This is a genomic window from Clostridium sp. (genome assembly GCF_029267215.1).
Lineage (GTDB): Bacteria > Bacillota > Clostridia > Clostridiales > Clostridiaceae > Sarcina.
Map to the genome: position 1 here is coordinate 1 of NZ_JARIDH010000064.1, position 46,353 is coordinate 46,353.

Annotated in this window: 33 protein-coding genes and 3 riboswitches; of the genes, 7 read left to right on the plus strand and 26 right to left on the minus strand. The window is 27.0% G+C overall.

Annotation, left to right across the window (positions count from 1 at the left end):
* The 3 genes from Q1K13_RS10745 to Q1K13_RS10755 form a co-directional block, all read right to left on the minus strand.
* The coding region (locus Q1K13_RS10745) for a zinc-ribbon domain containing protein (RefSeq protein WP_366522630.1) at positions 1-79 on the minus strand (79 nt) is incomplete at its 3' end.
* A 140-nt stretch (positions 80-219) separates the two neighbouring features.
* On the minus strand, positions 220-1,149 hold the full coding sequence (locus tag Q1K13_RS10750; protein WP_300350640.1) for a glycyl-radical enzyme activating protein: 930 nt from the start codon (positions 1,147-1,149) through the stop codon (positions 220-222).
* Between the two features lie 62 nt (positions 1,150-1,211).
* On the minus strand, positions 1,212-3,623 hold the full coding sequence (locus tag Q1K13_RS10755; protein WP_300350642.1) for a glycyl radical protein: 2,412 nt from the start codon (positions 3,621-3,623) through the stop codon (positions 1,212-1,214).
* A 1,071-nt stretch (positions 3,624-4,694) separates the two neighbouring features.
* Here Q1K13_RS10755 and Q1K13_RS10760 point away from each other — a divergent pair.
* Positions 4,695-5,042 carry a winged helix-turn-helix transcriptional regulator gene (locus Q1K13_RS10760; protein WP_498038046.1) on the plus strand — a complete coding sequence of 116 codons (348 nt, stop codon included), beginning with the start codon at positions 4,695-4,697 and terminating at the stop codon, positions 5,040-5,042.
* Between the two features lie 414 nt (positions 5,043-5,456).
* Here Q1K13_RS10760 and Q1K13_RS10765 read toward each other — a convergent pair whose 3' ends face one another.
* Complete coding sequence (locus Q1K13_RS10765; protein WP_300350647.1) at positions 5,457-6,650, minus strand: phosphopentomutase; 1,194 nt, start codon at positions 6,648-6,650, stop codon at positions 5,457-5,459.
* A gap of 185 nt (positions 6,651-6,835) precedes the next feature.
* Positions 6,836-7,624, minus strand: a complete 789-nt coding sequence (gene udp / locus Q1K13_RS10770) for a uridine phosphorylase (RefSeq protein WP_300350650.1) — start codon at positions 7,622-7,624, stop codon at positions 6,836-6,838.
* 229 nt (positions 7,625-7,853) lie between these two features.
* Between udp and Q1K13_RS10775 the strand changes: the two genes are divergently transcribed.
* The gene (locus tag Q1K13_RS10775) at positions 7,854-8,585 is read left to right on the plus strand and encodes a GntR family transcriptional regulator (RefSeq protein WP_300350653.1); all 732 of its coding nucleotides are present in this window, start codon (positions 7,854-7,856) and stop codon (positions 8,583-8,585) included.
* A gap of 229 nt (positions 8,586-8,814) precedes the next feature.
* Here the strand turns inward: Q1K13_RS10775 and Q1K13_RS10780 are convergent, their stop codons facing one another.
* From Q1K13_RS10780 to Q1K13_RS10790, 3 genes are all read right to left on the minus strand, one after another.
* Positions 8,815-10,317, minus strand: coding sequence for a MutS-related protein (locus Q1K13_RS10780; RefSeq protein WP_300350721.1), 1,503 nt, complete (start codon positions 10,315-10,317; stop codon positions 8,815-8,817).
* Positions 10,317-11,849, minus strand: coding sequence for a MutS-related protein (locus tag Q1K13_RS10785; protein ID WP_300350655.1), 1,533 nt, complete (start codon positions 11,847-11,849; stop codon positions 10,317-10,319). Before Q1K13_RS10785 ends, Q1K13_RS10780 begins: the two co-directional genes overlap by 1 nt.
* Before the next feature lie 157 nt (positions 11,850-12,006).
* Positions 12,007-12,080, minus strand: a riboswitch (Fluoride riboswitch).
* A 121-nt stretch (positions 12,081-12,201) separates the two neighbouring features.
* On the minus strand, positions 12,202-13,665 hold the full coding sequence (locus tag Q1K13_RS10790) for a SulP family inorganic anion transporter (protein WP_300350657.1): 1,464 nt from the start codon (positions 13,663-13,665) through the stop codon (positions 12,202-12,204).
* 390 nt (positions 13,666-14,055) lie between these two features.
* Positions 14,056-14,139, plus strand: a riboswitch (cyclic di-GMP riboswitch).
* A gap of 76 nt (positions 14,140-14,215) precedes the next feature.
* On the opposite strand from Q1K13_RS10790, the gene Q1K13_RS10795 reads away from it, so the two are divergent.
* From Q1K13_RS10795 to Q1K13_RS10810, 4 genes are all read left to right on the plus strand, one after another.
* Positions 14,216-16,462: an MSCRAMM family protein gene (locus Q1K13_RS10795; protein ID WP_300350660.1), complete on the plus strand. Its 2,247-nt coding sequence runs from the start codon at positions 14,216-14,218 to the stop codon at positions 16,460-16,462.
* A 21-nt stretch (positions 16,463-16,483) separates the two neighbouring features.
* A riboswitch (cyclic di-GMP riboswitch) is annotated at positions 16,484-16,567 on the plus strand.
* 138 nt (positions 16,568-16,705) lie between these two features.
* Positions 16,706-18,277, plus strand: coding sequence for a SpaH/EbpB family LPXTG-anchored major pilin (locus Q1K13_RS10800; protein ID WP_300350663.1), 1,572 nt, complete (start codon positions 16,706-16,708; stop codon positions 18,275-18,277).
* Positions 18,278-18,400: 123 nt separating this feature from the next.
* The gene (locus Q1K13_RS10805) at positions 18,401-19,240 is read left to right on the plus strand and encodes a class C sortase (RefSeq protein ID WP_300350666.1); all 840 of its coding nucleotides are present in this window, start codon (positions 18,401-18,403) and stop codon (positions 19,238-19,240) included.
* Positions 19,241-19,461: 221 nt separating this feature from the next.
* Entirely contained in the window at positions 19,462-19,848 is a 387-nt protein-coding gene (locus Q1K13_RS10810) for a ferritin family protein (RefSeq protein WP_300350669.1), read from the plus strand.
* A gap of 185 nt (positions 19,849-20,033) precedes the next feature.
* Here Q1K13_RS10810 and Q1K13_RS10815 read toward each other — a convergent pair whose 3' ends face one another.
* From Q1K13_RS10815 to Q1K13_RS10870, 12 genes are all read right to left on the minus strand, one after another.
* Entirely contained in the window at positions 20,034-22,028 is a 1,995-nt protein-coding gene (locus Q1K13_RS10815) for a bifunctional 2',3'-cyclic-nucleotide 2'-phosphodiesterase/3'-nucleotidase (RefSeq protein ID WP_300350672.1), read from the minus strand.
* 383 nt (positions 22,029-22,411) lie between these two features.
* Positions 22,412-24,190, minus strand: a complete 1,779-nt coding sequence (locus tag Q1K13_RS10820; protein WP_300350675.1) for an ABC transporter ATP-binding protein — start codon at positions 24,188-24,190, stop codon at positions 22,412-22,414.
* A gap of 1 nt (position 24,191) precedes the next feature.
* The gene (locus tag Q1K13_RS10825; RefSeq protein ID WP_300350678.1) at positions 24,192-25,916 is read right to left on the minus strand and encodes an ABC transporter ATP-binding protein; all 1,725 of its coding nucleotides are present in this window, start codon (positions 25,914-25,916) and stop codon (positions 24,192-24,194) included.
* 238 nt (positions 25,917-26,154) lie between these two features.
* Entirely contained in the window at positions 26,155-27,390 is a 1,236-nt protein-coding gene (locus tag Q1K13_RS10830; RefSeq protein WP_300350680.1) for an alpha-L-fucosidase, read from the minus strand.
* A 155-nt stretch (positions 27,391-27,545) separates the two neighbouring features.
* Entirely contained in the window at positions 27,546-29,339 is a 1,794-nt protein-coding gene (locus tag Q1K13_RS10835; protein WP_300350683.1) for an oleate hydratase, read from the minus strand.
* A gap of 354 nt (positions 29,340-29,693) precedes the next feature.
* Entirely contained in the window at positions 29,694-30,263 is a 570-nt protein-coding gene (locus tag Q1K13_RS10840; RefSeq protein ID WP_300350686.1) for a TetR/AcrR family transcriptional regulator, read from the minus strand.
* A gap of 271 nt (positions 30,264-30,534) precedes the next feature.
* Entirely contained in the window at positions 30,535-33,180 is a 2,646-nt protein-coding gene (locus tag Q1K13_RS10845) for an MGH1-like glycoside hydrolase domain-containing protein (protein WP_300350688.1), read from the minus strand.
* 693 nt (positions 33,181-33,873) lie between these two features.
* The gene (locus Q1K13_RS10850) at positions 33,874-34,533 is read right to left on the minus strand and encodes an HNH endonuclease (RefSeq protein ID WP_300350691.1); all 660 of its coding nucleotides are present in this window, start codon (positions 34,531-34,533) and stop codon (positions 33,874-33,876) included.
* Positions 34,534-34,591: 58 nt separating this feature from the next.
* Positions 34,592-34,786 (minus strand): hypothetical protein, encoded by a 195-nt coding sequence (locus Q1K13_RS10855; RefSeq protein ID WP_300350693.1) that lies wholly within the window; start codon positions 34,784-34,786, stop codon positions 34,592-34,594.
* Between the two features lie 186 nt (positions 34,787-34,972).
* Positions 34,973-36,409 carry an SNIPE associated domain-containing protein gene (locus tag Q1K13_RS10860; RefSeq protein ID WP_300350695.1) on the minus strand — a complete coding sequence of 479 codons (1,437 nt, stop codon included), beginning with the start codon at positions 36,407-36,409 and terminating at the stop codon, positions 34,973-34,975.
* Between the two features lie 571 nt (positions 36,410-36,980).
* Positions 36,981-38,351: a 23S rRNA (uracil(1939)-C(5))-methyltransferase RlmD gene (gene rlmD / locus Q1K13_RS10865; RefSeq protein ID WP_300350698.1), complete on the minus strand. Its 1,371-nt coding sequence runs from the start codon at positions 38,349-38,351 to the stop codon at positions 36,981-36,983.
* 605 nt (positions 38,352-38,956) lie between these two features.
* Entirely contained in the window at positions 38,957-40,678 is a 1,722-nt protein-coding gene (locus Q1K13_RS10870) for an aminotransferase-like domain-containing protein (RefSeq protein WP_300350700.1), read from the minus strand.
* A 397-nt stretch (positions 40,679-41,075) separates the two neighbouring features.
* Between Q1K13_RS10870 and Q1K13_RS10875 the strand changes: the two genes are divergently transcribed.
* A complete protein-coding gene (locus Q1K13_RS10875; RefSeq protein ID WP_300350703.1) occupies positions 41,076-41,234 on the plus strand; it encodes a DUF1540 domain-containing protein in 159 nt (52 codons plus the stop codon).
* Between the two features lie 142 nt (positions 41,235-41,376).
* Here Q1K13_RS10875 and Q1K13_RS10880 read toward each other — a convergent pair whose 3' ends face one another.
* The 6 genes from Q1K13_RS10880 to Q1K13_RS10905 form a co-directional block, all read right to left on the minus strand.
* Complete coding sequence (locus Q1K13_RS10880; RefSeq protein WP_300350705.1) at positions 41,377-41,796, minus strand: DUF3021 domain-containing protein; 420 nt, start codon at positions 41,794-41,796, stop codon at positions 41,377-41,379.
* A gap of 1 nt (position 41,797) precedes the next feature.
* Positions 41,798-42,247 (minus strand): LytTR family DNA-binding domain-containing protein, encoded by a 450-nt coding sequence (locus tag Q1K13_RS10885; RefSeq protein WP_300350708.1) that lies wholly within the window; start codon positions 42,245-42,247, stop codon positions 41,798-41,800.
* 284 nt (positions 42,248-42,531) lie between these two features.
* Positions 42,532-43,371 (minus strand): MurR/RpiR family transcriptional regulator, encoded by an 840-nt coding sequence (locus tag Q1K13_RS10890; protein WP_300350710.1) that lies wholly within the window; start codon positions 43,369-43,371, stop codon positions 42,532-42,534.
* A 289-nt stretch (positions 43,372-43,660) separates the two neighbouring features.
* A complete protein-coding gene (locus tag Q1K13_RS10895; protein ID WP_300350712.1) occupies positions 43,661-44,542 on the minus strand; it encodes an ROK family protein in 882 nt (293 codons plus the stop codon).
* 174 nt (positions 44,543-44,716) lie between these two features.
* Positions 44,717-45,145, minus strand: a complete 429-nt coding sequence (locus tag Q1K13_RS10900) for a NanQ anomerase/TabA/YiaL family protein (RefSeq protein ID WP_300350715.1) — start codon at positions 45,143-45,145, stop codon at positions 44,717-44,719.
* Between the two features lie 125 nt (positions 45,146-45,270).
* On the minus strand, positions 45,271-46,353 hold a 1,083-nt coding region (locus Q1K13_RS10905; RefSeq protein WP_300350717.1), incomplete at its 5' end, for a sodium:solute symporter family transporter.

A 46,353-nucleotide genomic window follows, 5' to 3' on the forward strand; every position in this document is an offset into this window, starting at 1 on the left:
AGAATTCTTGCTCTCCTACTGAAAATATGAATTCACTTCCGCAATCTCTGCATTTTAATGTTTTATCTGACATAAACATTCCTCCTAAAATTAAAGAATCTAAATTGATATAATAATCTCTAATTTACGAGAAACTATTTACCTAAATGAAACTTTTTTGTTAGCAACTTTGCTACTATCTTAGTATAACATAGTATTGGTTTTATTGCAAATTTTAATTTAAACCGCACCAATATTACACTTTATTCCTTCCTCTTCCACAATACTTTTAAATTTTTCCATAGTTTCTTTAGTCGGACTACTTAAATCCTCTGGCATTTTATAATCTCTTCCTAAACATTCATATTTATTAACCCCTAATCTATGATAAGGTAATATGTGAATTTCAAGTAAGTTATTAAGTTTTTTTACAAACTTTGCAATATCTCTAACACTCTCTTCATCACAATTGAAATTTGGAATTATAGGAACTCTTATTATTATTTTTTTGCATAGAGTATCTATTAACTTTATGTTTTCAAGTATTTTTTTATTGCTCTGTCCAACATATTTTTTATGTTTTTCATCATTTATATTTTTAACATCTATCAATGCTAAATCAATCCATGGAAAAACTTCTTCTATTGCAGACTTTTCTGCAAAGGCAGTTGTCTCTATTGCTGTATTTATTAAAGATTCTTTGCATGCTTTAAGAAGTTCTTTTGAAAATTTAGGCTGCATTAAAGGCTCACCACCAGATAAGGTAACCCCACCTCCTGAACGTCTAAATTGTACAAAATCCTTTTTTACTATTTCTAATACTTCTTTTACAGTTTTATTTTGTCCCATATTTACTAAAGCATCAGCATAACATACATCTACACACTTTTTACAGTTAACACATTTTGATTTGTTTATTCTATATTCATTATTAAAATCTATAGCACCATATTCACATATATTTTCACAGTTGTGACAGCCTATACAATTTTTACTATTAAACATTAACTCTTCATAAGCATGCTGAGATTCTGGATTACTACACCATAAACAATTTAATGGACATCCTTTCAAAAAAACAATTGTTCTAAGTCCTGTCCCATCATTTACCGAAAATCTCTGTATGTTAAATATTAATCCTTTTTCTTCATAATTAACTATATTGCTCATATTATTTATCCTTCTTAAGTGTAAATTTTAATATTTCTACTAAAATACTTGATTCTTATAATTTATAACTCTAATTCTGTTCTCTTTATAATATCATCTTGAACACCTTTATCTAGACATATAAATTGAGCACTATATCCTGCAACCCTAACTACTAAATCTCTATATTTTTCAGGATTCTTTTGTGCATTAATTAAAGTTTCTTTACTTATAATATTAAACTGCATATGCATTCCTTTTTTATCAAAATAACTTCTAATTAGATTCATTAGATTTTTAAGTCCATTATCACCTTCCACTGCTGAAGGACTGAATTTTTGATTTAATAATGTTCCACTTGGTGCGCTAAAATGATCTAACTTTGCTACTGAATTTGAAGCAGCTGTTGGGCCATTTACATCAGTTCCTCTAGTTGGAGAAACACCATCTGCGATTGGTTCTCCTGAATTTCTTCCATCAGGTGTTGCCCCAACTAATGAACCTAAATGTACATTATTTGATACTGGATATAATCCAGGTAAAAATTTTCCACCACGTTGATTATGATGTTTAAGAACTTCTTCACAGTATATAAGTGAACCTATTCTTGTAAATTCATCTACTTCATCTATATCATTACCAAACTTAGGTGCTCTTTTTAAAAGCATTTGTCTAATATTTTCATATTTCATTTTTTCATTAAAATCTTCTAAATCTTTACCAAAATTATTATTAAGCGCTTCTTTTAAATCTTCTAATGAAATTTTATTTTCATCAAACACTAATTTTTTTATTGCCATAAATGAATTACCAATGTTAGCTACTCCAACACCTAAAGGGCCAGAAAAACGATAATGTCCGCCACCTTCTTGTATTGATTTTCCTAAAGGAATACAGTCATCTAGCATACATGATAAAAATGGAAGTGGGGCTCTTTCTCTGTGGGCAAGATCTACACAGTTATCAGCTGCAACCATATGCTTAACAAAAAATTGTATTTGCTTTTTATAAGCCTCTATTAACTCATCTATATTCTTAAAGTTTGTAAAATCTCCAGTATTTGAACCAACTTTTTTGCCATTTTCAAATCCATTATTAATTGAAATTTCTAAAACTTTAGCTAAGTTAAAGAATGCAGCATCATACCATCCATCTGTTTTACCAGGTTTTTGAGGTTCAACACATCCAACAATTCCATAATCTCTAGCATCTTCCAAAGTTAAACCTTGATTAACAAGCATAGGTATTATTACTTCATCATTATAAAAAGCTGGTAATCCAGTACCTAATCTTGCCACCTCACAAGCTCTTATTAAAAATTCCTCAGGTGAGTTATTCCAAACTCTAACTGATAAAGAAGGTTGTGGTAATTTCAAACTTCCTGTTGCATCCATGCATAAATAAGTTAATTCATTGGTTGCATCCTTACCTTCTGGAGTTTGTCCACCTACTATTAGATTTTGGAACATTGAATACCCACTAAATGCTTTTGTTGTAGTTTCATCACGAACCTTTGTTAAATCATTAAATTTAACCCATAAGCAATGAAGTACTTCTCTATTGAAATCTTTTTCTGTATTAGATTTTTCTAAATCATTTTTATAAAATGGGTACATATATTGGTCAAAACGAGCTGGAGAAATAGCATGTCCATTTGATTCTAAACTTATTATTAATTGAATAAACCAAAAAGATTGACAAGCTTCATAAAAAGTTTCAGCTGGATATTCAGGAACCTTATTACAAATTCTTGATATTTCTAATAATTCTTTTTTTCTTTTTTCGTCTTTTTCATTATTTGCTAATTCCTCTGCAAGGTTAGCATATCTATGTGCATAATCTATAGCAGCATTACAACAAATTATAATTGAATCCCAAAACATTTTCTTATGAATATAATTAGGATCACTTTCTATAGATTTATTAATTTCCTTTTTAACTTCTTTTATTATTCCACTAAATCCATTTTTTAAGACTTTTTCATAATCAACTGATATATGACCAAGTCCATTAAAATGATAATTAGCTACAGTAAACACATTAGATTTCATAGCCTTTTTTGTTGATTCTGGCATATATGAAGTAGCAAGTTCACTTACTGTTTTTCCATCCCAATATTTAAATATTTCTTTTAACTCACTTTTAGTCTCCTCTGAAATCTTAAATGCATCAGATGTTCTTTTTTCCAGCTTATCAAATTCATCCACAAGCCATTTATTAGAAAATTCAGGATAAACCTGGGCAGATCTTGGATTTTTAGTTAAGCTTCCCACAATAAGTTCACCATTTCTAATTGTTATAGGCATTTTTTCTAGAAGATCTCTCAATGCCTTTGCTTTTCTTATTATTATAGGTTCATTTTCTGTTTTTTTGAAAGAATCAGTTAAAATTCTAGCTCTATCAACTTCAATTTCAGGGAATGCAGCTAAAATTTCCTCTTTCAAAATTTCCACTCTTTTTGTAGGTTTTTCAAATCCTTTTTGTAAAATTTCCACTTGAATCTCTCCTATCTTATAAAAATAATAATTAGAATCAATTATTTTTATACTTTATAAATTTAAATCACAATATATAATCTAATAAATAAGTTATGAATCCAAATAATATTACAAACACTAAATAAAATTTTAATGTTTAATTTAACATCTTCCCTTCTCATCCAACAATACCCTTTAGACCTCTCTACTATTATGAGACACTACTTCTATAAGTAGATTCTAAAGTATTTGCTACCACAAGCTAATCTGGACTTAAATATAAAGTTTTGAGATTTCAACTTGAAAACCTTTAAACAAACGTTTACAAGAGTTTTATTATCTCTTATATAAGTTCTAATTGCTCATAAAAATTATTAAACTATTGGACAAAATCCCCCTACAAGAATCAATACTAAAATTATCTTTAAGTAGTTATTTCAATTATCATTTTCTTAATAATTTCCATACTGCTATTATGTAACGAAAAATTATAAATAAATTTGCAATTATTATAAATCATAAAACTACTATAATTTCTTTAAATACCTTTATTTTTATATATCTAAAGTTAGCTTTCTTAACTTTTGTTGTAAGTATTTTAATATAATACTCTTTACATCTTAAGTTTGATTTATGTAATTATTTTTCTAAAATATTATTTTTAAAACTAATTTATAGCTATCTAACATCACAAGAATTTAACTTATCCATTTAATTAATATTATACGCCTTTTTTCATCAAAATTTAAGCACTAATGTAAAAAATTACTCAATTAAATACAAATTTACTCATAACTTATTGAAGAATTGAAGTAAAAAGCTTCTTTTAAGAGAAAATATATCTGTATAAGCTTCTATCAATTATTCTAATATTTATAACAAAGTATTTTCATTAAAGGAAAATTGTAGACTTTGATAAATATGACTTATTCTAATACTTATAACAAAGCTATATGCTTATCTAAGAAAATATTAATTTTATTAATAGGATTTTTAATTGATTTAATGTAAAATATTATTATAAGTTATATAACCATTATTTTTAGTACTAAAATTTTCGAGTTTAAAATAAAATTAAGGATGATATTAATGGATAAAGTAAAAGTAACATGTGAAATGGAAATAACTTTAATAGCTATAGGCGGTAAATGGAAGCCCCTAATATTATATTTCCTTATAGAAGAAGGTACAAAGAGATTTGGAGAAATAAAATCTTTTATACGTAATGTATCTCAAAAGACTTTAACAAACCAACTTAGACAATTAGAAAAAGATGGTCTTGTTGAAAGAAAAGTTTATGCTGTATTACCTCCAAAAGTTGAATATACTGCTACCAAAAAAGGTAAATCCTTATTTCCTATTTTAGAACTTATGTGTCAATGGGGAGAGAAAAATGCAGATGAAAGATTTGAATTTATAAACCCTCAATGTGAATAACTTTTTAAGATTTATTTTAAATAAGTATTAAAAAGCAAAATAATTAAGAGGTGTTAAAAAAACTTTAGTTCCTTGCAAGGTCAAGTCTAAATTATATCTAATACCTCTTTTTTATTTTAAACAATTATACACTCTAAAAACCTAATTATTCTATAACAAAATAAAAAGATGTTATAAACTAGCTAATAATAAAACTTATAAATAATATTAAGAAAATATATGGATAAGCTTTAGAATTTAAGAAATCATGGAGATAATTTTCCCTTAATAAGATTGAATGTCTTATGCGAAGCTAGTTTTCAATCTTTAGAAAAATTATCGTAATGATTTCTATAAATTCTTAGCGAAATCTAATAATTATCAGAATATATTTATAAGTTTTATTTAAAGTTCTTATAACATCTAAATGCTCTATTAAACTAGTTTATCTAAAACTGACTCACCAATTGTTCCTTCTGGCATTTTTAAGTCGAAGTTGTCAGCAATTGTTGCTCCAATTGTAGCAAAAGTCTTAGGAGTTTCTAATTGTCCATGATCTTTCATTGATGGTGAATAAGCTAAAAATGGCACATACTCACGAGTATGATCTGTTCCTGTGTAAGTTGGATCATTACCATGATCTGCAGTTATTATTAATAAATCATCTTCATTTAACTTATCTAATAATTTTCCTAAGTTAACGTCGAATTTTTCTAACTCTTCAGCATATCCTTGTGGATTTCTTCTATGTCCCCATAATGCGTCAAAGTCAACTAAGTTAACAAAGCAGAATCCTGTGAAATCTCTATCAGCTATTTCTAATGTTTGCTCCATTCCATGAACTGAGCTCTTAGATTTATTTCCCTCTGTTATTCCTTCTCCATCAAATATATCTTTTATTTTACCAACTGAAATAACCTCAAAGTTGTTATCTTTTAATTCATTAAGAACTGTTCTTCCATATGGTTTTAAAGCATAGTCATGTCTATTGCTTGTTCTCTTGAATTCACCTTTCTTAGTTCCTAAGTAAGGTCTTGCTATTACTCTTCCAACTTTCCACTCATCTTTAAGTGTTAATTCTCTTGCAATTTCACAGCATCTATATAATTCATCTAATCCAAAAGTTTCTTCTTGACCACAGATTTGTAAAACTGAGTCTGCTGATGTATAAACTATCATATCACCAGTTGCTATTTGATGCTCTCCTAATTCATCTAGGATTTCAGTACCACTAGCACTCTTATTTCCTACTATTTTATGTCCCGTTCTTTTAGTTAACTCATCTAATAATTCTTGTGGGAATCCAGTATCAGTGAAAGTTTTAAATGGTTTAGTTATGTGTAAACCCATCATCTCCCAGTGACCAGTCATTGTGTCTTTACCCACACTAGCCTCAGCCATTTTCATTTGATATCCAATTGGATCAGCTACTGGATTTACATGTTTTATTGGGTGTAAGTTTGCTATACCCATTTTTTGAAGGTTTGGTATATTAAATGAATCCACTGAGTCAGCTATGTGAGCTAATGTGTCAACATTAACATCTCCAAATTTTTTTGCATCAGGCATTTCTCCAATACCTAATGAATCTATTACTATAGTAAAAATTCTTTTATATTTCTTACTCATTTTAAGACCCCCTGTTAAATTTCCGTGTCTATATTATAATTTTTTCATTTTTAATTTTCAAACATTTTATTTTTATTAATATTTTAAATAAGCATTTATTTTATTTAGTCTTTAATATTTATTTAAATTGTTCTATATTTAATTTTTGATTTCTAAAATTATATTAGTTTTCTTAAATAAAATTTCTATTTTATTTTTCCATTTTCTTTATCTTCTTTTATTAGGTTTCTTATTCCTTCAATACCAGCTTTTATTGCAAGCTCAGTATCATGTACTTGAGGATTATCTAATCCTGCTTTTTCTCTTTCTTGGTTGGCTATAGTTAGGAAAACAGCTCCAACCCTTACTCTTAAGTAGCTTCCTACTATGAATAATGCAGCTCCTTCCATTTCTGAACCTAAGCATCCACATCTTTTCCAAGCTTCCCATTTATTTAATAAATCATAGCTTACTGGTTTAATTTCTGGTGAATGTTGTCCATAGAATGAATCTTTTGATTGAACTACACCTGTATGATATGGAACTTTTAATTCTTTAGCTCCCTTAACTAATGCATTTATTACATCTAAGTTTGCTACTGCTGGGAATTCAATTGGTGCGTATTCTCTTGAAGTACCCTCTGCTCTTATTGAACCAGTTGCAACTATTAAATCTCCACCCTTAACATCTAAATCTATTCCACCACAAGTTCCTACTCTTATAAAAGTATCAGCTCCACATTTAACTAATTCTTCTAAGGCTATGGCTGCTGATGGACCTCCAATACCAGTTGAAGTAACACTCACTTTTTCTCCATCTAAGTATCCTGTATATGTAACATACTCTCTTTTATCAGCAACTAACTCTGCATTATCTAAATATTTTGCTATTTTAGCACATCTTTTAGGATCTCCTGGCATTATAACATATCTACCTACTTCTCCTGGTGCTACATCTATATGATATTGTTTTTCTGAACCTTGTGAATAAATCATTTAAAATTCCTCCTAACATATACTCTTTTATATTAATTTCAAACTTGTCTGCTTGCTTGTCTGTTTATATTTATATCATACTACAAATTTTCAAAATTATCAAACGTTTACAAAAAGTTTTTTATTAATTATTGGTTATTATAGCTAAATATCTTATAATTTAATTATAAACTTAATGATTTTAATATAACTTGTTTATACTTGTCTATTTTTTAGAAAGGTGATTGCTATGAATATTCTTATTAATCCAAAACCAAAACAACCATTATATGTAACAGTATATGATAAACTTTTTAAGATGATTGATGAAGGAAACTTTCCAAATGATTGTAGACTTCCTTCTGAGCCTGAACTTTCAAAAAGATTAGGTGTAAGTAGAAGTACTTTAAGACAAGCTCTTTCATTATTACAAGATGATGGACTTATAAAAAATATAAGAGGAAAAGGTAACTTTATAACAAAGGAAAATAAAAATAAAATAACTGGACTAGAAAAAATAGGACATCCTGTTTATACATGTTTAGATTTAGAAATTAAAAAAGTTGATTTTGATTTCAAGATAACTCCTCCTTCTGATTATTATAAAAAAATACTTGGAGAAAGTTCTGTTGCTACATTATGCATAGATAGATGGTATCTAACTGAAAACTCTGCAAAAGCTTATACATATACAATAATTCCAATAGAAGCTATTTCACTATTTAATATTGATTTAAATGATAAAAAAACTCTTTTAAACTTTATTGAAGAAAAAAGCTACTTAGATTGTACAAATACAGAAATTAAAGTAAAAATTACAACCACTGGAAATTTTGTAACAAAAAATCATCCAATATCTGATGAAACTCAATTTTACTTAATTGATGAGGCAATATATAGTAACTCACAATTTCCAATAATATTTAACAAACATTATCTACCAATAAAACAAAGTACATTAAAAATAAATCCAAGCAAATAAAATGGCATATATCAAAATAACTTTTTATAAAACTTACAAATAATATGAAGAGATATAGATGGACTTTAAAATTTAAATTATTACATAGAAAATATCACTTTAAAAGCTTAGACTGTTTAAAGTGTAGCAAGTTTCTAAGCTTTAGTGATATTTTCGAAGTAATAATTATAAATCCTCAGCAAAATCTAGTGATTATAGAAATTTATTTGTAAGTTTTATTATTATATTTTTATACAGCCCCTTTTTCAAATATTATCTTATATAAATCTTCTCCATAACTTGTTCTAAGTGGTTCTCCTTCAATAATTTTAAAAGTTCTTTCTCCACTTTCTTTTCTTTCTGCTCTTAAAAAAATAGATTCTTTATTTTTATCTTTATAACAATTAGAAGCTAATTCAAATAAATGAGTTACAAATAAAATCTTTATTTTATTTTCTAATAAAGCCTTTATAATCTCTCTTGCTATTTCACTTCCATCTCTTTCATTAGTTGATGCAAAGGATTCATTGAATATTACAAAGGAGTTCTTTGAAATATGTTCTATTATTTCACTCATTCTTTTTAACTCTTCATCTAACTTTCCACTTTTCATTGATGAATCTTCTTCTCTTCTATAATGAGTAAATAATACCTCTGCTATGTTTGCTTTTAAACTTTCACCTGAAATAAAAATTCCACTTTGCATCATTATTTGAGCTTGTCCAATACTTCTTAAAAATGTTGATTTTCCCCCTTGATTAGCTCCTGTTACCATTATTAACTTTTTATTTTCTCCATTTAAATCATTTCCTACAACTTTTTTATTGCAACTTAAAACTAAATTAACATCACTGAGATTTTTAAAGGAAAAATCCCTTTCTTCCCTATCTAGAGGAATTGGAAAACTAATAGGTTGTCCAATGCATTTTAATTCTTCATAAAGATTTAAAGCTCCAATATAAAAAGCTAATTCAACTTTTAACATGGTAAAAAAGTTCAATATATTTTCTGCTGCTTGTCCAAGTGCGTTGGCCACAAAGTTTAAACCTCTATTTTCTAGCTCATTTAAAGCATTAAACCCACTTTCATCTCTATCTGCTATGGTAAAACTATATTTTCCTAATTTTTTCTGAAAAATCTTAGTAAAAAAACTGCTATTTTTAGAATTATGGTTCCTTAATATATAATTCTTCCCCTTATTTCCTCCCCCTAATTCTGCGCTTATTAAAACTCCATTTTTAAATTTAAGTTTCTTTAAATGTTCCTTTATATTTTCAATATATTCATCACTTAATTCCTCATCTAGGGTATAAAATAAATTTTTAAAACCTTCTGATGTGAAACAACTTTTATTTTTATCAATTATTTTTCTTAACTTTTCAAAACTTTCTACAAACATTTCCATTACACGAATAGATCTATCTAAAATAGTACTTGGATAATCACTAAATAATCCATAATAAAACTTTTTATCATTTTCAATTGTATCTGAAGCTAGTCTATAAATTTCTCTAGAAACTTCCTTATTTTTTAGGCAATCCTTTAGGATATCTTGTCTATAAATAATTTCATCCTTAGTTTTTAAACTAAGTAAAATTCCTTTTTTAACAACCTCTCTTAAAAACTCATCCTCTTTTGCCATAGAATCAAATAATGTATTAAGTTCTAAATCCTGTATTAAATTTTCTGCGTTCCAAGGAAGTTTTTCATCCATATCAAAATTTTTATCTTTGTACATAAGAAAAGCCTTCATCACTTAATCCTCTCCTTAATAAGATCATATGTTAATCCATATTTTTCAGCAATTGTCATAGCATAAGTTTGTCCATCAAAAGATTTTCTCTTGATTTTATAAGTTCTTATTGATGAATCACTAGGATCAACATTACTAACCATAGTTACTATTTTTTCGCTTAAATCACCAAGTTCATCAACAAAAGTTACACATACACAGAGAATATCTTTTAAAACTATTTCATTTAAAACTTTTTCTCCTAAAAACAAAGCATCCTTAAGTGTTGTTGATGAAAATATTTCATTCATTATGATAATACTATTTGATGTTGCTTTCTCTAAAATACTATGAATTCTCTTTAAATCATCCTGAAGCTTACCACTTAATGTTTTTATATCTTCTTCTCTCTCAAAATGAGTAAAAATATTATCAAACAAATATGTTTTTCCTTTATTTCCAGGTATTTCACACCCTAAACTTCCTAAATAATTAACTTGTCCAAAAGTTCTTGCAAAGGTTGTTTTTCCCCCTTGATTTGGTCCTGATATTACAAAAATTCTTTCCTCACCTTTTAAATAAAAATCATTGCATACAACTGACTTTTTTTCGTACATAAGTCTATCTGCTAAAGCCAAATCAAAGGAATTCTCCACATAAATTTCTTTATTTTCATTTGAAACCTCTGGATAACAAAAGTTTAATCCCATATTCTTAAAATCTTTTACATAATCAATATATGCCATATAAAATTGAATTTCCCTATCAAACTTTTTAATGGTTTCCTCTTGAAACTCCTGATTATTTTCATAGTATGTTGTTAATTTCTCAAACTCATGGGGATATAAAAGTACAACCCTATCTAATATACTAGCTTCTACATGATTCATTTCTAAAGCATTTTGAAATTTATATGTATAATCCTTACACTCTTTCTCCTTAAACCTTTTAAAAGTTTCTAAAACCAAATTACCATAATCCTCTTCCCCTTCATATTTAGAAACAGTAACTGTATTTCCTTTTATAAAAAAGCAATATTTAATTGAAGCTAAATTTTCCTTAACTAAATCCAATCCACTTTTTAGTGAAACAAATTTCTCTGATTTAACATACTTACTTAAAAACTCACGAAAATTAATAAGTCCAGTAGATTCAATATTTAAAATATTTAAGTCCTTAAGTAAATCAATTACTCCATTGCAATAAGCCTCTATTCCCTCTAAAAACCAACTTTTTCTTTGGTACTCATAATTTAGTTTTTCATATTGTATTATTCTTTGCTTCATAAAATTCATTTTATCTGAAAATCTATCAATTGCTTTGAAAACCTCTTCCTTCTCAACATCTTTCATAATTTCATGACGATAATAAACCTCACTTAAAACAGTAAGATGCTCATAGAAAAATGGTTTCAAATTATATTTTTTTCTATTACAAGTAATAGCATCTACAATTTGGTCTAAGTTTAAATCCTTAAAAAACCTTGGAATTCCGATTACGTTTTCATCCATTCTATTCCTCTCATCCTTAAATAAAATGCTTCCAAACCCCATATCTCTCTACCTCCTTATAAAGCTTTTATTTTAATTTAGGTTTATATAATAAACTTGTGTTAATCTAAATATTTATAAATTATTAAAAGTATTCTATATTAAACAAACTATTATATAAAACTTAATATTATTATAAAAAAACTGATGAATTCTACACTTAATAGTAGAAGCCATCAGCTATTATAAGCATTTAGGATTTCTCCAAAGGAGTACTTCATTCCTTTATTTAATTATAGTATTTTTCCATATTTTATTCAATAAAACATTAATTAGAATGCTGTAAATCCACAATCAACTGACATAAATATACCTGTTACATTACTTGCCTCATTTGATGCTAAGATTAATTATTCTAATGTCCTAATTCTACATTTAATCCATTAGGTTTATTATGGATTGCTATTTTTTCTAATAACTTTTCACAATCTCTATGCATTCCTATTAAATTTGATTTAGTTCCATTTTTGTTTAGTTTTATAATCACCTTATCTATTGCATCAACTGCTGATTCATCCCATATTTTCATATGTGATAAATCAATATCTATCTCTTTTACATCCTCATAATAATCAAACTTATTAATAAAAGCTGTTGTAGATGCAAAAAATAATGGACCATTACAAATATATTTAACCTTATTATCTTCAACTATTTTTTCAACATTAATATGTGAAATTTTTGAAGTAAAGAATACTGCACTTAAAATTACTCCAACTACCACCCCATAAGCTAAGTTGTGAGTTAATAAAACTATTAAAACTGTTGTTAACATTACTATTGTATCTGTTATTGGAACATCTTTAATTCTCTTTAATGATTCCCAGTTAAATGTTGTTATTGAAACAACCACCATAACAGTAGCTAAGGCAACAACTGGTACTCTTAAAAATACTTTATTAAATACTATTGCAAATATAAGCATTAAAGTTCCTGCTGTGAAAGTTGATAATCTTCCTTTTCCACCATACTCTTGATTTATAACAGTTTGACCAATCATTCCACAGCCTGCAATTCCACCAAAGAAACCTGCTACTATATTTGCCAATCCTTGTCCAACACACTCTTTATTTTTATCACTAGTATCATCATTTATCTCATCAACTAACTGAGCCGTTAATAATGATTCAACTAATCCAACTATTGAAAGTGAAAGTGAATAAGGTAATATTATTTTTAAAGTTTCTAAATTTAATGGTACATCTGGAATTAAGAAAGTTGGTAATTCACTTGTTATTCTTCCCATATCTCCTAAACTAGTAACATCCATGCCGGTTCCTAAGACTATTGTACTTATAACTATTATTGCAACTATTGGTGAAGGAATGACTTTTGTAAACCTTGGTAGTATGTATATTATTAAAATACCTATTGCTCCTAAAGTTAATAACATATAACTACCTTTAAAATGATCTACTTGAGCCATAAACATCATTATTCCTAATGCATTAACAAAGCCTATCATAACTGGCTTTGGAATAAACTTTAATAAATTCCCTATCTTTAAAAATCCAAATATAACTTGGAATACTCCTGTAAGTATTGTTGCAAGAAGCATATACTCCACACCATAATCTCTAACTAAACTAGCTAAAACTAAAGCCATAGATCCTGCAGCTGCTGATATCATTCCTGTTCTTCCACCAAATATAGAAATGATAACAGAAATACAAAAACACGAATAAACTCCTACCATAGGATCAACCCCTGCAACTATTGTGAATCCTATAGCCTCTGGTATAAGAGCCATACAAACAACAAGACCTGCAATAAGTTCTCCCTTAATATCTCCAAACCACTCTTTCTTTAATTTTTCCATAAACACCGTCCTTTGTTTATATAATCCCGTTTTAAACATAACTACCCTAGTATATAAAATAGAATAAAAAGTTTCAATCTTTTTTATTTATGCTTAAAATTACCATTATTTTATATAAATACCTATTTAAATATCAAATTTTAATTATTAACACTTAAATTTAACAAATTTATAAATTAAATCCATACGAATAATTATATATATATATTAAATTCAGCTAAATAATTGACATATTTTAAAAAACAATGTATGATTAATTCTAAAATTATTCTACAAAAAAAAATCAAATTAATTTATGTTTTTTGTAAACTTTTGGAATTTATTTATATATAATTTTATATTTGTTATAAAAATTTTAACGAATTAAATAATTTAATGTAAAATTTAACATTATTTTTTAGGAACGTTGATATATATCCTGTATTTGGGCATCTGGGTTATATTGAGTTAGTGATGCAACCGGCTAAATAAAAATATCTACTATGATTTAGATATTTTATTATTTAGCCGTTTTTTTATTTTTTAAATTTTATGAAAGGAGAGAAAACTTATGAATAGTAATAAAAAATGTCTTAGAATAATTGTATTTTTAGCTTTTATTTCTATGCTAATTAGTTTAATATCTCCCTCTTTTAATACTTTTGCTACAACTAAAACATCAATTCAAAATAATGGTGCAGTAAGTTTAACAGCAAAATTTACAGATGGTAATACTATTAGAGATGGTATGGTTAAAACTTTAGAAATAAATTATGATATTTTAAATGTTAATAAACTAAATGAAGGAGATAAATTAGTTGTAGATTTACCTGATATTTTCTCAAATATTACTCCTAAATACAGTAGAAATCATTTTTCAGATTGCGAAATCAGTGGACATACCTTAACTTTAACATTTAATAAACATGCATCTAGTAGTGGATTAAAAGGGTATTTATCTTTACTATTACAAACATCCAATGATATTAAAGATCAAAAATATCCAGTTATAATAAACACTCCTGGATACTCACAAACAATTTATTTAAACGGAGAAGCTAGACACGATAGTGGAAGTGCAGGTACTCAATCTCCCGTTATGTATAAAGGAAACTTTTTAAATCAAGATGGTAATTATATAGGGGTAATAACAGATTCAACCAATATACCATATTATGTAGAAATAAATAGACCTGGTCATGATCCACAAGGAAATATTACAAACAGAGACTTATATAATTCTGTTTTTGTTGACAATATGCCTAAAGGAATGAGACTTAATGAATCTAGTGTAACAATAACAAAAAATACTTGGAACGGAAGATTTGACTATAGGGATGCCCCTATTTTTACTAGTGAAGATGTTACACAGGAATTATTAAATTCAAAAAAACTTATAAAAACCCCTTATAGTTTAACTTTAAATATAGGTTTTGTATATTGGTATGAAAGTTATTCCATAAGATATAGTACATTTGTTGTTTCAAAAGAAGACAAGTATTCAAATACTGCTAATTTTTCTTATTCTGATCCATATACACACAAAAAAATAAATACTATATCCACATCTGATGCAAGATTATCTTCAGATGCCGGCGCTTTGAATGTTACTAAAACAGTTGATAAAAATAAAGTTACTGATTCAGATAAAGATCAAACTATTAAGTATACTATTAAATTCGATTCTGATGGTAGTTTTGATAAAGGAGTGGCGTCTATAACAGACACACTAGATCCTAGATTAAGTGATATAAAAATAGTAAATGTGACAAATCAATTTACAACATATTTTTCTAATGAAATAGATAAAAAAACAGGTAAAAAACTCATGACTCTTCATGCTTCAAATGACAATGGGCCTATAAATTCACAAAACCCTGCTTATATAACAATACAGGCAAGCATGAAAAATGTTAACCCTGGAGAAGAAGTAAAAAATACTGCTTATATAAATGGTAATCCTACTAACGAGGTAAGTACTAAAAAAAATCCAGAGGTTAAAATATTAAAAATTGATAAAAATGATACTAAAAAAAATCCGACTTCAATAGGAGGGGCTGTTTTTAAACTTACAACTAAAGATGGTAAATCTGTTAAAGATGTTTATGGAAGAGATCAAAGTACAATTACTTCTTTAAGTAATAAAGCTCTCACTCTTGAATTACCATATGGAAGTTATATTTTAACAGAAATAAAAGCTCCAGAGGGATATAAATTAGATCAAAAACCAATTAATTTTACGGTTGATGATAATACTAGAACACTGCAAATTATTGCAAAGGATACTTTACTTCCTCAAACATTTAATTTAAACATAAAAAAAATAAATGATAATGGAAATCCTCTTTTAGGAGCTAAATTTAATTTATATAAAGAATCAGACCTTAAAAATCCATTAAAATTTATTAATCAAAAGAGTACTAATATTTATGATTTAAACAATTTTGGAATTCAAAATTTAAACCCTATTGGAAAAGATGCTTCTCTTTCAATTAATAAATTACCTTATGGAAATTATATATTAAAAGAAGTTAAATCACCTAATGGATATCTTTTAAGTGATAATATCTACATAACAATAGATCCTAAGGAAAGTTTTTATACCATAGGTAAAGATGGAGTAAAAGTAAACTTAACTAAAGATTCAAAAACAAATTCATATACCATTTCAGTAGTTAATAAACATCAAATTATATTACCTGAAACTGGTGGTAATGGAACTTATAATTTTTATTTAATAGGAAGTGTATTGTTGTTAATTTCAATAATGCTAATAAGTTTAAGTAAATTAATTTCAATAAAAAAGGATAAGTCCTAATGAATAATTAAAATAAATTTAATATTTTATAGAAACGTTGATATATATCCTCTATTTGGGCATCTTGGATATATTGAGTTAGTGATGCAACCGGCTAAATAAAAAAATCTAATGTAATTTAGACTTTTAATTATATAGCCGGTTTTTATTTATATAAATTTAGTTTTGCTCAATTAAAAAATTTTAGTAAAAAAATAATTTTAATTGCAAAACAAATTAATTAATAACAAGGAGAGTTTATAAATGAATAATAAAATTTTTAAAAAATTTAGTATTTTTATGTCATTCTTATTTATATTTATGACAGCATCAATATCTGTATTTGCAGCAACACCAAGTATTGCTAAAAATTCCCCAACTGAAGGAACTATAACAATAACTAAAAAAGGTGCTGAATTCACTGCCTACCAGCTATTAAGTGCCACTCAAAGCGGAGATGCTTATGAATATGCACCAACAAGTGAGTTTAAGAACTTTTTTAATAACCAAAAATATACTATAGATTCAAAAACTACTTACACTATAGAGAACCTACAAAAATTAACACCAGATCAAGTAAAAGATTTAGCTGTTAATATACATAAATATGTTCTTGAAAATAATATAAAAGGAACAAATTTATTACAAGGACAAAAAACAAAAGTTAGTTTAGGATACTACCTAGTAACTGAGACATCAGCAAATTCTGAAGGTCCTACTGTTGCTTCTACTCCAATATTAGTATCAGTACCTCAAGTTTTAAATAATGCTTGGAATTATAATGTAACTATTAATCCTAAAGATAATAAACCAGCTTTAGAAAAAAATATAATCGTTGATGGTAAAAAAGTTAAAACTTCTTCAGCAAATATTGGAGATGTTATAAAATACGAAGTTAATTCAGTTATACCATCATATGCATCAAATGCAACTGGTATAAAATACACTTTTACAGATACTATGAGCAAAGGCTTAACATATGATAAAAATGCTGGCTTTAAAGTAACTTCAGGAGATAAAACTTTTGTAGAAAACACTGATTATACTGTAAAAACTTCAACAGATTCAAATAAAAATACTGTTATAACTATAGATTTCAAATATGATAGCATAAAAAATTATGCTACTAAAGGATTAACTTTAGATTATCAAGCTACTTTAAATAGTAATGCTGTAGTTAGCACACAAAATAATAATGGTAACCCTAATGATGTTGACTTAGAATATACAAACAATCCTTTCGTTAAAGATAGTTATAAACATTTAAAAGATCATGTTACTACTTATACTTGGGGATTTGGAGTACATAAAGTTGATGCTAACGACATAACTAAAGATTTAGCAGGCGCTGAGTTCTCTGTTAAAGACTCAAATAATAAGGTAGTTGGAAAATATACATATAATAAAGATGGTCAAGTAATATTATTACCTGGTACTAATGGAACAACTGATAATAATGGAAATGTTACTTTCACAGGATTAAAAGAAGGTAATTATTTCATAACTGAGGAAAAAGCACCTGCAGGATATTCTATATTAAAGAAACCAGTAGAAGTTACAATAACACCTAAAATTGAAAATGGTAATTACACTGGGGCTGCTAGTATTTCAGTAACTAATGGAAATGAGGCTGCTTCAATTTCAGATAATATTACTATGGATAAAGATGGTAATGTATTATTCAATGTAACTATTAAAGATTATGCTGGATTCTCACTTCCTGGTACTGGTGGACTTGGAACAAATGGATTCCTTAAAATAGGCTTAACTTTATTAGGATTAGTTGTTGTTTTAGGAGCAGGATACGTTCTATTAGACAAAAGAAAAAGAGCTTAATCTAGAATTAAACAAAATAAACAATATGCCTGATTAAATATAAAAAACTTCTTTTATTTGTTAAAATACTTATAAAAGAAGTTTTTTTATAAATTACAAAGGAGATTATAAAATTTAACTAGTATGAAAATTTTCAAAAAAATATATTTAACTCTAATCATAATAATAACAATTGTTGCTTTTGGTGTGTTACTCTATCCTAGTATATCTAATTATATAAACAACAAATATGCAGTTGATACTATATCACAGTACAAAAAAAAGATTGAAACTGCCCCTAAAAAAGAAGTTGATGAATCCCTAGAAAAGGCCAATATGTATAATAGGTGTATTGCTCAAGGATTTAGACCAAAGGGATTATTTAAAGATGGATATATGTTTGGATATGTTGATATTCCAAAAATAAAGGTAAATTTACCTATTTTTGAAGGTACAAGTAAAGAAATATTAAGAAAAGGTGTTGGAGTAATGGATGGAACCTCAATACCTGTGGGAGGAAACAACACTCATACTGTGTTAGCTGCCCACACTGGCTTAACCACTCAAAAAATGTTTACTGATATTGATAAATTAAAAAAAGGTGATTTATTTTTTATACATGCTTTTAATATTAATTTAGCTTATGAGGTATGTGATATTAATCTAGTAAAACCATCTAACACAAGTATAGTTAAAATTTACCCAAATAAAGATTGTGCAACTTTACTAACTTGTTATCCATATGGAATTAATACAGAAAGACTTTTAGTAACTGGAAAGAGAGTTCCTTATAATCAAAATAAAGAGGAATCTTCTAATTCAAATAATAATATAACTAGTAGCCTTGATAGTAACCTAAAAATAAGTTACAAGTTAAAATTACTTTTAATAATTATTATTTTAATGGTTCTATTTATATTCTGGATTATTTTTAAAAACCACAGGAAAAACTCAAAAAACAAAAAATTATCTTCTAAAAAATAAAAATTTATAACCAATATAAACTAATAAAAATAGCATCTGAATTTGATGCTATTTTTTTATTTTCTAAAATTCTTTTTAATTGCATAAAATTTATTTGACATCTATTAATAATAAGGTTATAATAAATTTACAGTTTGATTGTACACAATTTAATTTTAATAAATATTATTGAGGTATAATTATTAAATTAAAGATTTATCAATTTTTAGGAGGATTTTATTATGAAACAGAATGGAAATGAAATGATATTAAAATTACAACAAGGAGAATTAGATGCAGTTTTAGTTTATAAAAAACTAGCTGAATTAGCTAACTCAGAAGATGAAAAGAAAGTTTTATTAAGTATTGCTGCTGATGAAGGAAGACATGCTTCAATAATAAAAGAATATTCAAATGAAGTTTTAAGACCAAGTAGCAAATCTGCTGAAGAAATAGAAGCAGCCTATAAAAATTTAGGAAGAGAAAAAGTATTGGAAATGTTAATTGGGGCTGAGTTAAATGGAGGTCCAGTATATGAAAAACTTGGAGAAAGCTTCCCTAAATTTAAAGATATAGCTAAAGATGAAATTAAACATGGAAATTTATTAAAAAGTTTATTAAATAATTAGTATAAACACTAATATTTACATATACCCTCTTTATTATAAAAAATATATTATATAGAATAAGTGGCTATATTTACTTATACAGCCACTTTTAAATTATATAGTTAATCTATACAGTTTAATATTTTATATTTATTATAAACTAAAAATTTTATTCAAAGTTATATAAAGAATAGTTACCTCTCTAACTATTTTGAAAATGTATAAACATATGTGCTTAAACCTTTTCCTGCATCCCCTTGTTCTTTTATTCCTTTAAAGTTTCCTACATAATCTTTACCCTCTTTATTTGATAGGAATTTTCCTTGAACACCTGATGCAACAATCTTCCAGTTATCATCCTTATATGGAGTTAATGGAGATTTTGATTTTATATAGTCTGATAATATTTGTCTTGTTTCATCTTGTGAAAGATATACAAGTTTATCTCCTGATTTTAATCCTGGGAAGTTTCCCCCTCCACCAGCTCTATAGTTGTTAGTTACAACTAAGAATTCTTGTTTTGGATCAACAGCTTTTCCATTGAATGTTAAGTTCTCTATTCTATTTGTATTTTTATTTATTAAATTTCCATCCTTATCATATTTAGCTGGCTGAGTTATGTCAATATCATACTTAACTCCATCAATAATATCGAAATTAAAACCTGGATATTCAAGATTTATAAAATCTTGTGGCTCTTTCTTATTCTTATCTACCTGAGTAAATTGACCTGCACTCATCTCAAGCCAATCCTTAAGTTCAGCTCCATTAACCTTTACTACTGCAAGAATATTTGGGAATTTATATATATTAGATATATCTTTTATTCTAATATTTCCACTTTTTAAATTAAAGTAATCCTCTGCATTTATTCCACCTTCTGTTAAACCTGCTTTTAATGGCGCTGTAGCACATAATATTGGTAAATTTTTATATTTTGAAAGTGATTCATTTCCATTTTTTATTAATCCTTCAACATATTCTTTTTGAGAATCATTTATTAATTGCATTGGTGCTGTATCTGCGACTAATGAGAAATAACTATTTAAATCTTTAGTTATTTTTCCAACCGGTCCATTAACATATTTTTTAGTTGCTTCATGATATGGTTTTAAAAACTTAACTAAATTTTCATCATTCTTAACACCTTTTGCATCTCTATTAAATGTTTTACCATCAACTACTACCCATTTTCCATCTTTTTTATTCAGAGTTAAATCCATTATTCCTAATTCTTTTGCAAAATTAAGAGGTTGTACAGTTGGTGTTCCGTTCATTGTTCCTTTTTTAACATCTACATTTCCTAATTTCTCATACTTCTTATTTGGAAATTGGTCATGAGAGTGACCTGTTACTACTGCATCAATTCCATCAACTTTAGTTAATTCATATGCTTCATTTTCATCACCCTTATTATATTTTCCATCTCCATATCCACTATGTGATAATGCTATAATAACATCTGCTCCTTCATTCTTCATTTTAGGAACGAATTTTTCAGCTGTTTCTTTTATATCAGCAACTTTTACTTTTCCATCAAGATTTATCTTATCCCAATTTAATATTTGAGGAGGTACAAATCCTATAATTCCTATTTTAACATTTTGTTCTTTTCCATCAGAATCAATAACCTTTTCATCTATTATTTTATAAGGTTTAAATACATTAGTTTTTCCATCTTCTCTATATACATTCGCATTTACAAAAGGTATATCACTACTGTTAACTATATTTTCTAAATAATCTAGTCCATAGTTAAATTCATGATTTCCTAATCCACCAACATCATATCCCATTTTTTCTAAAGTCTCATATACTGGTGATTTTTCTCCTTTTTTAGGTGGATTAACTTTTCCATAGTAATCCCCTAAAGGTGTTCCTTGAATATCATCTCCATTATCAACTAAAACAACATTATCAATAGAATCATTTAAATTTGAATTAGGATCCACTTCTTTTTTAGCATCCTTTATTAAAGTTGCTATTTTAACCATACCTCTATTGTCTAATTCTGAGTCAGTATAATAATCATAATTCATTAAGTTAGAGTGCATATCAGTTGTAGCCAACACTCTTAATTTAACCGTTTTTCCATTTGACGCCTCTTCTTTGCCTTTATCATTTCCACAACCCCATAATAAAGTTGAACTCCCAACTAACTGAGCAACTAATATTGAAGCAATTATTCTTTTTCTTCTCAAAACCCACTCCACCTTTTTAAAATTTATTTATTTCTAAATTGAACTACTCTTTAATTATAATTTCAAAACAATTTTTTGAATTCGTTTTCATTAGAAACTGAAATAATTTATTAAAATCATTTTATTGTGTAAATATTTTAACATAAAGTTAATATTTTATCAATATATTGAAATTTTAACTTTAGTATTAATTTTTACTAAAACTTACTATTATAAATTAAACCATTTACTATTAAATCTAAATAATTATAGCCCATAATTTAATAAAAAAAGATGATTTCTCTTAATTACAGAAATCATCTTTCTTTAATATTTCATATTTTTTTAACTTTTCTTACAAAAATCATATTTATTCATACTATTAAGACTTTTTATTTTAATATCTAATCTTCTTTATCTTTGAACTGACTATTATAAAGAGTTTCATAATAACCACCCTTTTTCATTAATTCCTCATGAGTTCCCTGCTCTATTATATTTCCTCCATCCATTACTAAGATTAAATCTGCGCTTTTTATTGTTGAAAGTCTATGAGCTATAACAAAGCTTGTTCTACCTTCCATTACATTTTCCATAGCTTTTTGAAGTAATAATTCTAATCTAGTATCAACAGAACTTGTTGCCTCATCTAAAATTAATATTTCTGGATTTTTTAAAATTGCTCTTGCTATTGTTAGAAGTTGTTTTTCTCCTTGTGATATATTAGAAGCCTCTTCATTTAATACCATATCATATCCATTAGGTAGTGTTTTAATAAAATGATCTACATTAGCAATTTTAGCAGCTTCCATTACTTCTTCTTTAGTGGAGTCAAACCTACCATATTTAATATTATCAAAAATTGTTCCATTAAATAACCAAGTATCTTGAAGAACCATACCAAACATGCTTCTTAAATCATCACGCTTCATATCTCTAATATCAACACCATCTATTTTTATAGCCCCTTCTTGGACATCGTAAAATCTCATTAAAAGATTTATAAGTGTTGTTTTACCTGCACCTGTTTTTCCAACTATTGCAACCATTTGTCCACTTTTTACATCTATATTTAATTTTTCTATTAATCCCTTTTCCTTGTTATATGAAAATTTTATATTTTCAAACTTGACATTTCCCTTTGGATTTTCAAGTTTAATTGCATTTTTTGGATCTTTTACTTCCTCTTCTTCATCTAAAAATTCAAAAACCCTGATAGCCGCTGCCACTGCTGATTGAATTGATGATGATAATTGAGTAACTTGAGAAAGAGGTTGATTTATCTGCCAAATATATCTTATGAAAGCTTGTAAATTCCCCACTGTAATTGCTCCACTTATTGCAAATATAGCACCAACTATACCAATTGTTGTTATTCCTAAATAAGTTACTAAACTTATTAAAGATGACATAATACTTGATATGAATTGGGCTTTAAATCCAACTTGGCACAAATTTTCATTAACTTCCTTAAACTCTGTTAAAGCATCATCTTCTTTTCCATATAACTTAATTTCATTAAATCCAGTGTACATTTCTTGTACTTTCCCATTTAAATTTCCTAATGCTTTTTGTTGCTTATTAAATAATTTTTGAGATTTTTTTACTATTAATTTAGTTATAATAATACTGGCTGGTATTATTAATGTAGCTAATAATGCTAATTTTATATTTATTGAATACATCATTATAAGTGCTAAAGTAACTGATAATACTGCATTTATAACTTGTACAAAACTTTGCTGAAGTGCATTAGCTATGGTATCTACATCATTTGTAATCCTACTTAAAATATCTCCATAACTATTATTATCAAAATATCTTATAGGAAGTCTATTAATTTTATTTTCCACTTCATTTCTAATATCCTTCATTGTATTTTGAATTGCATTAGTTAATAAAAACCCTGAAATAATAGTAGATCCTGTACTTGCTATATAAATTAATAATAAAATAATCAATATTCTTATAATGTAACTAAAATTAACTGAAGCACCTACAACTCCTCTAAATAATTCCTCACAATCCTTAGTTAACTGTGTTATTATTAAGCCTTCAGTTCTTGGTGCTAATGCATTAAATACTGCTGCAGAAATTATAAATAAAATTGATACCAAAAAAGACCACTTATATTTACCAACAAAAGGAGAAATATTTTTAACTACTGATTTAAATTTATTCATTTTATAATTCCTCCTTTGAAAGCTGTGATGTGGCAATTTCATAGTAAATATGACAATTCTTTAATAACTCTTTGTGAGTTCCCATTCCTACCACTTTTCCTTCATCTAATACAATGATTTTATCTGCATCAATTATTGATCCTATTCTCTGAGCAACAATTAATACAACAGCTTCTTTTGTCTCTTTTCTAAGTTCTTTTCTTAAAATAGCATCTGTTTTAAAATCTAAAGCAGAAAAACTATCATCAAAAACATAAATATCTGGCTTTCTAACTATGGCTCTTGCAATAGAAAGTCTTTGTTTTTGCCCTCCAGATACATTTGAACCACCCTCAGTTATTAATTCATCAAACTTATTAGGTTTATCTGAAATAAATTCATAAGCTTGTGCAATTTTAGCGGAATGTTCTATTTCATCATGCTTTGCATCTTTCTTACCAAACTTTATATTACTTGATATACTTCCAGTGAACAAAAGAGTTTTTTGAGGAATAAATCCTATTTTTTCACGTAAATATTTTAAATCATAATCTCTTACATCCACCCCATCTATTTTTATTTCCCCTTCAGTAACATCATAAAATCTTGGTATTAAATTTATTAAGGTACTTTTTCCACTTCCTGTACTTCCTATAAAAGCAATAACCTGTCCTTTTTCACCTTTAAATGAAATATTTTTTATAACAGGTTCTTCTCCATTTGGATAGGTAAATGAAACATTATTAAATTCTATTGTTCCCTTATTCTCTGTTTCATTAACTCCTTTTTCAGGATTTTTTATTACTGGTTCTAATTCAAGAACTTCTTTAATTCTATTTGCTGATACCTGAGCCTTAGGATACATAACAAAAACAAGTGAAAACAACATTATTGAAAACATTGCATGGAACAAATACTCAGTAAATGCAACTAATTGACCTACTTCAAGTGTTCCAACATTTATCATTTTACTTGCTAGCCAAAATATAGCTATAATAGCTAAATTAAGTAAGAAGAAAAATAATGGTTGAGAAGCTATCATAAGTTTATTTAACTTCTTAGAAACATTTGTATATTCTTCATTTGTTCCATTAAATCTATTGCTCTCATATTTTTCATTACAGAAAGCTCTTATAACTCTTATTCCTGTTAAATTTTCTCTAGATATTCTGTTTAGCTTATCTAAATTTTTCTGCATTTTCTCTGATAATGGCTCAGAAGTTCTAGCAATTATAAAAACACCTAATATTATTATTGGAATTACAACTGCCAAAACTACTGATAATGAAAAGCTTGTTCTAAGTATCATAAATAAACTTATAATAAACATTATAGGTGTGATTAAAGCCATTCTCAAAAGAGTATTGACAAACTGCAAAATAACAAATGGATCATTTGTAGTTCTTGTTATCATAGAAGAAACTCCAAACTTTTCATACTCTGTGTGAGAAAATTCTTGTGCTTTCTTAAAAATATCATTCCTGATATCTCTAGTTATACCTGTTGATATTCTAGATGAACAATAACCTAGTAATATAGTTCCAAGTGCACCTACTATGGAAATTACTATCATAACTAAAGCCATATTTTTTATATAGCCAACATTGTTTTCTATAATTCCTCTATCTATTATCTTAGCCATAATAGTTGGAATTCCAAGTTCAACTAAAGCAAAACCAAATACAGATATAAAATTTAAAATAAAAATCATCTTATAGTTTTTCAAATATTTTAATATAAGCCTCATAGAATCCTCCTCTCTCTTTATTATTAAAGTTATTATATACTTAAATTATTACCATATGTAAGTAAAAATTCAATTAATTTTAAATAAAAATAGGCTATACCAAAACACCTTTTTATAAGACTTAAAAAAAACACACTAAAAACTACTAGATTTCTCTTTATATTATTTTTAAGTTTTATTATATTTTGGTATAAACCTATTTATTAATTCTTAAATCATAATTAATCTATTTTAAAATCTATAAAACTTCCGCTACCCTTACAACTAAATTATTTCCACACTTAAATCCAGTTGTATGAAGTTTTAAAAATCTCTTTTCTTCATCATAAACATATTTTAATTCTTCATTGTTATCTAGCCATTTAATCTTTTTAAAGTTTTCCTTAAAATTTTTAAATCCTATTACATTAGGCCCCTCTCCTTTTAAAACAACATTTGAATCTCCTAGGTTATCTAAATCATGTATGAATAAATAAACTTTTCCTTCTTCTGTTTTTAAAGCAAAGTTTTTACCTTTGCTTTCTATTTCACATGGTCTTCCTTTATATATGGCTTCTCCATTTATGGCCATCCACTTTCCTATCTCCTCCAATATTCCCTCCTGAATCTTTGGAATACTTCCATCTCCATTTGGTCCTATGTTTAAAAGATAGTTTGACCCTACTTTTCTACAAGCACAAAGATTTTCTATTAACTCTTTTGTAGATTTATATTTTACATCTCTTATGGCAATTCCCCAATGCTCATTAAGAGGTTGACACATCTCACTTGAAATATACTTTCCTATGCTCCCCTTATCTCTAAGCTCTGGTAATCCTTGTTCAAAAGTAACACTATCAACTTCCTTATGACATATTTCTCCCTTATTACTAAGACCAGTATTATTTATAATCATTGCATTAGGTTGATATTTTCTTATAGTTCCATAAAGTTCATCTAACTTCCAATCACTACTAGGTTTGTCCCAATTTCCATCAAACCATAATCCACCAATTTCTCCATACTCTCTACATAAAAGTTCTACAGAATCTCTTAAATAATCTAAATATGCCCCTTCAAAATCCTTCTTATATCTTTCATCATACCAATCTACTGTTGAATGATATAAAAATGGCTTAATTCCATTTTCTCTACACCCATTTACAAACTCTAAAATTAAATCTCTCTTTGCAGCACTTCTATTCACATCTAAATTAGTTAATCCTCTTGAATCATATAAACAAAAGCCATCATGATGTTTTGTAGTAAGAATTATATACTTCATTCCAGCCTTTGAAGCTATTTTAGCTATATTAGATGCATCAAATTTATCTGCTTTAAATTCATCTAAAGACTTATAATAATCCTCATCACTTATTCCATAGTTAATCTTAGCCCATTCACCTTTTCCATGTATAGAATATAATCCCCAATGAATAAACATTCCAAAGGCCATTTCTTCAAAATCTTTTATTCTTTTTTCTGGTTTCAACATAAACTAATCCCCTTAATATAAATTATGATAACTTACTGATTTTTTAATATATTTTTATTCTGAAAATCAGTAAATATACTTAAATTAATAATAAAAGGTTCAAAATAACTAATTTATTAATTGCTTTGAACCTTTGTAAATCAAAATTTAACTATCTATATAACTCCATATTCTTTTAATAATTTTTCTATGTCAGTTCCTTTTACTTGTTTCATTAATACTCTCTTCAATAAAAATGGAAGATGAATTTTTGGTTTTTCACCATCTAATAGGCATGAACCAGCATTTAGTAAATAACGAATGTCATATCTTGATGCATATACCTCTGGCACTCCTTTTTCAACCCCAGTTAATACATAAACTGCCTCCATTGCTGTACGTCCTGAATATTCTATAGTAAAGACAGTATCTCTTCCTGGGTCATCTAAGGTTTCTGCAAATTGTCCAAGGAAAGCAAAGTTAACTGAGTTTTTAGGAACAACATATGGTCTATCTCCAAATTCACGTGGCATAAATTGAGAAGTTATAAATGGCATCATTACAGGAATTGCTGTACAAGATTTAGAAAGTTCTTCAATCTCATTAACTGGAACTCCTATATGGAATAACCATTCCTTTGTAATCTCTTTACCAGTACACTCTCTCATTGGCTTTTTAATATAATCACCATCAACATCTGAGAATAATCCATATATCCAAACAGCCACATCTTTTTCTGGTTGACCATAATATTGTTCTTGACGATTTATAGTCCAACTTAATAACCATGAAGAATCCACTGCTGTGACTATTCCCCCTGTTACAGTCTTTCCACCATATGGTGAACGTTTAGTTATTTTTTCAATATATTTTGGAACTCTTTCATCATGACAAGTTATTGTACAAGATTCCCAATTTGATTTTTCAGTATCAGTACAAAATTTATCTGGATTTCCAAATTCATAGGATTGTTTGGCTATATTTCTCCACAATTCCCAGCATCCCTTCGGTTCTTTATTAAATGGAGCTGGAGTATTGTCATCTCCATATCCAGACCCTTCTGTCATGGATCCATTAGTTATAAATACTAAATCATTTTCTGATAAATCTACAGAAATATCTTTTCCATTTTTATCTTTAGCAACTATTTTCTTAGCTACTTTTTTGTCTAAAGTTATATCAAATTCTACATTTTCAACATGGACTCCATAATTAAACTTAGCCCCATTTTCTTCTAAGAATTTAACCATAGGTTTTACAAAGGAAGTATATTGGTCATGTCTTGAAAATTGTAAGGCTGAAAGTGTTGGTAATCCTCCAACATGGTGTATAAATCTATTCATATATAATTTCATTTCTAAAGCACTATGCCAATTTTCAAAGGCAAACATAGTTCTCCATAATGTCCAAAAATCTGTATTTAAAAGTTCTTTAGAGAATATTTCTTCTATAGATTTATTTTGAAGTTCTTCATCTGTCATAAGAACAAACTCTGCTAATTCCCTAGCTAAATCCTGTCCAAGATTGAATTTACCATTGTCATATCTCTCTCCATTTTTATGAGTAATACGACAATTGCTATAGTTTGGATCATCATAATTTGTATAGAAAAAGTGGTCTAAAACTGACATACTAGGATCTTCAGTTGATGGAAGTGAACTAAATAAATCCCACAAAACTTCAAAATGATGTCCCATTTCACGTCCACCTCTAGCCACATAGCCTAGATTTTGAAGTACTTTTCCATCTAAAGAACCACCTGGAATATCCACCTGTTCAAAAAATGTTATCTTACTACCATCCATATGGGCATCTCTTATTAAAAAACATCCTGCTGCCAATGCCCCTATTCCAGTACCTATTAAATATGCACTTTTCTCCTCAATTCCTTTTGGTTTTCTAGTGTGAATTAGTGCATGGTAACTTCCATTTGTTAAAGTAAGTCTATCATCATGTGTTTTAATTCTCATAAAAATTCCCTTCTTTCATAAATCTAACAACAAAACTTAGCTTTTTTACACAACCCTTTAATTAATTTTTATTATTCACTAAGATTTTATTTTTAACTACTAAATATTTTTTAAGTAGCTTCTTTAAATTCATAGTATGCTCTTTTCCAAAATATTTCATTAGATAATTAAGAAGAGTGTTCAAAAATCAGACACTTAAGTAAAAATGCCTAAAAGTAAACTACTCACCACTTAGCTAAAGCTTAAAGTAGAAGCTTCTTAAGCAATATACCTAATATTACAAATTTACTTAATATAACCCTGTTATTCTAACCTTTTTTAAAACTATTTAACCCTTTTATGATTATTCTTTTTCTAAATTTTATTTAGTTTTTCACTACGCTTAAGAGATAATTTTATATTTCCATCAAATAAATCCCCTATTCTTTTTATGGTTTTATCTGGCTCTTCTTTCATTCCAGAAGAAATCCATTGAACAACCATCTCTGTAAGTGCACATTGATAGAATTTAGCTATTAACTTCATATCTTCTTCTGAAGCATTAATTCCATAACTAATCTTCTTAACATATCTCTCCATCATATTTCCTGAAACATTATAAATATAGTTAACAAGTTCCTCTCTTTGCATTGAATTATATACATGATAAACTACCTTCTTATTTTCTAAGGCAAATCTCGTTGCTAAAAGAAAACTGTCCTCCCAAGACATGGTATCATTATATTCATCTATAACACTTTGAAGCTCAGTTTGAAAAAGTTCAGATAAAAGTTCATAAATATCTGAATAATAATAGTAGAAAGTGTTTCTATTAATCCCACAAGCTAAAGCAATATCTTTTACAGTAATCTTATTTAGTGGTCTTTCATTTAATAAACTTATAAATACATTGCGAATCATTTTTTTAGTATATTGCTGAACCAAAAGAATCTCCCCCTTATAATTTCTATTAAGAAAATTATACCATTAACTCTATATTTTTTTATAAAATGGATATTCAATAGAAACTCTCTGCGAAATTAAGTAGGTCTTATGGGATAGCTAAAATCAACAATCTCTTAAAACAGAACTTAACTTAAGGATTATAAATAAAAAAATTGGGCTGTATCAAAATATAATAGTAAAACTTATCTTGATACACGCCCATTTTTATTTATGCTTTTTATTTGATTAAATAATTTATTACATTAACATGTTATTTTCTTTTTTTTAAGAAATATATTCCCGCTCCAAGCATACTAAAAGCTCCAAATAATAAAGAATTATTACCAAACATATTTCCTGTTTTAGGTAATGAATTTATATTATCCTTGTTTTCTTCTGGCTTCACAACTGGCTTTTCCTGTTCTTGAGAATCATTAACAGGTGGTATTGCATTATCTATTTCCGGCTTTTCCTCCTCAATTGTTGGAGGTGCTGGCTTTTGTGAATCATTAACAGGAGGTATTGTATCATCTGTTTCTGGTTTTTCATCCTCAATTATTGGTGGTTCTGGCTTTTGTGAATCCTCTACTGGCGGAGTTATATTATCACTCTTTAAAATCGGTAAACTTTCTTGGCAAGTTGTATTATTAGAAGTTAATACATTTTTATATAATAAATAATATGCTGAAGCTGACCAACTGAAGTTTTTAGTGTGTAAGCCTTGTCCTGTTTCAGGATTATAGTTTTCCCTAATAGGCCCATCTCCTATTAATCCTTCTGCATTATCAAATAGTTTTTTAGTTAAAGTTTCAGCTTCATTTTTAAACCCATAATTTTGAAGTGATTCTATACCATATAAGGCTTGATCCATCCAAACTGGGCCACGCCAATATTTATTTGGATTAAATTTAGGATTATCTTTTGATGCTGTAGGTAAAGGCATATAAGTATTGAATTTATTGGAATCCATCATATTTTCTTTAACTAATTCAGCTTCATCTTGTGTTGCAACTTTAGCCCAAAGTGGCATCCAACCTTCAGTTCCTTTTCCTCTATTAACTAATAATTTTTTTTCACTTCCATCCTCATTTATTTGTAAATCATAGAAAAAGCCAGTTTCTTTATCAAACATATTATTTCTAATATATTCTCCTACATTTTTAGCTTCTAATTCATATTTTTTAGAATCTTCTGTTTTTCCTAAAACATCAGCTATTGATTTTAAAAATCCCTTTTCTGCATATAAATAAGAATTTAAATCAACTGATTCTTGATTTATTGAGTATCCTATTGTATTTCCATTATTATCTTTATTTTCAAAAACATGAACTCCAGCATCATCTGAACCAAATCCTTCTTTGTCAAATCTAGTAGCATTATCCATACCACTCTCCCATGCTGCTGCTAATATTATCTCATCTTCACTATTATTAGCTGGATGTACCATTCCACCATACTCAGCTATTCCATTTTTATCATGATCTCTATTTGTATACCACCAATTATGGTAATCAACTAATTTAGGATACATTTCTTTTAAAAATTCTATATCATTAGTTTCTTTATAAACATTCCATACTGCCCAGGCTGCTAGTGCTGGTTTAGAATTTCTTTCATTCCAGTTTCCACCTTCTCCGCCTCTTTGCTTATCTTTATTGTAAAATATTGCATCTATTATTGTACCTTTATCATATGGTCTAACTGAATCATCACCTTTTATCTGATAGTCAAATAAAGCTCTAATATTATTTTTAGCTAATTCTCCATCAAAGTTTGCAGTTGCAACGGCTTGTTTCCATGAGTCCCAAGCCCACATTCCTACAAACCATTTATATGATAAAGATGGTACTATTCCATCATGTTTAATACTTCCTGCTGCGCTTCTCCAGTTAGTAGTTAAAGTAACTATTGATTTTACAGCAGCATCTTTATAATGTGGGTCGCTATCTTTTTCTGTATTTGAAAAAGCCTTATTTAAATAATTTTGCCAACGATTAGTATTATCATTGAAATATGTATCTCCATTTTCAAGTAAATCATTTATTTTAACTTTTTCATTATTAAGCTCTTCAGTTGTAAATGTATAACTTTGAGTAGAAAAAGTTTTAAATGTATTTTTAGGTTTAATATTTACCATATTATCAAGTTTAGTTATATATGAATTCCCATTTACAGTTGTACTAGTATTTCCATCATACTCAACATTAAACTTTGTCTGATCTGTAGAAAAAAATGACCATGTAGATCTTATATTAGAAAAATTAACTTGTACACCATTTTTAGTTGCTTCTAATGTCTGACCTAAATCGTAATTTTTTTCTCCATTATCATTAACACTTATAGTATATGGTGACTTATTAAATATATTTCCTGACCACTCTACATTTAAATTTAAATCAGTATTCTTTTTATTTTCAATTTCTGTTTTAATTAATGCACTTCTATTAGTTGCAAAAATAAGCTCTAATTTTAAATTAAAATCATTTAATTCATAAGTTTGAATTAGTTTCCCTGGATAAAAATCAAACATTATATTTTTTGCTTTTGACAAATCATATACTTCTCCAGTATCATTGTTAGTCAAAGTTATTTTGCTTATAGTATCTGATAAATTAATTGGATACTCTTCCCCTATAATTAATGGTCCTGCAAATCCACCGTATAAATTTGTAGCTCCTTTTTCAGGCAAATAATATGCATGCCATGCTCCCATATCAGAAAATGGATTAGAGACATTAGTTGAATAAGAATCATTTAAATTTACCTTTGGATTGCCTTGAACATTTAAAACATTTCTAAAATTATTTATAGAAGTATTTTTGATACTTCCATACGCATTAAAATTACAAAATCCAGTTAATAAGGTTGCCGTCATGGCAGTTGTAATTAAAACCTTTCTTTTTGAATTAAATTGCATTTTAAAATTCCCCCTAAAATTCCATATTAAAATAAAATATAATATTTTTTGCTATTTTATTTATATATTTCTTAAAAAATAATAATATAATTATTAAATTTAATAAAATAGTAACATCACATAATAACGTTTTCAATAAATATATCAATATTTAACAAAACATTTAATATTTTTTAAAATTTTCATTATTAATTTTTATGAACTAATTTATATATTTTTTAGAAATACTATTACTATTTCTAAAATAGAATCATCTAAAATTCATTTAAAATCAAATATTTTTTAGTGATTTATTATGGAAATTTTACTTAAAATCATGGATTTTTATAGATATTTTGAATGGGTATTTTAGTTAATTATATATTCCTTAATGATTTATTAATGAATTTCACTTTAATGACAGGTTTATTGACAGATTTGTTACGATTTTGAACCAGAGAAAATTAAGTAATATCAATGGTTATGATATATATGACAGACTTTTTTTCTATTTATATATAGGAGAAATTATTAAAAAACATATAAAATTTTTAATAAAATAAATATATAAGGGTAGGAAAATTTGTCATGCCATCACTATATGACAGAACCTAGTATTACCAATGGTTTTAGCCATGACATATTTGTTTTAAAGGTGACACTTCTCCTATGACCCTTATATTTATATATTTAAATCCAATAATTTTAATCTGACTATTCAATCTCTTTAATCTTAACATTTTTATATATCAAAGTTTTTAAATCTTCTTTACTTAACCAAGGTTTTCTTCTATGTATCATTCTATGACAATTAGAACAAACCATTATTATATCTTCCACATTTGTTTTATCTCCCTCTTTCAATTCACTTACTGGTTTTATGTGATGCCCTTCTATAAAATCTTCTCCAATATCTCCATACATGTCCTTAAAATTAAATCCACAAATTTCACACTTTAAATCACCATATTTCTCTTTATATCTTTTCTTTGCTAATTTTATGACTAAATAATTTCTCTCTCTAGAAAGATGTTTTTTTAATATTTTTCTTCCTTCACAAAAATAACAATCATCAATTGTTAAATCGATATGATTTTCATCATTAATATAATCTCTTAATCCCCAATGTCCTTTTCCTATTCCATCAACAGCATAAAAAATATCTCTTTTAGATTTATTATTTTTATATACTTCTGAATCACTTGAAAATCTTTCAATTGTTCCTCTTATTTGTGCTTTAGGGTTCTTTAATTTATTAAAATTCTCTATATTACCTCTGCTTTCTATCAATTCATAAAGTTCAGAATAAAGAGCAGGTCCATTCAATTCCTTCATAGCTTCTATAATTTCATTTAACCATATATTTTTTCTCATTTTCTTGACTCCTTAATTTTACTATTCTTATATCTATTAAATTCTAAAAGCTAACAAATTATCTAAAGACACCTTCAATATTTTGTTTTTTCAATGCATATTTTTCTTTAATATCAATTAAAATATCTAAACCTTCTTTCGAAAAATATGCAGAAGCTATTTTTACCTTACTAACTTTATGTAAATTAAATAATTCATCCCTTAATGTATTTCCATTCTCAACTTTTGAATGCCAATAAAATGAACCCACCATTCTATCTCCTCCTTATTTTTTATAAAAATTTATATATTTTAATTTTATACCTAATAAATAAAAAATTTCAATTTAAAGTAAAATTGTCATAAAAATTCACTTTATCCACTATAAAAATTTTTATATAATAAAAACCACCTAAAAATATTATTTTAAGCGGTTTTTATTACTCATTTATATTATGTCTTACATAAGTTTACTTTGTTTGTATTCTAGAGCTTCAGCTAACTTAGTAAATTCTATTTTTCCATTCATTTTATCATTAACTGCTTTTTCTATATCAGCTAATTTAACATTGAAAAATTCTTTTCTTAGGTTAACTTTATTTACTCTATTCTCTGAAAAATGATTGTGTAATTCTTTTTCTAATGCCGGTGCATCCTCACTATAAATCATAGCATGTACATCAAATTTAAATGGAACTGATGCATCACTTAACTCCTTAATTCTTTCCATAGGATCTAATCTTCTTGTTAATCCTATTTTATAAATATCTTCACCAAATGAGCCTACATTAGATATTACATACACATATCCTGATTTTGTTTTTTGAGCCATAGATTCTGCTCTCTGCATTTTTTCCTCAGCTTTTTTCAAACTTTCTTCTAATGATTTAATTTTTAATTCTAAATTATTTTTTTCCTCTTCATTGGCATCTTTTAGTTCAAGTCTTACTTTTTCTAAAGCTTTTTGATATATTATTTCTTCTTTTTCAGCTTCTTTTTCAAGTCTCATAATCTCAGCTTGAACTCTATTTTCTTCTTTTATTCTTTCTTTTATTTCTCTTTGTTCTTCGCGTTCTTCTTGTACCTTAACTAAGTATTCATATTGCAACTGTAACTCATCAACTTTTAATTTATAATAATCTAAATTTATAGATAAATTATATACAATAATTAACTTATTTATTTGTTCTCTTGCAGTATCTAATCTCTTTCTACTATTAGCTATATTAGCAATAGTTAACTTACTTAGTATAGTGTCGCATTCATCATTAAATGCTCTTAAAACTAATTTACAAATACTATTTTCAAGTTTATTTTTCTCTGAATTTTTCAGATTACTATCTAATAATGTATTTAATCCAGAATTTATTATTGCATTTCCTGATTTTATAAATTCTTTTTGATTACTTCTATTTATTTTTAATTGTTCATTATATTCTTCTGATAACCTGTAATCATATTGTTTAGCAAATATTCCAACTTGAAATGTATATAATTCTTTTTCTAGTTCTTGATAACTTAGTATTTCTTTTGATATGCTAAGTTTTCCTGCAACCTCTTTAAGTTCATCATTTAAAGCAGCTATTCTTATTTGTAGCTTACCTTTTCCTTCTTCTAAGTTTACAATATCATTTAAATATTCATATTGGTTCTTAAAATCCTCAATTTTATTTAATTCAGAAACTTTTTCATCTCTAATATTTTTAAGTTCCTCTTCTCTTTTCTTCACTTCTTTTTCTAAATCTGAATTACTTAAATTTAACATTTCATTTTTCTTAAAATACTTAAATAATATAATTGCCAATATTCCAGTAACTACACCACCAAATGGAATTATACTTAAAATAAAACTTAATACTATTAAAATAATAAACATCACTTTAATCTTTTTTTCCATATTCTTATTTCCTCCAATTTATTTATTCAATTTTAAAACACCCTTAATTTTAACTAAAATTTATGATACTTTAAATAAAACTTTTTAACAAATTAACCCTCTTAAAAATATACAAGATTAATACTAATTTTATGTACACTATTTATGTAAAATATATTATTATACTAAACTCTATTTTAATTATGAAATCCTAAATAATATATTAAGACTCTGAACCTATAATATATTATCACTTGTAAATTCAAACTCTATAATATTGTATCTTTTTATTTTATTTTCTTCTCATTTTTTCACGCCAAAAACCCTTCAAAGACTCTTTTCTTATGCCTTCAAAGGGTATTGTTTTTTCTTTTTATTTCCTTTTAACCAATCCTTTTTGAACCTCTTTTATTTCGACTTTATTGGTTCCAGTTAAGCTTTCAAGGTATTTTTTCGAGTGTAATGTCTCTTTAACAATTTTCTTATTAATTTAGCTACATTCTCAGCAGTAGGCTGCTTCCAATCACTCTTCCTTTCACTTGAGTTCTTGGGCATCCCTTGCATGGAACGTGCTAATTACTTATCTTCGTCCTTATCTCTCCTCAATAAGTAAAGCTACGTTCTCAATATGGGCTGTGTTTGGGAACATATCAACTGGCTGCACTTCTAAGGTTTTGTAGCCATTCTCTTCTAATATTTGTAGGTCTCTTCCCAATGTACTTGGGTCACAGCTTACATATACTATTTTTTTAGCATTTATATTTGTTATGGCATCTAATAATTTTTTGTCGCATCCTTTTCTTGGTGGATCTACAACTACTACATCAGCTTTTACGCCCTTATTTATTAAGTCAGGTATTACTACTTCTGATTCTCCAACAAAGAATTCCACATTTTCTACATTATTTTCTTTTGCATTTATCCATGCATTTTCTATGGCTTGTGGAATTATTTCTACTCCATAAACTTTTTTAGCCTTTTGTGATAGGAATAATGTTATTGTTCCTGTTCCACAGTATGCATCAAATACCTCTTCATTTCCTGTAAGATTTGCATATTCTAGAGCCTTACCATATAAAACCTGAGTTTGAGTAGGATTTACTTGGAAGAATGATAGTGGAGATATATTAAATCTAAAATCTCCTATGTAATCTGATATTGTATCTTCTCCCCATAAAGTTTTACTTTCTAATCCTAAAATAACATTAGTTTTCTTTGAATTTATATTTTGTATAATACTCTTTATTCCTTTTATATTTTTAACCATTAATTCAACAAATTCTTCTTTGTGAGGAAGATTTTTTCCATTTGTAACTAAGACAACCATAACTTCATTAGTAGTAAAACCTCTTCTTATCATAATATGTCTTACTATTCCCTTTTCATCATATTGTCCATCCACATTATATGGTCTTATATTAAATTTCTCTATCCACTCTCTAGTAAGTTTAACAACCTTATCTCCTATTTCATCTTGAATTAAACAAGATTCCATATCAATAATATCATGACTTCTTGGAGCAAAGAATCCAATTTTAACCTCTCCATTAATTAATCCAATTGGAAGTTGAACCTTATTTCTATATCTCCAAGGCTCCTCCATTCCTAAAGGATACTTAACAATGCTAGGATCTAATTTTCCAATCTTACTAACACAATCTTTTACTCTCTCCCATTTAAAATCTAGCTGAGCCTTGTAAGAAGCATGTTGCATCTTACATCCTCCACATCTTTTATAAATAGAACAAGCAGGATTAACTCTCTCAGAAGAAGCTTCTAAAACTTCCAAAAGCTTTCCGTAAGCAAAGTTTTTATTAACCTTAACTATTTTAACTCTAACCTTCTCCCCAGTTAAAGCTCCTTCAATAAATATAGGAAACCTATCATCAATCTTAGCTATTCCTTCTCCCTCATATCCTTGAGAAATTATATCAAAAATATATTCTTTATTCTTTTCAACCATGCAAAAAACTCCCTTATGTGTATTTTAACAATCTATCTTATGTTCATAATCTAAAAACTAAATTTCAATTTTATAAACTTAAATTTCATTTTAATAATATTTTAACTCTTACTATTTTTAAATTACCAGTCAAATAAAAACTAAAAATTTATTATTTTCTATTCAATTAATAAATTTAACCTTCTAATATATAGATTTAAATTAGAACTAACTCTTAAAATCACGCTCTAACTAACTTATATAGCTTATCATATGACATAAGCTTTTACAACGCATTATTCCTATACAATTATTCAAACCTAAATATAACCTTTATCCTTTTAACTTAGCTTACTATTTTCTTTTCTATATAGCACTATAAGAATATCCCACTTATTAACTATTATCCTAATAATAACTTAAAGACCTTATTTATTTTTTAGATAAGGCGGAAAAATCACCTTAACGAGTAATTAGTATTTCATTATCTATATAAGAATAATAGCGTTAAGAAGCGAAGCTGTTTGACCTTAGGGAGTTCTTCGCTTTAGCTATTATTCTGAAATAGATAATAGAAATACTTTGCGAAGTTAAGTAGATTTTGTAGTTTATCTAAAAAATAAATACTAACTTAAGATATTATGAACCTCTTCACCTATTATCCTTATACCCTTTTCTATTTCTTCCTTTGATAATCTTGTAAAACCAAGTCTTAAAGTGTCTTTAGCCTTATTTTTAAACTCTATATTCTCATTCTCAAAGTTATCCACATAAAATAAATCTCCAGGCATAAAAAGAACTCCTCTTTTATAACAAGCATCTAAAAGCTTTCTAGTATCAACACCTTTTATCTTTAGAAAGACATAAAGGCCTCCTTCTCCCCAAATCTCTGCCTGTGGAATATATTTTTTTATTATTTTCTTAGTAAATTTATATTTTTCCTTATAAACCTTTCTAACTTTCTTTATATATTTTTCAAAGGCTCCACTTATCATAAAATCATACAAAATCCCTTGATCTAAAAATGAGGTATGTATATTTCTACATCTTTTCACACTTTCTAAAACTTCTATTATTTTTTTATCTCCATAAATCCACCCTATTCTAAGACCTGGAAATAAAATTTTTGAGAAACTTCCTATATAAATAACCCCATTGCTTTCTCTATCTAATGAAGCTAAAGGAATTGTTGGAGAACTCTCATACAAAAGTTCCTCATTAAAACCATCCTCTATTATAGGAATTCCTGCATTTTTTAATACCTCATAAACTTCCTCTCTCTTTTTTATAGATGCCACAATCCCTGTTGGATTATGATAAGAGGGTATTAAATAAGCAAACTTAATTCTCTTTTTTCTTTTAAGTTTTAAATTTAAAATTTTACTTTCAAATTTATAATCAAATTCACTTAACAATTTTTCTTTTAACTCTTTTAAATCAACATTTTCACTTTCATAATTTTCACTAAAAAAGTTTTCTACACTCTCATAAAAATCTAATTTCAAATTATCCTTTTTAATTTCACTTGATTCTAATTCATTTCCATTTATAAGTTCAATCTTTCTTTTTAGGTCATTAACATCCATTCCATCCTTAGTCATATTAACGCCTATTATATTAAGTCCATGAGTTTTCATTATCTTCATAGCAGTGTTATGAGTTGGATTTTCACAAAGTATATAATCCCCCTCTTCCGTAAAAGAAGATAATAACATATCAAGCCCCTCTGTAAATCCATTAGTAACTAATATTTCCTTCTCCTCTGAATATGCTCCCTTATTATTCATATAATCCTTTAAAAATTCTATAAGTGGTTTATATCCCACAGCATATCCATAGTTAACTATCTTATGCTTTTCTAAGGCAATTCTATTTAAAAAGGCTCTCTTAAGCTCCTCAATATTAAAAAGATTTCCAAGCGGTGCTATGCTTTTAAAAGAAATCATTCCTTTTTCCCACTTATATTCACTCTTCACAATATCAAGCCTCTTTGCCATTAATCCATACTTATTAATATTTTCATTCCAATTAACTTCCCATTTAGGAGAAAAATTATTATACCCAAAATCAAAATTATTTTTTATTTCACTACATTCTATCCTATTAGAAATTCCTTCTCTTACAAAAGTGCCCTTTCCCTTTGTAGTCTTTATATATCCCTCTTCTTCAAGAATTTCATAAGCAGACATAACAGTATTTCTTCCTATAGACAAAATACTACTAATCTCTCTTGATGAAGGAAGCTTACTACCTTCTATTAGAATCCCTCTATTTATAAGATTTCTAATATAATCAGCTATCTCTATGTATTTTTTCTTTTCTCCACTAAAAGTTAAATTTTTAAACATAACTTCCTCCATCCTTAATCACTTTATTTACCATATAAACTAACTAAATTTTATCACATATTATTTTTCCTCTTCAAATATACCTCATCAAAGAACCTTATAATCCAATCAAATAATTAAACATACTACTTTAAAAATTTAGTAATTATTAATTCTTAATTTTATTTATAATAGTTTTTTTAAATTTTTATTATTCTATATCTTTTATATTTTAAACTTAACTTTTCTTTATCATAATTTTTATTCTAATATTTGTAAACTAAAGTAAATTTTACACCTAAAGCTAAAGCATATAAATTCTAAAAATGCACATCATATTACTGTTGAAATAAGTTCAACAATAATTTCATTAAGTAATTTTTTCAAAAAATAATTGGACTATAAGGAGATGTTTGTTATGAAACATAATTCAAGTATTGGATGTACAGTTTGCGAATGTAAACACCATTGCGAAGATGACAATTATTGTACTCTAGACAAAATTCAAGTTGTAAAAAACAATTCTGATGCACACTGCTGTGAATGCACTGATTGTGGAAGTTTTGAAAAAAAATAATATTTTTTAAATTAATTTTCAGCACCCCAAAAAGAGGCTGGTATAAGCCTACAATTAAAAAAACAAAATGACTTTTGATATTGCAAAAGTCATTTTGTCTATTTTATATTTCAAATTCTAAAACTTTAATAAATAATAAACCTTATCTATTTTTACTTTTTAAAGCTATGTTAATTTTTTTTATTCTTTTCTTTTCAATAAGATAAAATGAAATCCATATTCCAAAGTACACTAAAAAGCTACCTAATATACTTCTTATATTTATAGAAAACCATCCAACATAAGAAGCAGCTAATAAAAATGTTAACATTCCTATAAAGAAATGGATTAATGTTTTAGTAAAAAAGTTTATATTTTCAAAGTAGTATATTACAGAAAAACCTACTGATACACCTCCAACTATACAGGAAGCTAAAAATTGCTTTAATAATAAATTAAAGTCAATCATAAATCCCCCACCTATGGTCTTAGCTATTAAAAGAATTATTATCTGATTTATAAAAACTCCAAAAGCTGCTCCCATAAAAAATCTTCTTAAAAACATTACTAAAAATTTTTTCATATTACTTTCCTCCCATATTTAAATACTCTTTTATATTTTTCAAATATCTTCTAGATACATATTCTTTTTTTCCATTCTCAAAGTTTACAACTAAATTTCCATTAAACATCTGTTCAAAATTTAAGACTTTATCCATATTTATAATTACTCCTTTAGATGCTCTTATCATGGAAGTTCCTTTTAAACTTTCTTCTAACTCTAAAATAGTATGCTTAACGTAGAATAATTCTTTTTCTGTGTATAACCACACTTTTCTAGATTCTGTATAAAAACAATATATCTCTTCTATGTTTATAAGGTATATTTTCGAATTTCTGTAAGCAGTTAATTTTTCTAACTTTTTCCCTTCTAATACCTCCATTATTTCAGAAACTTTTTTATCTAACTTTGGTGCTCTTATATCTACAAAAATATCTTTTAATTTATCATCTATATCTACCCTTATTTTCATTATCAAACCTCTCTTTCCTTTTCTATTAAAAGTATATAATTTTCTAAAATTTATTTAAACAGATTTTGAATATGTGGTTAATTTCAATGTCTAAGTGGCATTCATATCCTCATAAATTACCTATTTATTTTTTCTTAAGAAAGATTTTAGGTAAAAAATTGCTTTTCAAGAATAAAATATTACCTTAATCATTAGATTTTTTGGCAACTTGTTTTGATATAGTGTTATCTAAAAGAACAAAGAAAAATAGGTCACAGCTTTATTACTGTGACCTATTTTTCGATCTAATCATTAAGGATCGCACTAGTCGTCTTAATTTTCTTTTCAACAGCTTCACTAAACATTTCTTTTATTACTTCTGTATATAATAAATCTAATAAAAATATTTGTGGTATTTTTGATGATATTGATCCAGTTTCAAATATTGTTTCAGCTGATGTGTATGTAAGCTCATAATCAGATAATTTTCTTAATGGATTATCACTCTCTTCTGTTAAAGTTATTATTTTTGTACCATTTTCTTTAGCTTGTTTAACAGTTTTTATTACCTCTTTAGTAGTACCAGAGTTGGAAATAGCCACTATTACGTCATCATCATTTGTTATAGAGGATATAATAACCATTGTATGACTATCAGTTACAGGTACTGTTGTAAATCCAATTCTCATAAATTTATAATTAATATCCATAGCAACTATTCCCGAATAACCTATACCTATAAAATAAACTCTCTTTGCATTCATTATTAAATTTCTACACTTACACATTAAATCTAAATCAATATTCTTAACTGTTTGGTCTAATATGTTAATAGATGATTTTAACATCTTATTTGCAGTTTCTTTTACACTCTCATCTCTATTAACATGCAAATTTATAATGCTTGTATTTTTTTTATTTGAAATCTCTTTTGCTAGAGTAACTTTAAAGTCTTGGAAGCCATTGAATCCAAGCTTCTTGGTAAACCTTGTTATAGTAGCTTCTCCTAATCCTGATTCCTTAGCTATTATAGATATTGATTTATATATAATATTATCTAAATCTGACTTTATATATTTAATTAATGTCTTTTCTGACTTAGTAGCTTTAAATTTTGGACTTTCTAATTGTTCTAATATTTCCATAAAGCACCTCTTGATATTTTAATATTTTGACTCAATTCTACGATTATAGTTACATACTCTTAACTTATACTTTCAACTTTTTTTATTATACTTAAATCTTAATACTAAATGACTATTTGTATCAAATTTCAAATAATCACCACCTAATTTATTATAACTTATTAGAAGATAATAAAAAGCATAGTCAAAACAAATATTTGTCTTGTAACTACGCTTTTCTAAAGTAATCTTCTAACCTATATATAGTTTAGATTAGAAATTTATCTCAAATTAAATCCTTATAACTAATTTAAATTTTCCCCTTTAAATTATAATAAGCTCCTTTCATTCCTGCAGTATTTTTCAGTTTTGCAAAGGCTATGTTAGTATTATTATAAACTGATTCTATTAAGTACTTTCTTAAGTTCTTTTCTATTAGAGGTCTAAAGATATCTTCTCTAGCCATTATTCCTCCCCCTAAAACTACCACTTCTGGATTTATTAAATAAACAATATTTGAAATTCCTAAAGCTATATTATCAGCTAATTTTTCAACTTCATCTTTGCATATTAAATCTCCATCTTCATAATTATCTAATACATATCTTCCATCTATACTACTAGGATCAAGACTTTTTCTAAAAGCTACATTTCTAACTAAAGCATTTGTTGATGCAATATTTTGAATGTGCTCTCCATTAACAATCATATATCCAATTTCTCCAGCAGAATTACTAAACCCATGTAAAACTTTACCATCCATTATTAAAGCTCCGCCAATTCCAGTACCTATAGTTAAGCAAACCATTGAATTAGTACCTTGTCCTGCTCCACCAAAGAATTCTCCTAATGCCGCACAATTTACATCATTTTCAACAAAACAAGATAAATTAAATTCTTCCTCTAATATTTTTTTAACTTCAACACCAGTATAATTAGGTATTGTTGGACCAGCATAAAGAATTTTCCCTTCTTTAGGACATACCATTCCTGCTGTTGATACACCTATTCCACGTATATCATTATTACTCTTAATCTCATAGATTATATCTTTAACTTTATCTATTATACTTAGTCCACCTTTATATGCTTCAGTATCTCTCTCATTAGTCTCTAATAATATTCCATATTCATTTATAACTCCGTATTTTATACTAGTTCCCCCTATATCTATAACTGCAAATAAATCCATACATATCACCTCTATTTAAATTTTTATTCTCTAAAACTGTTATAAATAATAAAGGTTGCACCAAAAATAACTTAAAATAAAAATTATAAACCTAACTATATTTAGCTTAACAGTTTATTACTTTAAGTTTTGATACAACCTCATAAAATACTATAAAATTACTTTATATATAGCTTACTTTACATCTGAAGGCTCACTATCATCCTTTAAACATGTCATGTGTATATCATCTGGGTAGCAAATAATGAAATCCCCCGCTTCTAAAACTACTGTAGAATTTTCATCACCTACAAAAGATAAGAAATCTTCTTTTTCAACAAACTCTTTAAACTCTAAATTTTGTTTAAAATTAAGATTTATTCTTTCTCTCCCACTAAAAACCACATGAACATCTATATATTTCTTATGACCTTCCCAAAAACGATCTTCTTTATTTTTTGTAGTATAATTAACTCTGTTAAAAAATAACTCTTCATCTTTTATTTTATGAGTACCCACTTTAAAATCTATTACATTATTATTTTTTGCATGTAGTAAAGCTTCCTTAACAAGCTTTGGTAGATAATCATAACCTTCTAAATTTATTAAACTGCCGAATATCATCTAATTCACCTCTAAAATATTTAATTTTAAAGTATTGATGATTTTAAGCTAATTTTAGAATCATCTAAAAATCACCACTTACTCTAATTAGACATTATTTTTTATTTATGCTAAACATTAATAACTTAGTTGTTATTATATACTGTTGCTTTATTTAAAGTATTTTCATCAACTAATTGAGATTGAGTCATTAGTGAAACTATCATTCCTACTATAACTGAAACACCTATTGATATAATTGAATATGACCATATGCTTACATCGAATCCGCCATATTTACATACTATAACAGCTATTGCTGATGCTATAAATCCAGCATATGCCCCTGCTTTTGTAGCCTTTTTAAAGAATATTCCTAATACGAAAATTCCAGCTAAAACACCAAGAACAAGTCCCATAAACCCATTAAACCATTCATAGGCTGAGTTTACTCCACCATTTGCAAGGATTACGGCCATAACTATTGAAGCTATACCAACACCTAAAGATATATATTGAGCAACTTTTGTTTGTTTTTCCATTGACATATCTTTTGTTATAAAATTTTGAATATCTAAAGTCCAGCTTGTTGCAACTGAGTTTAATCCAGTTGAAAGTGTTGATTGAGCTGCTGCATATATAGCTGCTAAAACTACACCTGTTATACCTACTGGTAATTGGAATGCTATATATGATGCAAAAATTTGGTCTTGTTGAGCAGTTTGTAATAATTCTGGATTTTGTCTATAGAATACAAATAATGCTGTTCCTATTAAGTAGAATATAGTAGCCACAAATAATGATAAAACTAAGTTACCATAAGTCATTTTCTTTAATTGTTTTATATCAGTAGTTGTAGTAAACCTTTGCACTATATCCTGACTTGAAATATATGATGAGAAAGTATTTAATCCTCCTCCAACTATCAATAAGAATACACTTGTTTTAAATATATTTGGATTAAATATTGGTTCTTTTGAAGCCAAGAATTTTCCACCTTCAGTTAATTCATTCATAATAGCTCCAAATCCGCCATTTATTGTTGAAATTAAGAATATTAATGAAAATATAATACCTGCTATAAGTACACATCCTTGAATAAAGTCTGTCCATAATACTGACTTTAATCCACCTGTATATGAGTAAATTATTGCAATAACACCCATTGCTATAATAAGTAAATAAACATTTATTCCTGTAAGATTTGCTAATACCATTGATGGTAAATA

Coding starts and splice junctions, on each gene's coding strand:
- rlmD (WP_300350698.1), bottom strand. CDS start 38,351: ATGGTTGAAAAGAATAAAGAATATATTTTTGATATAATTTCTCAAGGA.
- Q1K13_RS10860 (WP_300350695.1), bottom strand. CDS start 36,409: ATGGAAAAAAAGATTAAAGTGATGTTTATTATTTTAATAGTATTAAGT.
- Q1K13_RS10845 (WP_300350688.1), bottom strand. CDS start 33,180: ATGCAATTTAATTCAAAAAGAAAGGTTTTAATTACAACTGCCATGACG.
- Q1K13_RS10820 (WP_300350675.1), bottom strand. CDS start 24,190: ATGAATAAATTTAAATCAGTAGTTAAAAATATTTCTCCTTTTGTTGGT.
- Q1K13_RS10790 (WP_300350657.1), bottom strand. CDS start 13,665: ATGGAAAAATTAAAGAAAGAGTGGTTTGGAGATATTAAGGGAGAACTT.
- Q1K13_RS10855 (WP_300350693.1), bottom strand. CDS start 34,786: ATGGTGGGTTCATTTTATTGGCATTCAAAAGTTGAGAATGGAAATACA.
- udp (WP_300350650.1), bottom strand. CDS start 7,624: ATGATTTATTCACAAGGTTCAGAAAAACAATATCATATAGATGTAGCA.
- Q1K13_RS10780 (WP_300350721.1), bottom strand. CDS start 10,317: ATGAAGGCTTTTCTTATGTACAAAGATAAAAATTTTGATATGGATGAA.
- Q1K13_RS10750 (WP_300350640.1), bottom strand. CDS start 1,149: ATGAGCAATATAGTTAATTATGAAGAAAAAGGATTAATATTTAACATA.
- Q1K13_RS10880 (WP_300350705.1), bottom strand. CDS start 41,796: ATGAAAAAATTTTTAGTAATGTTTTTAAGAAGATTTTTTATGGGAGCA.
- Q1K13_RS10885 (WP_300350708.1), bottom strand. CDS start 42,247: ATGAAAATAAGGGTAGATATAGATGATAAATTAAAAGATATTTTTGTA.
- Q1K13_RS10775 (WP_300350653.1), top strand. CDS start 7,854: ATGAATATTCTTATTAATCCAAAACCAAAACAACCATTATATGTAACA.
- Q1K13_RS10895 (WP_300350712.1), bottom strand. CDS start 44,542: ATGGATTTATTTGCAGTTATAGATATAGGGGGAACTAGTATAAAATAC.
- Q1K13_RS10850 (WP_300350691.1), bottom strand. CDS start 34,533: ATGAGAAAAAATATATGGTTAAATGAAATTATAGAAGCTATGAAGGAA.
- Q1K13_RS10760 (WP_498038046.1), top strand. CDS start 4,695: ATGGATAAAGTAAAAGTAACATGTGAAATGGAAATAACTTTAATAGCT.
- Q1K13_RS10870 (WP_300350700.1), bottom strand. CDS start 40,678: ATGTTTAAAAATTTAACTTTTAGTGGAGAAAAGAAAAAATACATAGAG.
- Q1K13_RS10900 (WP_300350715.1), bottom strand. CDS start 45,145: ATGATATTCGGCAGTTTAATAAATTTAGAAGGTTATGATTATCTACCA.
- Q1K13_RS10825 (WP_300350678.1), bottom strand. CDS start 25,916: ATGAGGCTTATATTAAAATATTTGAAAAACTATAAGATGATTTTTATT.
- Q1K13_RS10805 (WP_300350666.1), top strand. CDS start 18,401: ATGAAAATTTTCAAAAAAATATATTTAACTCTAATCATAATAATAACA.
- Q1K13_RS10835 (WP_300350683.1), bottom strand. CDS start 29,339: ATGAGAATTAAAACACATGATGATAGACTTACTTTAACAAATGGAAGT.
- Q1K13_RS10765 (WP_300350647.1), bottom strand. CDS start 6,650: ATGAGTAAGAAATATAAAAGAATTTTTACTATAGTAATAGATTCATTA.
- Q1K13_RS10890 (WP_300350710.1), bottom strand. CDS start 43,371: ATGGAAATATTAGAACAATTAGAAAGTCCAAAATTTAAAGCTACTAAG.
- Q1K13_RS10795 (WP_300350660.1), top strand. CDS start 14,216: ATGAATAGTAATAAAAAATGTCTTAGAATAATTGTATTTTTAGCTTTT.
- Q1K13_RS10785 (WP_300350655.1), bottom strand. CDS start 11,849: ATGGGGTTTGGAAGCATTTTATTTAAGGATGAGAGGAATAGAATGGAT.
- Q1K13_RS10800 (WP_300350663.1), top strand. CDS start 16,706: ATGAATAATAAAATTTTTAAAAAATTTAGTATTTTTATGTCATTCTTA.
- Q1K13_RS10830 (WP_300350680.1), bottom strand. CDS start 27,390: ATGTTGAAACCAGAAAAAAGAATAAAAGATTTTGAAGAAATGGCCTTT.
- Q1K13_RS10875 (WP_300350703.1), top strand. CDS start 41,076: ATGAAACATAATTCAAGTATTGGATGTACAGTTTGCGAATGTAAACAC.
- Q1K13_RS10810 (WP_300350669.1), top strand. CDS start 19,462: ATGAAACAGAATGGAAATGAAATGATATTAAAATTACAACAAGGAGAA.